Here is a 55578-nt window from a genome sequence, read left to right as displayed (position 1 = left end):
GTCAAGCTCGTCACCACCGAACTGGCGGGGCGGCAGCTGTCGGACCCGTGCTCCTACCGCTTTCTGGAGAAGTGCCAGGAGTTCGGCATCCGCAACATCCACCTCCACACCGACCCCTCACTCCGCCCGCTCGACCGCGACGGCACCGAGGGCGCGGACGGCGCCGACGCGTCCGCGGCCTTCGACGCCGCCGGTCTCGACGAGGTCGCCGCGGCATTCCCGGACTTGCGGTTCATCGTCGAGCACGTGGGCTTGGCGCGGCTGCAGGACTTCTGCTGGATCGCCACGCAGGAGCCGAACGTGTACGCCGGCCTCGCCCTCGCGTTGCCGGCCATCCTCACCCGGCCCCGCCAGTTCGCCGAGATCATCGGCGAACTGCTCTACTGGATGGACGAGAACCGGATCACCTTCGCCAGCGACTACGGGCTCCAGCACCCGAAGTGGCTGATCGAGTCCTTTGTGGACTTCGAGATGCCGGAGGACTTCCAGGACGAATACGGCGAGCTCACCACGGACGTGAAGAAGAAGATCCTCGGCCTCAACGCGGCGCGCCTGTACGACCTCGAGGTGCCGGACGGGTGCGGAACCAGCGAAGCGGCGGCCGAAAGCGACGAGATCGGCGCGAACTCGAAAGTACCGGTGTGACGCCGGGACTCACCCGTTCGGTCCAGTGGGCCGAGATATCGGTATGCCGGAGTCACCACGGCCCGTCGGCGGGCGACCTGCACTGATCTCACCGGGTGAAGCCGGATGACGATCGGTGTGAGCGCCGAAGACGGCGTCGGAATCGTTGCCGACCGGGTGCTCCGCTTGGGCCGTTCGGAGCACGTATGGTGGGGGGCGCATGTGATCGCCCGTTCACTGCCGAACGGTTTCACGGAGGTGCCGCTGTGTCCGAACCCGCCCTGCCGCTTTCCGACGACGACACCACCGAGAAGGAACCCAGCGGGCTGATCGGTTCGGCGCAGCGGGCGCTGCGCGTGCTCGAGATCGTGGCCGGCGCCGGTGACGGCATCGCGGCCAAGGCCGTGGCCCGGCGCGCCGGTTACAAGCTCTCGACCACCTACCACCTGCTCAACACGCTGGTCCACGAAGGCTATTTGATCCGCCTCGGCCACGGCCGCGGCTTCGGCCTCGGTTACAAGGTCGGCGGTCTCTACCACAGCCTGCTCGGCGAGCTCGACGTCGACCACCAGCTGCGCGACGGCCTGCACCAGCTGCACTTGCGCGTGAGCGCGCCCGCGTACTACACGGTCTTCCGCGACACCGACGTCGTCGTCGCGGCCGTCGCCGACTCGCCGGAGTTCCCGCGCGCCCAGCCGCTCGACTTCGGCTTCCACGAAGCCGCGCACGCCACCGCGTTCGGCAAGGTGATGCTGGCGTCGCTGCCCGCGCGCGAGCGCCGCGACTACCTCGCCGGCGCCGGCATGCCCCGCCTCACCGACCGCACCCGCGTGACGGCCCGCGACCTCGAGACGGAGCTCGAAACCGTGGCGCGCTCGGGAATCGCGCTGGAGATCGAGGAGTTCCAGCCCCAGCTCGCGTGCTTGTCCGCGCCGGTGCTCGACACCGAGCAGCGCGTGACGGGCGCAGTCGCCTTCTCCGTGCCGGTACACCAGTTCGCCGACCGCCGCTCGGACCTCGAACGCGCCGCCCGCGCCGGGGCGGCGCACTTCTCGAAGTTGTTGTCCGCCAAGGACAACTGAAAATTCGACCGGTCGGTCTACCGCAGCGCCTCGCGGTTGGCACCCTCGCGTTCGAGGAACCGGCCCTTGGTGTGCTCGCCGAACCCGAACTGCCGGTACAACCCGTGTGCGTCGGCCGTGTGCAGCATCCAGCGCATGCCCGCGCCCGGGCCGTTGTCGATCATCTCGCGCACGATTTCCTTGCCCAGCCCCGAACCACGCGCGTCCTCGAGCACGAACACGTCGGCGAGGTAGGCCGACGTCACGCCGTCGGAGATCGCCCGCGCGAAGCCGACCTGGCGGCCGGTGGCGCGCTCGTACGCGCCGACCACGCGCCAGGACCCGGCGATGGCCGCCTCGACCTGATCACGGGTGCGCCAGCGGCCCCAGTAGGCCTCGGTGGAGAGGAACTTCCACAGCACGTCGAGGTCGAGCCGGCCGGGGTCGTCGTCGAGTTCGTAGTCGCCTGCGATCCGCATGCCCGCAAGCTAGCCGAGCGGCGCCCGGGTCCGCACCGGACTTTCAGCGGATCCGTTCAGGGGAGCACCTTCCGGTTGGCTCCGGGGCGTTCGATGTAGTGATTCTCGTCGGGTTGACTGAACCCGAACGACCGGAGGAACCCGTGTGCGACGGCCGGGAGCGCGATCCCGATCCAGCGGAGGTCGGCACCGCAACCGTTCTCGATCATCTCGTGCATGAGCCGCGTGCCCACCCCTCTCCCGCGAGCGCTTCCGACCACGAACAAGTCGGTGCTGTAGGCCGAGGTCACCCCGTCGGAGATGGCGCGGACGAAGCCGACTTGCTTTCCGGATCGCTCGCTCGTAGGCCCCCACGACCCGCCGCGACCCGGCGATCGCCGCCTCGACCTGCGCACGCGTGCGCCAGCGGCCCCAGTTGGCCTCGGTCGAGAGGAACTCCCACACCACGTCGTGGTCGAGCCGGCGGGGGTTGTCGTCGAACTCGTAGTCATCCGGGGCGCTGGTCGCAGTGTCCGGCAAGGCCGTGATCGACCCGCTCTCGGCCAGAAGTGTCGGCCGGTCCGGAATGGAAGAAAGCATGCCGAAAAACGCTAGCCGACAAGAAACACGAACCGTCACGGTGAGCGATCATCGGTGTCCGATCAACCCTTCGGCGCAGCCCGATCGGGAAACGACAATACCCAGCCTGAAGTCGGTTTTTACCACCCGCCCGCGAGTTGCGCTCCGTGATTTTCAGGTCCGGTTCAGCGCGGCTTGAGGAGGTAATCGACTACGGGCCGCAGTTCGTCGGCCGAGGGCGGCTCGTCGTCGATCAGGCCCTGGATCAGCAGGCCGTCGATGCCGGCGAGGAACACGCGGAACGCGACCTCGTCGTCGTGGCGGACCATGGACGTGAGCACGTCGAGCCAGCGCCGGGCGGCCGGGCGCAGCTCGGGTTTGCGCGCGGCGAGCAGGTACAGCTCGTACTCGGCCATCGTGCGCCCGCGGCGCGGCCCGAGCGCCTCCGCGAGCAGGCCGGCCACCTCTTCGGCGCCGCGGCTGCCGCGCGAACGGGCGCGGTCGATCATCCAGTAGACCTCGGTGGCCATGTCGCGCGCGCAGGAGATGAGCGTGGCCACGAGCAGGTCGTCGAGTGAGGCGAAGTGATACGTGGTCGAGGCGGTGGGCACGTCGGCCTCCACGGCCACCGTGCGGTGCGTGGCGCCGGCGACGCCGTCGCGTTCGATCACCCGCAGGGTGGCCGCGATGATCTCCGCGCGCCGCTTCTCGCCGCGCGCCTTGCGGCCGTCGACCTGGATCTTCACTGGTTGCTCCCGACCTCGATCAACACCACCCCGCCGATCACCAGCACGATCCCGCCGGCCATCACCAGGTTGATCGGCTCCTTGAGGAACAGCACCCCGATGATCGCCACGAGCGCCACGCCGACGGCGGCCCACACCGCGTACGCGATGCCGAGCGGCAACCCCGACTTCAGCACGCGGGAAAGTGCGAAGAACGCTACGCCGTACCCGATGGCAACCAGCGCGGACGGCCCGACTTTGGTGAAGCCCTCGGAGAGCTTCAGGGAAACAGTGGCCGTCACTTCTGCGGCGATCGCCAAAGCGAGGTACAAGTAAGCACCCATGAGTACGAAACTACCTGAACGATCGTCTCACTTAGCCAGCGAGGCGTGCACCACATCGGTGGGACTTGGGTGCTGCCAACCAGTTACCCATCAGTAAGAAGCGTTACCCTGCTCGGCACCGGGGCTGTGACCCGCGCACAGGCACCGGCACCACCACACCGGACGAAAGGCACCCGACGATGGGCGCTGTAGAGCTGACGCTCGGGGGGATCTCGGTCCTCCTGGGCATCGTCGCCTGGGGATTGTTCATCGCCACCATCGCCCGCTTCGTGCGGGTGATCCGGCTGGGCCAGCCCGACCCGACGCGCAACGGACCGTTCATGCCGCGGCTCGGCACGTTGATCAAGGAGTTCGCCGCGCACACGCGCATGGCGAAGTTCCGGCAGGTCGCGCCCTGGCACTGGATGGTGATGTGGGGCTTCCTCATCGGGTCGCTCGCGCTGTTCGAGGCCTACGGCGAGGTGTTCGTGCCGACGTGGGGCTGGCCGGTCCTCGAGGACTGGTCGCTGTGGAGCCTGCTCATGGAGCTGCTCGGCGTGGCCACGATCGTCGGCGGCATCGGCCTGGTGCTCATCCGCCAGGCCAACCACCCGCGCCGCGCCGACCGGCAGTCGCGCTTCGCGGGCTCGAACTTCAAGTGGGCCTACTTCGTCGAGGCCGTGGTGATCATCGAGGGCATCGGCATCATCGGCGTGCGCGCGGCGAAGGCCGCGATGGGCGTGCACGAGACGCCGACCTGGGCCGCCTTCGTGTCCAACCCGCTGTCGCACGCGCTGCCGTCGAGCGCCGCGCTCGTGTCGGTGTTCGCGTTCGTCAAGCTGATGAGCGCCACGGTGTGGCTGATCGTGGTGGCCCGCACGATGACCATGGGTATCGCGTGGCACCGCTTCAGCGCGTTCTTCAACATCTACTTCAAGCGCGAGGACGACGGCGGCGTCGCGCTCGGCGCGGTGAAGCCGATGATGAGCAAGGGCAAGGTGCTCGACCTCGAGGAAGCCGATCCGGACGAGGACACGTTCGGCGTCGGCAAGGTCGAGGACTTCAGCTGGAAGGGCTGGCTCGACTTCTCCACCTGCACCGAGTGCGGCCGCTGCCAGTCGCAGTGCCCCGCGTGGAACACGGGCAAGCCGCTGTCGCCGAAGCTGCTGATCACACAGCTGCGCGACCACGCGTACGCGAAGGCGCCCTACCTGCTGGCCGGCGGCAAGCGCGACATGGCCGGCGACGAGATCGGCTTGACCGGGGACAACCCCCACGCGGGCATCGACGTGCTGGCGCTGGCCGAGTCCGAGCGGCCGCTGATCGGCGGCGCCGACGACGGCGGCGTGATCGACCCGGACATGCTGTGGTCCTGCACCAGCTGCGGTGCCTGCGTCGAGCAGTGCCCGGTGGACATCGAGCACGTGGATCACATCGTGGACATGCGCCGCTACCAGGTGATGATCGAGTCGTCGTTCCCCACGGAGCTGAACGGCATGTTCAAGAACCTGGAGAACAAGGGCAACCCGTGGGGCCAGAACGCCAAGGACCGTCTGCAGTGGACGGAGGACCTCGACTTCGAGGTGCCCGTCTTCGACGGCGATCTGGGCGACGCGGAGTACCTGTTCTGGGTCGGCTGCGCCGGCGCGTTCGAGGACCGCGCGAAGAAGACCACGCGCGCCGTGGCCGAGCTGCTGCACATCGCGGGCGTGAAGTACACCGTGCTCGGCTCGGAGGAGTCGTGCACCGGTGACCCGGCGCGCCGCGCGGGCAACGAGTTCCTGTTCCAGATGCTGGCGCAGCAGAACGTCGAGGTCCTGAACTCGGTGTTCGAGGGCCGCGAGCGCAAGGCGCGCAAGGTCGTGGTGACCTGCGCCCACTGCTTCAACACGCTGGCCAACGAGTACCCGGAGCTGGGCGGCCAGTTCGACGTCGTGCACCACACGCAGCTGCTCAACCGCCTGGTGCGCGAGAAGTACCTGACGCCGGTCGCGCCCGTCGCGGAGGACGTCACCTACCACGACCCGTGCTACCTGGGCCGCCACAACAAGGTCTACGACGCTCCGCGTGAGCTCGTCGGCGCTTCGGGCGCGAAGCTGCGCGAGATGCCGCGTCACGGCGACCGGTCCATGTGCTGCGGTGCCGGCGGTGCGCGGATGTGGATGGAGGAGAAGATCGGCAAGCGGATCAACGTCGAGCGCGTGGACGAGGCGCTCGGCACCGCGCCGTCGAAGATCGCGACGGGCTGCCCGTTCTGCCGCGTGATGCTCACCGACGGCGTCACCGCGCGGCAGAGCGACGGCCTCGCGAGCGAGCGCGTCGAGGTCGTGGACGTCGCTCAGCTGCTGCTCACGGCCGTGAAGCGCAAGCCGGAGCCGGCGCTGGTGGCGGCGGGCGCGCCTTCGCTCGAGGGCGAGTCGGACGCCGACCTCACGAGCAAGCCCGACGTGCCGACCGACGAGACGGCGACCGGCACCCCGTTGCCGGACGAGGACAAATAGCCCGTATCAAACTGCGCTGAACGCCCCTTTCACGATCAACAACGGTCGCGAAAGGGGCGTTCAGTCGTTCCCGGCCCCGACATTTGTCATGGGGACAGTCGTGATTTACGGCCCGTGTGCGAATGCTCGCACAGCGACACGATCACTTCATGCCATTTCGCAAGTCCGCGGTCGCCGCACTCGCCTTGGTCTTCCCGTTCGTCGCCGAGTTCCTCCTCGGTGACCAGTACCTCGCGGGGCCGCCCGAGCCCGGGCAACAGCTCGGCATGTTCGCGATGTTCGTCGCGTTCTACGGCTCGGCCGCGGTGTTGGTCCGTGAGCTCGCGCGCCGCCACGGCCGTGGCTGGCCGACGATCCTCACGCTCGCGCTGGCCTTCGGCGTCGTCGAAGAAGGCCTGCTCACGCAAACGTTGTTCAACCCGCACTACCTCGGCCTCGACCTGCTGAGCCCCGCGCACGGGCCGGGCTCGGCATCGGTGGCCAGTGGACGGTTTTCGTGCTGACGCTGCACGTGGTCTGGAGCATCGCGGCGCCGATCGCGATCGCGGAGGCGTTCTTCGGGCGCGAGCCGTGGCTGCGCCGGCCGGGCACGGTGGCGTGGACCGGGGCGCTGCTCGTCGGTGCGACGGGCACGTTCCTGGTGTCTCGCATGATGGGAACGCCGGCATTCCTCGCCGCGCCCGGACAGCTGCTCGGCGCCGCCGTGGTGGCCGTCGTGCTGGTCGTGTTCGCCTTTCGGCTGCCCGTCCGTCCGCCGGTCGCCGGGGGCAACGCGTGGGCCGGGTTCGCCGTCGGGCTGGGGGCGAGCACGCTGTTCCACCTGGTGGACAAGACCGCGCTGCTCCATTCGTGGGGCACAGTTGTGTTGATGCTGGCGCTCGAAGCGGCCGTGGTCGCCTACGCCGTGCACTACCGTCCGCCCACGTTTTCCCTGGCAGCAGGCGCGATTGTCACGTACTGCTGGGTCGGTCTAGTGACGGCGGGCAACCCGGTGGCGCTCATCGAACAGGTGGTCCTCGTGGCCGCGACGCTTTCGGTACTCACGATCACGGCCCGTCGGCGAATTCCGGTAACCGTTTGACACAAGAGGTACGAGCGTACCGGAATGGTCGCGAAAACGTTTACCGTGCACATTTTCTGCACCTCTGGTCCGGCTTCGTCACATTGCCGATGACAGACAGGACAACGGGCGTAATCTACGGTTCCTCGCGACCGACGCCGCTTGCGGGAGGCGAATTCGGCTACCGATATAAGGGGGCGCGACGTGGTGAACGGGTACAGCGGACCTGGTTACACCGGCCACTCGGGCACACCCTTTCCGCCTTCCGGGCGAGTAAGCGTTGCACGGGGCCGGACCCCCGAACCCGTTTGGCCGAACGAGGTGCCCGAGGAGTTCGCGGGCGAGCCCGTGGTGGGCGACGGCTGGGTCTCCGATCCGTCGCCGGTCCCCGGCCCGCGAACGCTCGTCCGGCCGTACGTCCTCACCCGCGGCCGCACGCACTCCCGCCGCAACCTCGCCGTCGAAGCGCTCGTGAAGGCCAACGCCGGCGACCCGCGGTGGAACTCGCCGCAGGTGAAGGGCGAGTTCCGGATCGTGCGGTCGCTGTGCCTGTACCCGCGGTCGGTGGCCGAGGTGGCCGCGACGCTGAGCGTTCCGCTCGGCGTCGCGCGGGTCCTGCTCGACGACCTGGCCGAGCTCGGCCTCGTGACGATCCACGCGCCGCAACGCAAAGAGGACGGCCGCCCGGCGATCGCGCTGATGGAGCGCGTTCTTTCGGGTCTCAACCGACTCTGACCCCGTCCGCGCGGCTAGTCTTCTGCGCGTGAGCGAGCAAGAAGAATCGGGCGGCGAGAGCACCCTCACGGTGCTGCTGGCCGGCGGCGTGAACCTGGCCATCGCCATCCTGAAGCTGATCGCCGGGATCATCACCGGCTCGGGCGCGATGCTGTCGGAGGCGGCGCACTCCTTCGCCGACACCATCACCGAGGTCCTGCTCCTCACGGCCTTGAAACGTTCGGAGCGCCCGGCCGACCGGCTCCACCCGTTCGGCTACGGCAAGGAGCGCTACTTCTGGTCGCTGCTGGCGGCCGTCTCGATCTTCGCCTCGGGCGCGATGTTCGCGCTGTACGAGGGCTTCACCACCGTGTTCGGCGAGAGCACGGACCAGACGAGCCCGATCGTCGGTTACGCCGTGCTGGGGATCGCCTTCCTCCTCGAAGGCACTTCGTGGCTGCAGGCGATCCGGCAGGTGCGCAAGGAGGCCCGGCAGGAGCGGCGTTCGTTCTTCACCTACCTGCGCATGATCGACGACCCCGCGCCGAAGACCGTGCTGTTCGAGGACTCGGCCGCGTTGATCGGTCTGCTGCTCGCGTTCGCCGGCATCGGGTTGCACCAGCTCACGGGCTCGTCGGTGTGGGACGGCATCGCGTCGATCCTCATCGGCCTGCTGCTCGCGTGCGTCGCGTACCTGCTGGGCCGTACCAACCGGGGCCTGCTCGTGGGCCGGCAGGCGGATCCGCGGATCGTGCGCGGGGTGCGTGACCACCTCGTGGCGGCCCCGGAAATCGAGGCGGTGGTGGACCTGCAGACGATGCTCATGGGCACCGACCAGGTGCTCGTGTGCGCCCGCGTGGACTTCGACGATTCGCTGGGGGCGGCCGACGTCGAGTTCGCCTGCGTGCGGATCGCGGGGGAGCTGACCGAGGGGTTCAACGACATCACCGAGGTCTTCATCGAGCCGGTGCCGCGGTCGGATCCGAACCTGCGGGCCGCGGTGCTGGCGCGCTACGGCGACTTGAGCACGCGGCCGATCGAGGATTCGCTGTAGGTTTTCGGCTCAGTACCCGAAGTCCTGCGTCCAGTACCAGCCGGCGGTGGTCACGCCGACGCCGAGCTTGGTCAGCGAGCAGTTGAGGATGTTCGCGCGGTGGCCGCTGGAGTTCATCCACAGCTGCATCACCTGCTTCGCGCTCGTCGCGCCCTTCGCGATGTTCTCGGCGCCCGGCTTGCTGTAGCCGGCGTCGCGGATGCGCTCGTCGAAGTGCTTGCCTTCGGGCGTGTCGTGCGAGAAGTAGTTGCGGGCCGACATGTCGTCGCTGTGGTCCTGCGCGGCCTGGTCGAGGTGCGGCTCCTCGGCGACGGGATCGCAGCCGGCCTTGGCGCGCTCGTCGTTCACGAGGTCCACGACCTGGCCGGCCATCGACGGGTTCGTGGTGCGGGCCGGGGTGGTCTTCGCCGGGGTGGTCTTCGGATCCGGCTTGGGCGGCGCGGGGGTGCCGGAGCTCGGGGTGCCAGACGCGGTGGTCGACGTCGCGTCGGGGCCGGCTGAAGTCGATGTCGTGGGGGCGGTCGAGTCGGGCGTCGGGGTGCCACTCGTGCCGCCCGTGTCCGGGGCCGGGATGCCGCCGGGAGTGGACGACGACGGCTGCTTCGCGTACGGATCGACCGGCGGCACGCCGGACAGCGGATCGGACTGACCTGCGGCGGTGCTACCGAGCGTCGCCACGCTGGGTCTGTCGTGGAGCCACACTGTCCCTCCAGCGGCGGAGAAACCGCCGAGAAGAACACTCAGTGACACCAAAACCACTCGACCACGCGCACCAATGGGGGACACGGGCGAGGAAACTATCACGAACCGATTACGACCGTTACCCCCGAAAGGCCCAGCGCTTTATTTGATCAAGCCTGGGAAAGATCTTTGGCCGACGGCGTTTTCCTGGTGCAGGCGCAAGCTGATCTCGGCGTGCGGTGATGCGTCCGCGCAGGCCGGGAGACTCAACTCACGCGGGTGATGCGCAGGAGGAGGGCACCTGAGCCGAGGAGGGCGAGGCCGAGCAGGACGTAGAAGGTGAAGTCGGGATCGGAGCCGGGGATCGGCTGCTTTTGTGCGGCCGTTCGCGCGTGGGAGTCGAGGATCCGGACGGTGGCGGCGGCGCGGACGGTGAGCGGCTGTGCGCCTTCGCGTTGGGCGGTGACTTCGACGGCGTCCGTGAGCGTGCCGCCGCGGGGTGCGATGGCGGTGCGGGTCCATTCGCGCCGGCGGCCGGGGTCGAGGTGGTGGCCGTCGACCGTGAGGGGTGTGTCGCCGGCGTTGGCGGCGGTGACCAGGAACGTGACGGTGTCGCCCGGGCTCGCGATCGGGTCGGCTCGTTCGGTGACGTGCAGGGCCGGGCGGGGGATGACCTTGACCGGCTGCGCGGGTGCGGCGTTCGAGCCGAGGACGTCGGTGGTCGTGGTGGTGGTCGCCGTGAGCTGGTGGCCGGCGGGGTCTTGGGCGGTGGCGGTGGTGTCGGTGACGGCCGTCGTTTCGGCCGTGCGGGTGCAGGCACGGCGGGTTTGGGTGCCGGGTTCGAGGTGGGGCACGGTGAACGCGCAGGCCGGGTCGGTGGCGCGAACGGTCACGTCGTGCAGCTCGGCGTCTCCGGTGTTGCGGACGGTGGTCAGGTAGGTGACGGGGTCACCGGGGCGGATGGGCTGGTTGAGGTGATCGGTTGTGACGGTGAGTCCGGGGTGGATCACGGGTACGGGGTTGCTTGCCGTCGTGGTGATGGGTGCGCCGCGGGTCGGGGTGGCGGTGGCCTGAGTGGTGTCGGTGGTCCAGCCGGTCGCGGTAGTGGTGCACGGGTAGCGCTGGATGCCGTTGACGGGCAGCGTCGAGAAGGTCCGCGCGCATTCGGGGGCCTGCGGGTCCGTGACGTGAACGTCGTGCAGTTCGGTGTCGCCGGTGTTGGTGAGGACGAGGTCGAAGCGCACGGAGTCGTCCGGGGCGAAGGGACCTTCGGCGCTGGTTTTCGTGACCGTGAGTTTCGGCTGCAGCACCTCGAACGACGCTTGCGATGACGCCGTCACCGTGCGTTGGGTCGGGTCGGTGCCGGCGGCCTTGGTGGTGCTGGTGAAGCCGGTTTTGCCCGCGACGGTGGTGCAGGTGTGGGTGTCTTCGGCGTCGGGCGCGAGGGTGGCGACGTCGTGGGCGCAGGCGGCGGTGTGATCGTCCACAACGGACACCTTGGTGAGCGGGACGTCGCCGACGTTCTTCACCAGCACGGAGAACGTGACGGTGTCGCCTTCGCGGACCTGATACGGCTCGGCGTCGGTCATGATCGCGATCTCGGGGTGGATCACGTCGACGTCCGTGGCGCCGGACGCGGTCACCGGACGGGTCGTCGGGTCGTTGGCGGTGGCGTTGACGGTGGTGGTGAAGTCGTCGGGCGCGGCTTTGACGGTGCAGGTGTAGGTGGCGGCGGCGCCGGTGGCCAGTTGGTTCTCGGTGTGGGGGCAGCCGGTGAGGGTGATGTTCGTCAGCGGGGTGTCGCCGGTGTTGGTGACGGTGACGGTGATCGTGACGTCGTCGCCGGGCCGGGCTTGGTGTTGTGCGGCAACGGGTTTCACGGTGATCGCCGGGTGGATCACGTCGATCTTCGCGTCGGCGGCCGCGGTCAGGGGCGGGCCGGTGGCGGGGATCCCGGTGGCGTGCGCGGTGAGCACGGAGTCGTCCGCGGGGGCGGGTGAGGTGCAGTCGTAGGACTGCTTCGCGCCGGGGGCGAGGGTGTCGAAGATCTTGGCGCACGCGGGCGTCTGGTCGTCGGTGACTTGCACGGCGGTGACGGGTGAGTCACCGGTGTTGGTCACGGTGAGTGTCGTGGTCACGGCGTCGCCGGCACGGAAGGGACCGCCGTGCACGGTGCGGGTGAGTGAGAGGCCGGGGTGGACGACGGTGAACGCGGCGTCGGCTGTCGCGGTGACGGTGCCGCCGAGTGGGTCGGCGGCGGTGACCTTCGCGGTGTTGGTGTAGCCGTCGGGGCCGGCTTGGGTGGTGCAGGTGTAGTGGTCGGTGGCGCCGGGGGCGAGGGTCGTGCCGCCGTCGGGTCGGGCGCAGACTGGGGCCTTTTCGTCCATAATGGACACTTTGGTGAGCGGGACGTCGCCGGTGTTGCGCACCGTGATCGTGAAGGTGACTTGGTCCCCTTCACGCACTTGCTGCGGCTTGGCCGACTGGGTAATCGTGATGGCGGGGTGGATCACGTCGAGGTGCGCGTCGGCGGTCGCGGTGACCGGCCGGTTCGACGGGTCAGTGCCGGTGGCTTTCGCGGTGCTGGTGAGGTCGTCGCCGGCGGAGTGAGTGCAGGTGTAGGTCTGTTTCGCTTGTGGGGCCAGGGTTCCGAGCCGGTTGGCGCATTCGGGTGCGGCTTGGTCTTCGATGGCGACGTCGTGCAGTTCGGCGTCGCCCGTGTTGGTGGCGGTGATGGTGAACGTCGCGGGTTCGCCGGGCCTGGTGACCGTCGGCGCCACCGTCTGCGTGACGGTGATGGCCGGGTGGATCACGTCGAGGGCGGTCTCGGCGCTTGCCGTCACGACCGGTCCCACCGGTGGGGTGGCGGTGACGGTGCGCGATTCCGTGACGTCGTCGGCCGGTGCCGTGGTGGTGCAGGTGAAGGTCCAGGTGGCGCCGGGCGCCAGGGTGTCGTGGTCCTGCGCGCAGGTCTCGGCGCGAGCTGCGGTGGTGACGTGCAGCTTCGTGAGTGGGGTGTCGCCGGTGTTGGTGACGATGACCTGGAGCGGCACGCTGTCGTGCTCGCGGAAGGGTCCACCTTGGACGGTCGTGGCGAGCGTTACGGCCGGGTGCTGCACGGTGAACTTCGCGTCGGCCGAGGCGGTGACCGTGCGGGCGGTCGGGTCGGTTCCGGTGGCTGTCACGGAGTTGGTGAAGCCATCTTTTCCGGCCACCGTGGTGCAGGTGAACGTCTGTTTCCCTTGCGACGCCAGGATTCCCAGCTGCTTGGCGCACCAGGGGACCTTGGTGCTGGTCACGGCGAGATCGTCCAGCGGGACGTCACCGGTGTTGCTCACCGTGACACTGAGGGTCACGTGGTCCCCCTCACGCACCTGCGCGGGCGCGGCGGATTCCGTGACCGCGACCGCGGGGTGGATGACATCGACCGGCGCGTCGGCCGTCACGCTGAGTTGTTTGCCCAGCTCGTCCTTGCCGGTCGCGACGACGGGGTCCGTGAAGTCGGCGCCCGGCGCGAGCAAGTCGCACTGGTAGGTCTGCGTGGCCTGCGGTGCCAGCCTCCCGAACTTCCGCACGCAGCCGGGTGTGCGGTCATCGGTCACCGCGACGTCGTCGAGCGGCGCGTCACCGGTGTTCTTCAGCGTGACGGTGAAGGTCACGCGGTCCCCTTCGCGCACCTGCGCCGGCGCCGCCGTCTTCGTGAGCGACAACGCCGGGTGGATCACCTTCGCGGTGGCCGCCGCGGTGTCGGTGACGAGCTGCCCCGACAGGTCGGTGCCGGTCGCCGTCACCGTGTTCGTCGTGGTCAGCGCCGGGTTCGCCCCGCATGGGAAGCTCTGCTGCGCGCCGGCGGCGAGCGCGCCGAACGTCCGCGAGCATTCCGGCGTGGTGGCGTCGGTGACGACCACGGGGTTCAGCGGGCTGTCGCCGGCGTTGCGCACGGTGATCGTCCAGGTCACCGGGTCACCGGCGTGGACGACGGCGGGGTCCACCGTCTTGGTGACGTCGAGCGCGGGCGCGATGCCGGGAACCTTGACGTCCGCGTTGGCTGTCACCGTCTTGCCCAGCGGGTCGGTGCCGGCGACGGAAGCGCTGGTGTCGGGCACCGGCGCCTTCGCCGTGCAGGTTCCGGTGGTGTGCTGGCCCGGCGCGAGCGTCCCGATCGTGCGCGCGCACGCGCCGACCTTCGCGTCGGTTATGGCCACGTCGTGCAGCGGCACGTCACCGGTGTTGGTGGCGGTGACCGTGAACGTAACCACGTCGCCGGCGCGATAAGCCGCCTTGTCGACTTGCTGCGCGAGCGTGATCGCCGGGTGCACGACGTCGACGCGAGTGGTCGCGCTGCCGTCGAGTGCGTCACCGAGCGTGCTGGTGCCGGTGACCTTCGCGGCGCTCGTGACGTCGTCGTCCGGCGCGGTCACCGTGCACTGGTAACCCGTGGTCGCGCCCGCGGCGAGCTCACCGATCTTCTTGGCGCAGGCGGGAAAGCGGTCGTCGGTCACCTCGACGCCGGTGGCGGCGGTGTCGTTCGGGTTGGTGACGCCGACGGTCACGGTGACCTGGTCGCCGGCGTGCGCGCGCGGCGGATCGGTGTGCGTCACGAGCTGCAGATCCGGCACGGGCACGGAGAACACCAGGCTCTGCGCGACGAAATCGTCGCCGGTGCTGCTGAACGCGAGCTTCGCGCTGGTCGCGCCGCTGGGCACGGCGTCGCTGCTGAGCGCCTTCGCGTCGATGCCGAAGGTGTTCTCGACGTCGGGTTTCGCGGCATTGTCGGTGCTGGCGACGAAGAAGTTGTCCGACGCGCCGGTGCCGGGTTCGGCGACGGGTTTGTCGTTGATGAGGAAGCGGTCACCCGTCGTGCCCCAGTCGCCGCCTTCGGCCGTCACACCGACGTGGGCGTCGGCCGAGGCCGCACGGAAACCGGTGACGGTGGTGGTCGTGGCGGAACCGTTCGCGGCCTGCGGCACGTGGCCGTCGTAGACGTAAATCGCGCGCTTGACCGGCGCGTACTGGGGATCGCGCGTGGGGTAGGAGAAGACGATCGCGACCGACCAGCCCCCACCGCACCCGCGCCCGGCGGTGGTCCAGACGTCGGCCGCGGTGAGGGTGAGCGGCGCGCCGGTCGGGGCTGTCGCGAACTGACCGGTCACGTCGGCGTAGGCGGAGTAGAACTTGGCGTCCTCGGCGTAGGACCCAGGCGCGACGTCGGATTGGGCTGCGCCGACGGAAAACCGCACGGCCTGCGTCCTCGGCGAGCCGGCGGGACTCGCGCATGCCGTTCTCGTGCCGCCCCAGCTCAGCCGCGCGAACGCGACCTTCGCTCCGGGCGGAATCGTGACCGACGCGGCGGAGGAGTCGAATGTGCTCGCATCGGAGTCCACATCGGACCATCGCAGCGCGAAATCCCCGGCGGACTTCTTCGTCTCACGACCGGCGGCTTTCGCGCAGTCGGCGTCACTCGGCGTGCACTCGACCACACTGTTGCCGGCGTAGAGGAAATCGCCGTACACCACTTGGTGGTAGTTCTGCGGCAATCCCTTGACGGCGTCCGCGTGCGCGGGCACGACGAACGTGGCCAGGAGGCCGAGTACCGCGAGCAGACGTTTCCCGGCCGAGCCCATGTCCGCGAGCTTTCCACGAACCGGTGAACGAATCGCGTTTTCCAACCCGGCCGTGGCCGCAACTCACTCCAGCGAGCGACTGGTGATGCGCACGGTCGACTCGTGGGTGACCGCCGCGGCTCTTTCGAGGAACCCGATCACCGTTCGGAGTTCACCTTCGGAGTAGTCGTTCGCGAGCTCGCGCGTCGAGTGGTGTCGGACTGGCGCCCGGTGTCCACGCGATGGCCGTTCCTGTAGGCCCGACCCGGCCTGGAGCCGGGCGGGCACCCACCTCGGCCGAACGCCGGGCACTCACCTGAGGGACCTCCTGACACACCCGCCCAGCGTCGAAGCGGACGTTCACACGCCCCGGCCAGGCGGCGCCCCTGCGGACCCGATGCCACGTGCCCTCGAAGTTGTCGCACCCCGGCCCGGCACCGTGCCGGGCTAGCGCCAGGTGTTCACACGGTGGAAGTTCTTGTACGCCCGGCTCGGAGTCGGGCCGCGCTGGCCCTGGTAGCGGGAGCCGGCCTCCTTCGAGCCGTACGGGAACTCCGCCGAGCTGGACAGGCGGAAGATGCACAGCTGGCCGATCTTCATGCCGGGCCACAGTGTGATCGGCAGGTTCGCGACGTTCGACAGCTCGAGCGTGATGTGCCCCGAGAAGCCCGGGTCGATGAAACCCGCGGTGGAGTGCGTCAGCAACCCCAGCCGCCCCAGCGAGGACTTGCCTTCGAGCCGCCCGGCGAGGTCGTCGGCCAACGTGACCATCTCGTAGGTCGACCCGAGCACGAACTCGCCCGGGTGCAGCACGAAGGGCTCTTCGCCCTCCTTCTCCACCAGCGAGGTCAGCTCGTCCTGCTGCAGCTGCGGGTCGATGTGCGTGTACTTGCTGTTGTCGAACACCCGGAAGAACCGGTCCAACCGCACATCGATGCTCGACGGCTGGACCATCGCGGGATCGAACGGATCAATCCCGAGCCGGTCGGCATCGAGCTCTTTGCGGAGGTCACGGTCACTGAGCAGCACGGACGCAGCCTAACGTCACCAGGGGCCCGCCCCACCATCCGCCCATTCCCGACGATCTCCGCGCCGCCTGCCCAGCGCCCACAGGCGCCGCCCGCTCCGGACGATTTCTGCCACGCCACACACTCTCCACCGCCCAGGCGACCCGAACACGCCCCGGGGCGTGCCGCCCGGTCCGACCTGGGCCGACGCTGCGCTTCGGCCAACCCGGCATCCTGAAGCGGCACCTGCCAACCCGGGCGCGCAGACCACACCTCTCTCACTGCGAGCACCCGTCCAGGCGCGGTGCCCACGCCTCTGCCGCTCAGGCGGCGCGCGTGTCCTGCCCGTACGACGTATCCGGCTTGAACACCTCGTGCAGCCGCTTCAGGTACCTCCGGCGCCCCATCCCACCGAGCAACTCCTGCAGCGCCGTCGCCCCCGGAATGAGCCGCCGGGCCGTCTCCGCCGCGAAGTTCACCCCGGCGACCGCCACAACCGCGGCCCGCGCGACCGGGTCGTCCGGCAGCTCGAGGAAATCGGCGTTCTCCTTGCCCAGCACCAGGCGGCTGATCGCGGAGTGAACCTGGACGTTCACGTGCGCCAGCACCTTGCCCGCGGTGCCGCGGCCCTCACCGATGGCGGCGTGGCTCTCGACGAGGGCCTTGGCCAGGCGTTTCGAGTCGTCGTCGGGGATGAATTCCGTGGCGGCCAGGAGCCAGAGCAGCCGCCAGGCGTCGTCCTCGTCGGCGGGCAGCAGTTCCTCGTCGACGCCCATCAGCCAGCCGATGTAGCGCCACAGGTGCAGGATGTCGGCGCGCTCGCGTTCGGTGTAGCGCACGCCGAGCAGCTGCGTGCCGAAGACGTAGACCAGCGAAAACAGCAGCAGCGTGCCTGCGGTCTGGACCTGGTTGACCGGCCGGTCCCAATGCTCGTAGTCCCAGTCCTCGCGGCTGTTCATCGCGCGCCGCACGTGGGCGTGCACCACCCGGATCCGCACCACGGCCCGAAACCCCGCCTCGGCGCGACCCATCGCGCCGGGCGTCGTCACATCGATCCACCACGCGGCCGTCTCCACCAGCCGCTTCGTGGCCCGGTGCTCGATCTCCCCGGTCCCCACCAACGACTTCGTCGCCCGCGACGCCAGATATCCGCCCATCAAGGACATGTCGCCCAGCGGAAACAACCCCAGCAACCCCGCGCGCGTGATCGCCCGCGCCCCACGCTCCAGACGCGCACGATCCACCCAATACGGCGTCGCCTCAACGCCCGCCATGAACTCCCGCAGCTCAGCGCCACTTTCCGGGCCGACCCCACGCACCAACGCCCGCTCGAACCGCGCCCGATTCCCGGCATCCCGCCCGAACCACTCCACCAACGCATCCGCCGGCGCGTCCTGCCGCTGCGCGAACTCCCTCAGCCGCCACACCTGCTCATCCCCGGCGCGCAGCCCCTCGACCCCGCGCAACCGCGCGACCAGCCGAAACCCGCCCTGCCGGAACAACACCGGGTCGTCCACCACATCCACCTCCGGCGCCGCAACCCCGTCGACAACAAGTGTTGTCACTTGCCCCCGGCGCCGTCAACCCACGCCCCACTGGACACACCGACCACGCGTCCGTGTAAGCTGACCAGGCACTGCGGATGTAGTTCAATGGTAGAACATCAGCTTCCCAAGCTGAATACGCGGGTTCGATTCCCGTCATCCGCTCCAAGAACTGTTCTTGCAGATCAGAAAGGGTTCTTCCCGACTTGGGGAAGAACCCTTTCTGATTTTCTACGTACTGTTCGAACAACATCCCCAGCAATATCACTCGGCGGCTCCATTTTCGCGTTTTCCCTTCGGACGCTTTGTCCGCCGGAAGTCGTGGAAGTGGGACCCATCTTCTCCGCGCGTCTTGTCCAACGTGCCGTGGGACAACTGGCTGGACGATCCGAACTGCACACCATGCCGCCGGAGACGTGAGAACCTGGCACACGATCTGTGAACTGGGGGTGCAACCTGTCTCACTCGTCGGGGACCGCGAGGCGGCTCCTTCACTACGTCGGAGCCGCGGCGTCTGCTCGCGTCCCGGACGCCGGGGCCACTGTCGGCTTGATTCTGCTTGTCGCCGAGCCGGGCGGTGGTGGTATGGACGCCGGCCTTTTCGCTGTGTGCCTCAACCTGCCGCATCTTCTCGGCCCGCTCCTCGCACGCCGGCTGGATCGCGTCGGCGACGGACGGCCGTTCATCGCGACCTGTTGTGTCCTGTACGGCGTCGCTCTGGCCGCCGCGGCGCTGTCCATCGGCCGTGCCCCACTCGTCGTCTCCCTGGCCTTTGTCGTGGTGGCGGGCGTCTGCGGCCCCGTCCTCACGGCAGGCTTGAGCAGCCAACTCAGCCTGATGGTGCCCCCGAGCAAGGCCATTCAGCGTCGAGCCCAAGGCCTGGACGCTCTCACCTACGGGGTGGCCGGGAGTGCCGGGCCGGCCATCGTCGCGAGCATCGCGACCGCCAGCACACCGCTCACCGCCGTGCTGGCACTCTCAGGCACCGCTGCCGTCGCCGGGGCGCTCATGATGACGCTACCCGCGGTGCCGACACAGGACGGCCCGGAAGCCGAGACGGCGCTCGGGATGCGACGAGTCATCAGCCACATCGTGCATGCGAGCGGTCTGCGCCGGGCCACCGTGGCCATGATGGTGACGTCTTTCGTCGCGGGTTCGATGGCGATCCTCGCCGTCGGTCGCGGAATCCAGCTGCGGGGAGACCCGGACAGCGGCGCGCTGCTCGCAGCTCTCTACGGAGCAGGGAGTCTGCTGGGGTCGATCTTCACCAGCGTCGTGCCGCTCAAGGGAGAAGCGGATAGAACGACCATTTGCTACTCGATATCCATCGGTACCACGTTTGTACTGGGCGGCTTGGCGCCGAACTTCGCAACAGCACTCGTCGCGTTCGTGATAGCCGGATTCTTGAGCGGGCCCTTCTTCGTGGCCACCCTGGCCGCCCGGACCGCGTACTCTCCGGACAGAGGCAGAGCACAGGTCTTCGTTGCCATGGGCGCCCTGAAAATCACATTGTCGGCCGCAGGTGCCGCAGTCGCCGGCCTCATCGGCTTCGACACCGCCGGCATCTTCTTGGCGCTCGGTGGCGCCTTCATCGTCGCGGTGGGTGCCGCGCTCATCCTCGACAGGCATCGTCGACCGCCGACGAGCGGTGAGGGTGTTTCCCTCGGCCATTACCGGCGATAATCCCACCCATGACGCGTGGCGAGCAGCTCTGCGAAGTCATCACCGGCCTGCTGAACATCCTCCGCACCGGCGAGCACGACGTCACCTGGAGCAGCTACCGCTCCACGGACGACGCCGCCGCCGAGCTGGAAGAGCTCAAGCGACGCATCAAGAGGGGCGACGCCCAGGCAGAGCAACGGTTCGCCGAACTCTGCCTCCCCACCGGAGCGCTCGAGGAAATCGCCGTGTCCAGTGGGTGGGGTCTGGCGTGGGTCGAGCTCACCAGGAGAATCGATCCACAATAGACACTCAGGCCCAGAAGGCGTCGTCAGAGGCCTCGTCCTGGGAGACGTCCAAGAGATCCACCGCTTTGCCGTCGCGCATGCGGAAGACCAGGGCGTGGCGGGTGTCGAGGTGTTTGTCGCCGTGGGTGCCGGTGGAGTGGTAGACCGTGACGACCTCGTCGTCGTTCGCGTAGACCTCCTCGAGGGTCACGCGGAGGGTGCCATCGCTGCGGGCGGCGAGTTGTCCGTACATCGAGAGGATCGCGTCGCGGCCATGGTGGTCGCCGGAGAAGACGTTGTGGCCCGGCATGTGCTGGACGGCGTCGGCCGCGAGCAGTTCCGTCAAGGCCTCGACGTCGCCGGCGGAGAAGGCCGCGTAGCCGCGGCGGATGATTGTCGCGTTGGGGTGTTCGGCCATCGTGGGCCCCCTCTGCGGGCGGGAAGTTTGGGCGCCCTGGGCGCGGGCGCGCTCACCGGCCGCAGGGCGTGTCACCATCGAACGCGCTGGGCCGCGAACGTGTCAAGACCGCCCTATTCACCTACTCGCCGCCGCAGTAGGGCGGCGTGGCCGCCACCAAGGCCCGTCGCCTCGGCGAGCTCGAGAGCAGCGCGAGCCTCACAGGGATTACCCAAGCGGTGCAACAGTTCCGCGCGCGTCGCGTGCCACCAGGGGTAGTCCGCCAGCGCCTCCAACGCGTCCACGAGCGGCAAGGCCACCGCGGCGCCGTCACGTTCGGCGATCGCGGCGGCGCGGTTGAGTGACACCACCGGGCTCGGGCGGACGGTGAAAAGCACGTCGTACCAAGAGATCACGGCGTCCCAGTTGGTCGACGCGTACGTCGGCGCCAAGGCGTGACAGGCCGCGATCGCCGCTTCGACCACATAAGGGTTGGGCGCGGAAGGCGTGCGCCGCAAAGCGCGCCCCACCAGCAAAACGCCCTCCTGGATCAGCACCGCGTCCCACAGTGAACGGTCCTGATCGGCCAGCAACGCGGGCAATCCGTCGTCGGCGACGCGTGTGCAGCGGCGCGCGTCGTGCAGCAGCAGCAACGCCAGCAGCCCCAGCACCGTCGGCTCGTCCGGCATCAGCGACGCGAGCAGCCGAGCCAGCCGCACGGCTTCGTCGACCAGCGGAGCGCGCGCGCCCGCGTAGCCCTCGTTGAAGATCAGGTACACCGTCGCCGCCACGCCGGAAAGCCGCTCGGGCAGCTCGTCGGCCGCCGGCACGCGGTACGGGATCCCCGCCGTCGCGATCTTCTGCTTCGCCCGCGTCAGCCGCTTCGCCGCCGTTGCCTCGGGCAGGCGCAGGCCGCGCGCGACCTCGGCGGTGGACAAACCGCCGAGTGTCCGCAACGACAAGGCGACCTGCGCGTCCACCGACAGACACGGGTGGCAGCAGGTGAACACGAGGCGCAACAGGTCATCGCGAATCACCGAGGGAGGCGGGTCGTCGTCGGCGAGCGGCATCGCGTCCGCCTCCTTCCCGACGCGCTTGGCCTCACGGCGCAGCACGTCGACGGCGCGCCGCCGCGCCGTCACGAGCAGCCAGGCCCGCGGATTGTCCGGGACGCCGTCGCGCGGCCACGTTTCGAGCGCCCGCACGACGGCGTCCTGCACCGCGTCCTCGGCCAGGTCCACGCTGCCGATGACCCGCACGAGCGTGGCGAGCACCCGGGTCCCCTCGTCCCGGATGAGCCGCGCCAGCGTGTCACCGGCGACCGTCACGAGAACTCGACGACCGGGCGCACCTCGACGGCGCCGTCCCACGCGCCCGGGATCTGCGCGGCGACCTTCACGGCTTCGTCGAGGTCGGCGCATTCGATGAGGTAGAAGCCGGTGAGGGCTTCCTTCGTCTCGGCGTACGGGCCGTCGCTGGTCACGATGTCGCCGCCCTTGCCGCCGGTCACGCGGACGGTGGTGGCGGTCGCCGTCGGGTACAGCGCCCTGCCACCACGGATGACGGCGGCCGCGGCCGCGCCGAACTCGTTGTAGTCCTTCATCATCGCGGCGGCTTCGGGCTGCGTCGGGTCCACGTCGGCGGAGTAGATGATCGCGGCATAGGTAGGCATGGCTGCTCCTGCAAGTGTGTCCGGACCGGCGCCGTTCGCCGGCTAACACTCTAAGGACGAACAGGCCCTACCGCGCCAGGACAATCGCCGCGGAAAAACTTTCAGCCCTCGACGAGCTCCCACTCGGCACCCGGCTCCGCGCGGTCGAAGACCTGGCCGGGCGCGGCCTGCAGCACCGTCACGACGTCCGGGTACAGGCTCACCACGTGCTCCAGCTCCAGGCCCTCGACCTCGAAGTCCTCGGCTTCGGGCACCTCGAAGCCCACGAAGAGCCACGTGCCGTCACCCTCGCGCACGACCTGGCGCACCGCGCGAACGGGCGCGTCGCCGCCGGCCACGATCTCGGTGAGCCCGGTCGAAAGTTGCACCTCGTCTACCGGCGAGCCCGAGTGCTGCCACGCGGCGATGCGAGCGTCGCGGATCTCGCGGTCCTCGGCCTCGTCGTCCGAGTCGGCGACGGAGCTCAGCAGCCACGCCTCGCGGTCCGGGTCCCAGTCGGCCGCCATGCCGGTGGGCAGCGACGCCAGCGCCGTGAGCTGCGGGATGAGCTCGACGGCTTCGCGCAGCGAGACCGCGCCGAACTGCTCGCGGTTGACGTCCATGTCCTCGTCGAACTCGGCGCCGTCGCTGATGAACCAGTCGTCGTCATCGTCGAGGACCACGAACGCGAGCTGCGAGGGGTCCTCGAGCAACGCCCGCGCGAAGATCACGGGCGACTCCGGGTCCTGTCGCAGCGGCCAGTCGTTCGACATGTTCTTCTCCCCGCGTCGTGCCGGCGTTCGCGAACATCCCACCAGACGTGCGAACCGGCCTCGCACCGGGCCGAAAACGCGCTAATTCCACGGACGTTGGATTACCCTGGCCGGATGGTGCTGCCAGAACGCCTCGCCCACTTCAACCGCGTGGTGACCAACCGCGTCACGGGACCGTTCGCCGGGTGGCTGCCCGGCTTCGGCGTCGTCGTGCACAAGGGCCGCCGGTCCGGCAAAGAGTTCCGCACTCCGCTGAACGTCTTCCGCACCGACGAAGGCTTCGTTGTCGCCCTCACCTACGGCCCGGACACCGACTGGGTCAAGAACGTGCTGGCCGCGGGCCATGCGGACCTCGTCACGCGCGGGCGAAAATGGCGCGTCAGTGATCCACGGCTCATGCATGATGGGTCCCGCCGTCCGATGCCGCCCGGGGTGCGCCAGTTCCTCGGGCTCGTCGGGGTCGAGGACTTCCTGCTGCTGCGGCGGGAGTGAGGGGGAGCGATGCTCACGGGCAAGCTGGTGCGGCTGCGGGCACTGGAGACGTCGGACGCGGAGTCGCTGTACCGGTGGATCCACGACCCGGAGGTCGGGCAGTGGATGAACAACTCGCACCCGCGTTCGCTGGACCAGGTGCGCAAGCGCTGCGAGGAACGCACGGTCAACACGTACTCGCACGTGGTCCTGGGCATCGAGTCGGTGACGTCGGGCGAGCTGATCGGCGTCATCGACCTGCGCGACGCCGAACCCGAGACGGGCCGCGCCGAGCTGGACATCTACATCGGCGAGAAGGACCACTGGAACGGCGGTTACGGCACCGAGGCCATGCGGCTGATGTGCCGCTACGGCTTCAACGTGATGCGCCTGCACCTCATCGCCCTGTGGGTCGTCGCCGACAACGAACGCGCGCGCCACGTCTATCGCAAGGTCGGCTTCGTCGAGGACGGCCGGCACCGCGAATGCTTCCGCGGCAGTGACGGGAAGTATTACGACATGTACCTGATGAGCCTGCTGGAACCCGAACTCGTCGACTGAGTCACAGCAGTTTGCGCGGGGCCTTGCGCCGCCACGATTCCAGCAGAAGTTCCTTCAGCTGCACCGGATCCGCCCGCTCCAGGTCGACCAGGATCGAGCCGTGGCCGTCGTAGTGCGGCGTGGTGAAGTACGCCGGGTCGCCGGACGCGAGGAGGGCTTCTTTCTCGTCCAGGCCGCAGAACAGGACCACGCCGCCCTCGGCTTCGCTGCGCAGGCGGGCGAAGCCCTTGCCCGCGACCTTCAGCGCGGGTGTGCGGTACCAGGTGGACTCCTCGGTCTCCGGCAGCTCCGCCGCGAGTGCCACCACGTCTTCCCAGGTCGTCATGGGTCCCATGGTGCACCGGCGGCCCGTCGAAAGCTTGGAAAAACGAGAGCCCCGCCCCTCGGCGAATGAGCGAGGGGCGGGGCTCCGTCGAGGCCGTGCTACGGAACCATCGTGATCCGGTCCGCCGGCGGCGGGGTGACGCCCGGGTGCGCGCCGAGGTAGGCGATCAGCGCGTCGAGGTCCACGGGACCGCCCGCGAGGTCGGTGCCCTTCGTGAATTCGGTGAAGCCGTCGCCGCCCGCGGCGAGGAAGTTGTTCACCGACACGCGGAACGTCGCGGCCGGGTCGACCGGCGTGCCGTTCACGGTGATGTTCGAGATGCGCGAGCCGATCGGCGCCGAGGCCGAGTAGGTGTAGTGCAGGCTGCTCGAGATCTGCAGGATCTTGGTGCCGCCCGGCTGGCCCCATTGCTGCTCCAGCACGTTCTTCAGGTTCGCGCCGGTGAGCGTGATCGTCTGCATGATGTTCGCGAACGGCTGCACGGTGAACGCTTCGCCGTAGGTGACCACGCCGTCGCCCTCGCCGTTGGGCGAAGACGCGTAGTTCAGGTCCGCGCGGATGCCGCCGGGGTTGGTGATGGCGACGACCGCGTTGTTGGACTTGGTGCCTTCGAGCTGCGCGTCGGCGATCACGTCGCCCATCGTCGACTCACCCGAGGGCGCGCCGGCCGCGGTGAGGTCCGCGGTGATGGTGCCGACCTGCTTGTTGGCGATCGGGCCCGACTTGGTCTTGGCCTCGTCCACCAGCTTGGTGACGGCCGGGTCCGGCGTCACGTCGCGGGTCACGATCTCGTTGTGCGCCTTGGTCTGCGCCCGGATGACGTCGCGCGTGCGCAGGTCGACCTTCAGGTCCACTACCGACAGCAGCCGGCCGAACGACGCGCCCTGGATCACCGGCCGCGGCTGGCCCGCGGGGTCGTTGATCACGCAGTTGTACTGCTGGTGGCTGTGGCCGGTGAAGATCGCGTCGACCTTCGGGCTCACGTTCTTTGCGATGACGTCGGCCTCGCCGCCCGGCGCCACCTTGCAGTCGTTCGGACCGGAGCCGGGCAGCGTCTCGTCGCCCTGGTGCAGCAGCACGACCTGGGCCTTGATGCCCAGCAGGTCGAGCAGGTTCGCGGTGCGGTTGATGGCCTGCGCCTCGTCGCCGAACTTGAGGCCCTTGATGGCGTCGGGCGTGACGACCGAGGGCAGGTCCTTCAGCGTGGCGCCGATGATGCCGATCGGCACGCCGCCGGAGAACTGCACCGAGAACGGCAGCAGCGCGGGCAGACCGTTCGTGAAGTACACATTGGACCCGAGGATCGGGAAGTTCGCGCCCTGGTACGTCGGGCGGAACTGGCAGCCGTCGGTCTTGTTGCAGCCGCCGAACTGCATGCGCAGCAGTTCCTGGTAACCCTCGTCGAGCTCGTGGTTGCCGACCACGGAGGCCTTCACACCCAGCTCGTTGAGGAAATCGATGGTCGGCTCGTCGTGGAACAGCGCCGAGATCACCGGCGACGCGCCCACGTTGTCGCCCGCCGAGAGCACCATCGAGTTGCGCACCTGCGACTCGAGCTGCTTCACGTGCGTCGCCACGTACGCCGCGCCGCCCGCGTCCACACTGGTCCCGTCGGACATGAACACCTTGCCGGCCGAACCCGCCGGCGGCTCGAGGTTGCCGTGCAGGTCGTTCAGCGTGATGATCCGAACGTCCGTGGTCTGCGCGGCCGACGCCGGCACGCTCGTAACGGCCACAGTGGCCAGTGCGGCCGCGGCGGTGACCGCGAGCCGGGTGAAGAGCCTCATGTTTCCTCCGATTTCGCGCCCGCCGTCCCCTGGAACGGGCACACGGCGGTGCAGTCTGCCCAACGCCGACGGACCTCACCAGAGGAAAAAGGATGGTGATGGGCAAATGTCATCCGGCGTTTTCGCTGCGGCCCAGCAGCACCCGCGCGCCCAGCGCGCCGTTCGGCGTAACGCGCAGCCTTCAGGCAGCGACCAACCGGCCGGACCCCGGGGAGCCACTGTGGAACTGCAGATCGTCCTGACCGTGATCGTGGTCGTCGCCCTGCTCGTCGGCGGCACGGTCTTCGCGGCGTGGCGGTCGGAGCGCGCCGAGGATGAGAAGCGCGACGAGAAGCCTGACCGATCGGCTTAAGCGGCCCTCGGCCAGATGGCCGACCCGGCCGGATTCCGTCCGGCTCTTCGACCGAAGTGGCGTGACCCCCAAGATCCATAACGTTCTCGGCATGACGAACGCACAGGTCACGGCCCTGCAGTACGGGCTCATCGGATTCCTCGCGGTGTGGGGCACGCTGCTCGTCCCGCAGCTGGTGCTGCAGCTGGCGCGCTACGGCCGCCCGCGGCTGCGCGGCCTGGTGACCTCGGCGGCGGTCGTCTTCTACGCGTGCATGGCGCTCGCGGTCGTCTTCCTGCCGCTGCCGAGCGCGAACGGCCGGCGCCTCGAGCAGACGGTGCAGCTGCGGCCGTTCCAGTGGATCGCCGACATCCACACCGAGCTGGTGAAGCACGGACTTTCGGCGGCGCACTGGTTCAGCACGCAGACGTTCCAGCAGGCCGCGCTCAACGTGCTGCTCTTCGTGCCGCTCGGGATCTTCGCCCGCATCCTGTGGCGCCGCGGCCTCGTCGGCGCGCTGGCCGTGGGCGCGACGGTGTCACTGGCCATCGAGATCACGCAGCTCACCGCAAACTTCGGGACGGCGCCGTTCGTCTACCGCATCTTCGACGTCGACGACCTCATGACCAACACCTTCGGCGCCGGCCTCGGCTGGCTCTTCGGCGCCCTGCTGCTCGCCCTGCGCGGAATCCCTTCAGCGATCCACGCTCAGCCGGCCGGGCGCGAGCGGATCGACTTCGCCCAGACGCGCTAGCCGCGCCTTGCGCCTCAGCGCCGCCCGCTTGGCGGCGCGCCGGTCTTCCAGAACCACGATCAGCGAGGCGGCTGCCAGAATGAGGGCCACCAGTGCGAGGACAACCCAAAGCTGCACGCGGGCTCCTCCCTACGACGTTGTGCGAGAGATCACACAGGCTACCTAGATCGGTACCTGATCCGCTACCCCGCGTGCCGAGAACCAATCCCGGTCAACGGTCAGCCACTCGCCGAAGGTCAGATCGGCCGAGGTCAGCGCCTCGGACAGCTCCGGAAAACCCAGCCGGCGACAGGTGAATTCTTGGTGCCACACCCGTTCGGCGGCTCGGTAGCGCACCGTCGCGGACAGCAGATCGCCCTCGCGGACGACGTCGTGCAGCGAAACGGCGATGTCACCGAGGAGCCCGCCCGGCCCGTCGGTCACGTGGTCGAACCACTCCGGCGGGTGCCATTCGACGAGCAGCCGGCCCCCGGGCGCGAGGTGGCGCCGAGCCGCCGCGAGCAGCGCGTGGCACTCCGCCGGATCGGCCGTGTTGACCAGGTGGCTGCCGAGCAGGACGACGTCGAACTCGCGGTCCAGCCGCAGGTCGCCGATGCGCGCGGACACCGTTTCGGCACCGCGGACGTGGGCGAGCATCTCCGGCGATTCGTCGACGGCGACTACGGCGTGGCCGAGCTCCAGCAACGGGTGCGTCACGCGCCCGCAGCCGCTGCCCAGCTCCAGGATCGATGCGGCGGCGGGCCCGGCGCCGTGGACGATCTCCGGTTCGCCGGCCGCGGGCAGCCGCAGGTAGAGGTCCACGGAGCAACCGTCGGGCGTCGTGGTCATGCCTGACAGCGTGCCCGAAACTGGACCCATGCCCATCCGACCCACCAAAGACCAGCTCGCCGCCGCGCAGGACAAGGTCATTCCCGACGTCATCGCGCCCGGGTTGGACGTGCTGTTCTGCGGGATCAACCCCGGGCTCTACTCGGGCGCGCTGGGGCTGCACTTCGCGAGGCCCGGCAACCGCTTCTGGCCGGCGCTGCATGCCGGGGGCTTCACGCCGCGGCTGTTGGACCCGAGTGAGCAGCACGAGCTCCTCGATCTGCGCCTCGGGATCACCAACGTCGTCGCGCGGACCACCGCCCGGGCGGACGAGCTGACGGACGACGAGCTGCGCGAAGGCGGCAAGACGCTCGTCGAGAAGGTCCTTCACGCCCAACCTCGCTGGCTCGCTGTGCTGGGCATCACCGCGTACCGGACCGCGTTCGGCGAAAAGAAGGCGAAAGTCGGCCCCCAGGACCGCGTGATCGGCGGGACCGGCGTCTGGGTGCTGCCCAACCCGAGCGGCCTCAACGCCCACTGGACGCCCGCCGGTCTGGCAAGTGAGTTCGCCGCGCTGCGTGCACGGGTTGTCACGTAGCGGCCATCTTTCGGCTACACCCTCAGTAGCAAACGGACGAGCCCCCGCTGTCGTACAGGGCCAAAAAGCTGCAGATCAACGATGATTTTCTACGGAGAGTTTGCTGCAACCGGCCGATACGGCCATGAGGGGGAAACCGCGTCACAAGCGCCTTCCGGAGGAGTCGAATCAAGGACAAGGTGTCATTCCTGTCCGGTCCCAGCAGGGGGGATCGGGTGGTGCCAGGACGGCACGCCGGGGGGCGTGCGCGGACGTCCGGCGACCCGGGAACGACCTGGAAGACGGAGGCCCGAGATGCGCGGCATCGAGCCCCACCGAACGCCGGCTGTGCCCGGACAACCGACCGCGAACCGCAGCCTGGGGGTGGCCGTCGTCGATCCCATCCCGATCTTCCGCGAGGGCCTCGCGTCGATGGTCCACCGGACGCCGGGACTGCACTGGGCGGGCCAGGCGGCGAGCCACCACGCCGCGATGCAGCTGTGCGAGCAGGTGCGTCCCGACGTCGTGATCCTCGATTCGGCGCTGGACCCCCATTGCCACCTCACGAAGCTGCTCAACTCCGGCGACCCCGCCGTGGTGCTGGTGACGCTGGTGCGCGACGTCAACCGCACGCAGCAGTACCTGGCCACGGCCATCGCTGCGGGCGCGCACGCGATCGTGCCGCGGGCGGTGGACCCGCGGCGGCTGGCGGAAGCCGTGCGGCGCGCGCACACCGACCGGCGCTACATCGACCCGGCGCTGGCCGCGCTCACCGCGCGACCCAAACGGCAGCCGTCCCCCAGAGCGGCGCCGGCCGAGGAGCACCTGACCCAGCCGAAGGGCGCCATGCCGCTGTCGCGCCGCGAGTACCAGGTGCTGCAGCTCGTGGCCGAAGGCCTGGAGAACTCGGCGATCGCGAAGCTGTTGTTCCTCTCCGTCGAAACCGTCCGGACGCACGTGAAGAGCATCCTGCGCAAGCTGTCCGCGCGCGATCGCACGCACGCTGTGACCATCGCGTTCCGCAGCGGCATCCTCGTGCCCCACGCCGACGACGCCCACAACCCGGTGCCCGCGGATCGCGCCGTGGTGCGCGGCACTACCTGACGTCGCCTTCCTGGTCGATGTCGGTTTTTCGGCTGAATCCACACCCCTGGAAGAGCGGAATCGCTTGCTCCAGTTACTCGTAGGTAATATCCTGAAGTTACCGGCGAGTAAGGGAACATGTGCCCGGCCGGAAAGCCGAACACGACACGGAGTGACGACATGGGCCACTACAAGAGCAACGTCCGAGACCTGGAGTTCAACCTCTTCGAGGTACTCGGCGTGCAGGACCGCCTTGGCAAGGGCGTGCTGGCCGAGTCGGACGAGGAGACCGCGCGCGGCGTGCTCTCGGAGCTGAACAAGCTCGCCACCGGCCCGCTCGCCGAGTCCTACGCCGACGCGGACCGCAACCCGCCGGTGTACGACCCCAAGACCTTCAGCGTGAAGATCCCCGAGTCGTTCAAGAAGAGCTACAAGCAGCTCCTGGACGGCGAGTGGTGGCGCCTCGGCCTCACCAACGACCTCGGCGGCTTCGGCCTGCCCCCCACGGTGCAGTGGGCCGCGTCCGAGCTGATCCTGGGCGCCAACGCGCCGCTGTTCATGTACATGGCGGGCCCGAACTTCGCCATGATCGTGAACAACAACGGCACCGAAGAGCAGCAGCGCTGGGCGCAGCTCATGATCGACCGCCAGTGGGGCGCCACGATGGTGCTGACCGAGCCCGACGCGGGCTCCGACGTCGGCGCCGGCCGCACCAAGGCCGTCAAGCAGGAGGACGGCTCCTGGCACATCGACGGTGTGAAGCGGTTCATCACCTCCGCCGAGCACGACATGAGCGAAAACATCATGCACCTCGTGCTGGCGCGCCCCGAGGGTCCCGGCATCGAGACCAAGCCGGGCACCAAGGGCCTGTCGCTGTTCCTCGTGCCGAAGTTCCACTTCGACTCCGAGACCGGTGAGCTGGGCGAGCGCAACGGCGCCTTCGTGACGAACGTCGAGCACAAGATGGGCATCAAGGCGTCCACCACGTGCGAGCTGACCTTCGGCCAGCACGGCACCCCGGCCAAGGGCTGGCTGCTCGGCGAGGTGCACAACGGCATCGCGCAGATGTTCCAGGTCATCGAATACGCCCGGATGATGGTGGGGACCAAGGCCATCGCCACGCTGTCGACCGGTTACCTCAACGCGCGCGACTACGCCAAGGAGCGCGTGCAGGGTGCCGACCTGCCGAACATGCTCAACAAGACCGCGCCGCGCGTCACCATCACGCACCACCCCGACGTGCGCCGTTCGCTGATGCTGCAGAAGGCGTACGCGGAGGGTCTGCGCGCCGTCTACCTGTACACGGCGTCGTTCCAGGACCAGCTGTGGACGCAGGACGGCGACGAGGCGGCGCTGAAGCTCGCGCACGGCATCAATGACCTGCTGCTGCCGGTCGTCAAGGGTGTCGGCTCCGAGCGTGCCACCGAGCAGCTCGTGCAGTCGCTGCAGACGCTCGGCGGGTCCGGCTTCCTGCAGGACTACCCCATCGAGCAGTACATCCGCGACGCGAAGATCGACTCGCTCTACGAGGGCACCACGGCCATCCAGTCGCTCGACTTCTTCTTCCGGAAGATCGTGCGCGACAAGGGCCAGGCGCTCGCGTTCCTCGCCGGTGAGATCACGAACTTCATCGCGTCCGAGGCGGGCAACGGCCGGCTCAAGAACGAGCGCGCCCTGCTCAAGCAGGCCCTCGAGGACGCGCAGGGCATGCTCGGCGCGATGATCGGCTTCCTCACCGCTTCGCAGGAAGACCCGCAGAGCATCAACAAGGTCGGCCAGCACACCGTGCGGCTGCTGATGTCGATGGGCGACCTGCTGGTGGGCTGGCAGCTGCTCAAGCAGGCCGAGGTCGCCATCGCCAAGCTCGACGCGGGCGCGGCGGCCAAGGACGTGGCCTTCTACGAGGGCAAGGTGGCCGTGGCGTCGTTCTTCGCCAAGTCCGTGCTGCCGGAGCTGTCCTCGCGCCGCACGATCGTCGAAGGCGCCGACAACGCGCTGATGGAGCTGGACGAAGCGGCTTTCTGAGCCCTTCCCGTTCCCCTGCGGATGCCCTCGGCCCATCTCGGGCCGGGGGCATCTGTGTTTCTTTCGGGTGACTTCACCTGCTGCGAGTGGTCGCAACCGGGCGCGCGGGGGGTGTAATCAGGACGGCCGCGGGTTTCGGCGTGCCACAGCACGGGCACTCCGAGACCGAGTCCGCGGTAGGGCCGCGGATCCATCAGGCATGAGGAGTGACGATGACTGTTGCAGGGATCATCAGCGCCATCGTGATCGGCTTGGTCCTCGGCCTGCTGGGCCGACTGGTCGTGCCCGGCAAGCAAGCGATCCCGCTCTGGCTGACCATCATCGTGGGTATCATCGCGGCCTTCATCGGCACCGCGATCGCCCGCGGAATCGGGTACGCCGACACGGACGGCATCGACTGGCTCGAGATCATCACCCAGGTGGTGCTCGCCGCGATCGGCGTGACGTTGGCCGCGAACCTTTACGGCAGGCGCAGCGTCAACAGGTAGCCTTGATCCACTTTGGACGGCCCGGCCCCGCGCCGGGCCGTTGTTTGTGTACTGCCCACGTAATCGGTCAGCAGATCACGATCGGCTGCGGCGAGTAGGTGGTGTTGCGCGTTTCCTCGCGGACCTCGTTGCCCGTGGCCAGATCGTGGAACACGCGCGTGTCGGACACGCTGAAGCCCGGCGCGCCGATCGACGGCTGGCACGCGCCGTCGGACCCGGGTCCGAACTGGACGGTCGGTGAGACCTCGTCCGACGTGCCCCCGGTGCGGCCCTCGATGACGTAGTGCTTCGTGCCCCAGATCCGCACGGTCACGGAATCCCCGCTGACGCTGGCCTGGATCGCGAAGCCCGTGTCGTCGTTGTCGGCGATCTTCAGCTCGACCGGGTTTCCCGCTTCGTCAATGGCTTTCGCGTCGCGGCCGGCGGGGTAGCGGTCGAGGTAGTGGTCGTGGGCGAGGTGGCCGCCGTCGCCGAGGCCGGCCAGGTAGGCCGCGTTGTACAAAGTGGACGCGAGCTGCGAAACCCCGCCGCCCACAACGGAAGGACCGGTGCCGTCTTCGTTCACCGGCGCACTGACGTAGCCGTCGGCGGCGGTCCGCGCGCCCGAGCGGGCGCCGAGGCTGAACGTGTCGCCGGGTTTCACGATCGCGCCGGAGACGCGGGCGGCGAGCATCTGGATGTTCGTGGCCGAGGGGCCGGAGAAGCCGCTCGTGGTGAACTCGCCGATCACCTCCTTGATGCCCAGCGCGTTGGCGGCATCGGTGGACAGGCTCGGCTTCGTGGCGTCGTAGGCCACCGGCAGGTCACGCCCGGTCGGCTTGGCGAGCACGGCCGTGAGCGACTTGAAGGTATTGGCCCAGTTGATCTTCCGCGCGTCTTCGGACGGGTTGACGGTCGGCGCGCCCGAGGTGAACACGATCTCCGCGTTGCGCCCGTCGGTCTCGGTCGACGCGAGGTCCTTTTCGACGGCCTGCTGCAGCTTGCCCTGGTCGATACGCAGCTCGAGCGAGCCGCCCTCGCGCGGCGCGAACTGGAACGACGCCGCGATGGCCGCCGGCTTCAGCGCGACGTCCTTGCCCTGCCCGTGCAGCACCACCGGCGCGGCGACGGCGGAGGCGACGACCTGGTCGAGCAACGCGTGGACACCGTTCGACGTGGCCTTCGCCGGCGTCACGGCCATCTGCAGCGTCACGCCGCCGGGCGCGAGCCAGTCGTTCGCCACGGTCTGCGCGGCCGCGCGCACGTCGGCGAGCTCCTGGCCCTGGCGTGGCTCCACGGGATACGCCGTGACGGCGCCGTCGTCCCCCGGCTGGAAGCCGATGCTGCCCTCGACCACCGGGTGGTTGAGCTTGTCGGTCGCGAGGGTGCCCAGCGCCTGCGCCACCTGCTCCTGGTCCGAGCGCGCGACCACGCCGACGTCGCGCGTGGTGAAGAACGACAGGAACCGCGTGATCGGGCTCAACGGCTGGTGCCCGGCCTGCGCGAGCGTGCCGGGCCAGTCGAGGCCGAGGCCGGATTCCGAGGGAACCATCGACGTCGTGACGTCGCCCGCGTGCAGGGTCACCGGCTGCGTGAGCCGCGGCTGCAGCTCCTCGCGCAGCTTGGCCTCGGCATCGGCGTGGGAGAGGCCCCCGACGTCGACGCCCGCCACGAGCACTCCGCGCGGCACGTCGCCGGCGCTGGTGACGAGATCGATCGCGTACAGCAGCACGAAGAGGCCGAGCGCGCAGCCGACGATCATGAACGTGCGCGCGACACCCTTGCGCAGCTTCTTGTGCGGCGCTTCCCGCGGCGGAGGTCCGTCGACGACGGCGAAGATCTCCGTCGCGAGGTCGTCTTCATCGCGTTCGGGCAGCAGGTCGTCGATGAAGAGGTCCTGCGGAGAGTCGTCTTCGCGCACGCCTGCCCTCCCGTGGCCGGGGAGCTACAGGTAGAGCCCCGTGCCGTGTTCGGTCCGCTCGGTGGCGACGGCGTGGACATCCCGCTCGCGCAGCACGAAGTGGCCCTCACCCTGGATCTCGACCTCGAGCTGGTCCTCCGGGTTGAAGAGCACGCGATCGCCCTGCTTGACGTTGCGCACGCTGTTGCCGACGCCCAGTACATCACCCCAGGCGAGCCTGCGCGCCACCTGCGCGGTCGCCGGGATCACGATTCCGCCGCTGCTGCGGCGCTCGCCCTCCTCCGGCGACAGGCGCACGAGCACGCGGTCCTGCAGCATCTGGATCTGGAGCTTGGGCTTGTCAGGCACACCCCAATGCTACTGACCGGGTGACGCCGGCTTCGGCTCACCCGCCATGACCAGGCTGAGCGTGCGCTCACCACCGCTTTCGAAGCGCACCGGCACACCCCAGTCCTGCCGCGTGATGCGGCACGCGGGGTGCTCGCCGCCCTCGTCGCAGCTGGCCGCCTGGGCGACGACCTGCAGCACGCCTTCCGTTACGCCGTCGGCGAACCGGATGCGGCGGGTGAGATCGGTGCCGATGCCGGCGCCGTCGGCTAGCAGCTCGGGCGGTGACGCGCTGACCTCCAGCCGCGTGGACGGCCCGTAGCGGTCGTCGAGCTTCTCACCCGGCGGCGGTGTGAAGACCACGGCGAACTCGACGTCGCCGGTGGCGAGCACCGTCGGCGGGCGGCGGACGGCGTTCTTCTCGCCGGCCACGGTCGTGGCCTGGGCTCCGACCGGCGCGAGGCGGTTGCCGGCCGACTCGACGACCAGCAGCTCGCCGTCGTGCAGCAGCAGGCCCTGCGGTTCGGCGAGGCCGGTGGCGAGCGTGGTGACCTCGCGCGTGAACGGGTCGTAGCGGCGGACGGCGCCGTTGTAGGTGTCGGCGATCGCGATGCGGTCGCCGGGCAGCACGGCCAGGCCCAGCGGGTGCTGCAGCAGCGCTTCGTCGGCCGGGCCGTCGGCGTGGCCGAAGGAGAACAGGTCGGTGCCGACGGCGGTGTGCACGGTGAACGTCTCGCCGTCGGGCTCGATCCAGCGCAGCGCCGAGGTTTCCGCGTCGGCGAGCCACAGCTTGTCGCCGTCGGGCGCGAGGCCGGAGGTCTGGGCGAAGAACGCTTCGCCGACTTCGCCGTCTTTCAGACCTTCAACGGTTGTCCCGGCGAAGCGGCGGATGTCGCCGGAAATCGGGTCGAAGACGCTCAGCGTGTGGTTCCCGGCCATGGCCACCACGACGCCGCCGGCGGGCGCCCACCACGCGACGTCCCACGGGCTCGTGAGGTCGGTGTCGAGGGCCTTGCCGGTGTCGGCGCCGTTGCGCCACTGGTTACCGGTGCCGGCGACGGTGGTGACCTCGCCGGTGTTCAGGTCGAGGCCGCGCAGCCGGTGACCCGCGGTGTCGGCGACGACGGCGTGGTAGCCGGCGCGCTGGGCGACGTCGTTGGGCAGCAGCGCGATGCCCGAGGGCTCGGTGAAGCTGGCCAGGTCGAAGGGCCCGTCCTGCGCGCCGCGCTCGCCGCTGCCGAAGCGGCGGATCACGGTCTCGCCGTCGGACGCGAACTCGACCACGGAGTGGTGCCCGGTGTCCGCGACAAGGATGCGGCCCTCGGCCGTGGCGACGGCCTTGCTCGGGAAGCGCAGCTCTGTCTGCTGCTCTTCGACCGGCACGTACGGGTTGCCGCCGCGGCGCAGCGTGCCCTTCGCGGCGTGCTTCGCCACGAGGTCCGCCACCACGCGCCGCAACGCTTCGCCGTGTCCCTCACCCGCGGCGACGTGCACGACGTAGCCCTCGGGGTCGACGACCACCAGCGTCGGCCACGCGCGCACGGCGTACTGCGACCACAGCTCCATCTTCGGGTCGTTCACCACGGGGTGGTGCACCTCGTAGCGGCGCACAGCCGCCTCGATCGACGCGCGCTCACCCTCGTGCAGGAACTTCGGCGAGTGCACCCCGACGGTGACCAGGACGTCGCCGAACTCCTCTTCGAGCGGGCGCAGCTCGTCGAGCACGTGCAGGCAGTTCACGCAGCCACTGGTCCAGAAGTCGAGCAGCACGATCCGCCCGCGCAGCTCCGCGAGGGAGAGTCGCCGGCCGCCGGTGTTGAGCCAGACGTCGCCGGTCAGTTTGGGTGCGCGTACTCGCGCCTGTGCGGAACTCACGCGACGAGTGAACTACACGTGGCCATGCCGTGTTCCGTTAACCACGGTCTGAGAGAAGAACCTCACCCCGCCGAGGGAGGGTTGTTGTCCGCCCGTCAAGGCGGCGGAAAAGGACGCGCGAGGCCGTGTGGGCGGTACGTACGCTTCTTCGTATGTCACACGTCCAGCAAGTCCTCACGGTGGAGGAGGCCCGCAAGCTGCAGGAAAGCCTCGGGGAGCCCCTGCGCCCGGGCTTGTCGGAAGCCGAGCTCACCGACGTCGAAGCCCAATTCGGCTTCCGGTTCTCCCTGGACCACCGGGCGTTTCTCACCGCGGGCGTCCCGGTGGGCGACCGGTGGCCCGATTGGCTGCACGGCAACCCCGACCACCTGCGCAAACGCCTCGACTGGCCCGTCGACGGGCTGCTCTACGCGATCGAGCACAACGGCTTCTGGCACCCGTCTTGGGGTGCGCGGCCGCGTGTTTTGTCGAACGCGCTGGCCGGCGCCCAGCGATGTCTCGCCGCCGTGCCCCAGCTGGTGCCGGTGTGCGGGCACGCTTATCTGCCGGGTATCGCCACCGCGTCGGGCTATCCGGTGCTGTCCGTTTACCACGCCGACGTGGCGGTTCGCGGCTGGGACCTGCGCGGATACCTGCGGCACGAGTTCGGTGACGCACCGTTGGCCGAGGAGCCGGCCGACGCGCGTGAGGTCGCCTTCTGGTCGGGGTTGAGCGAATGAGGCTCTTCGGTGGCCTCAGCTGTCCCGGCGCACCATGCGGCCGAAGCCGGCCGCGACGGTCGTCGCGAGGAGCCAGCCGGAGACGGTGAAGCCGGCGGCCACCCAGTTGTCCGCGCCGTGCATGTACCAGCGCGACTTGTTGCCGAAGTCGACGATGGGCACCAGCAGGTCGGCCGTGTAGATCACCGGGTTCCACTGCAGCCCGGTGTCCTGCTGGTTGACCAGGCAGCGCGGCCCGCTGACGGCGAAGCGGCCGGGGTTCTGCACGCAGTCGTCCGAGCCGAGGCCGAACCACAGGCTCCCCAGCACCAGCAACGTGAGCAGCCACCCCAGCGCGCGCACGGGCCGGTAGCCGTAGCCGACCATCGAGCGTTGCAGGAAGCTCCACAGCCGCACGCCCGGGCCGAAGATCTTGAACCCCTTCGCCAGCGCTTCGTAGCGGAACTGCTGCTTGCGCAACCCGACCGTCGACGCGTGTTCCTCGTTGCCGGCCGCGCGCAGCGTCGCGGCGAGCTGGTCGTACGGGCCGGGCCGGTAGCCGCGCATCGCCTTGCTCAGCAGCGCGATGCGCCTGTCGAGGCCGCGGTCGTCGTCGAGGGGGATGCCGCGTTTCAGGGCGTCGTAACGGAAGTCGTCGAGCTCGATGCCGTCTTCGGCGGCCCAGAACTCCTCCGTGTCGCCAAGGGTCCCGCAGTGCGCGCGGCGCAGCCTGACGCGTCCGGCAGGCGGTGTGTGGAAGCCGAAGAAGAAGTCGTCGGCCGACACGTCGCTGGCGTCGAGCGCGATCCCGTGCGGCGGCAGGGAGCCGAGCTGCGCGCCGACGATTTCGAGGTGCCGGGCGATCTGCGCGCCGTCCAGGTTCACCCCGCCCTCCGCGACGAACGCGCGGTCCTTGTTCTCCGTCAGCACCAGGTCACGGCCGATGCGGGCGGTGCGGACGTCCAGCGAAAAGCTCGACGACGTGCGCTGCCCCGGCTCGGTGAGCTTGCTGCCGAAGAGGGTCACGCTGCCACCCACCTCGACGCCCTGCAGCCGCACCGTGCCCTTCAGCGTCGCGTCGGTGAGCTGGAAGTTGCCGGCGATCTTGGCGCGGCGCGCGGAGAGGACGTCGCGGCCGGGGTGCAGCAACATCGAGTTCCACGCGAGGAAGTTGCCGCCGATCTGCACGTCGGCCATCCGCACCTGCCCCACGGGCACACGCAGGCTGGTGGCCTCGACGTCGCCGCCGATCACCGACCCGTCGAGGTGCAAAGCCCTGTCGTAGTACGGCGTCACGCGGCCACGCACCATCTTGATCTCCGCCCCGGCCAGCCTGAGCGAGCCGCCGATGCGCGCGTTGACCATCCGCAGCGTGCCGAACGCCTGCAGCCCGTCCGAGAGCTCCAGGTTGCCGTCGACCTTCAGCCGGTCGGCGACGAGCGCGGGCCGCGGGTCGAGGTACGGGTCGTTCGACTTCCACGCGTCCACGGCCACCGGCCCGCGCTGGTCCACGGAGAGTCTCGCTTCGCGCAGCACGATGTCACTGTCCACAGTGGCGCTCGGGAGATACATGATTCCCGTGGCGGAGAACCGTTTCCGCTCGGTCGCCGGCCCGTAGTTGTCCACCTCGCACAGCAGGCTGCCGCCGATGTGGATGCCGTTGCCATTGAACGCGAAGCCGTCGGGGTTGTCGAACGTCGCGCCGGAGAAGTTCACGTTGCCGCCCGTGCGCATGCCCGGCACGCGCACCTCGCCGCGCGCCACCATGCGGTACGCGAGCAGCGCACCCGTGATCACGAGGCGGTCGGCCTGGATCGCCTTGCCGTGGGGGTGCTTGATCGTCGTGCGCGTGAGCACGACCGAGCCCTCGATCACGGCGTCGGTGAGGTTCACGGCGGCGTTGGGCATGCCGCGCTCGCGATCGTCGCCCCGCATGATCGTGGTCTCGGGGATCTCATTGTCCTCCGGCCCGACCTCCACCACACTCCGGATCAACCGGACATCGTTGCGGCTCCTGAGGTTGCGCGCCTTCAGCCCCGGCAACCAGCACTTCCGGAAGACGAGCCCGAGCACGTTCGCCTCCCGCACGTCCGGCGGGTACTCGAACCGGCACCGCTCGAAGCGGAACAGGTAGCCCGACTCGGCGGCCCGGAGGTCGAACGTCCCGGTGATGTACGCGTCCTCGACCTGCACGATCGGCGCGTTGGTCGCCTGCCTTCGCCACCTGAGGATCCCTGTTGACCCAGGCCTCAGCAGGTCCGCGGCCTTCACCTCGTACCTCTTGTCGGGCACCCCGGCAAACGGATCCAGCGGCGGCAGCGTCGTGTCGGTCGGCACGTGCCCCCTCGCTCTGCCTTCTGCCGCTGGTGGTGCCCTAAGCGAATCGGAAGGGAGGAGGAATGGCAAGCGTCCTAATGGAGTAGCGCGGGATTGTTGGCAGACTGCCAGCTACTTCGTGGTTTTCAACGTTTGACGAGCTATTTGAGCACGCCGGGTGATCTTGCGGGAACCGATCCTGCGGGCAAGTCGTCCCTGTTAAGGTCACTTGCTGGAGCTGAAGCTGAACACAGGGTAGGCCGCACCCCGGACCGGAGCGGCCCGTGCGGGGAGGCACGACGATGCCAGACGGAAACCAGGGCGGACTTTCAGGAGTCCAGAACGAGTTGGTCACGCCGGGGCAGCAGGCACCTGCGGATTCGGGGCTGCTACCGGGCTCGAACACCGCACCGCCACCTGCCCAGCCTCCGGACTACCGTGCGCTGGGGTCGAACCAGGCGAAGTCCGATTTCGCAACCGCATCGGCGACCGGCGGCTGGGACTTCGACCCGGAAGCAATCGACAAGGTAATCACCCAGCTCGAGGACAGCCTTGATGGTGACTACGCCGAGGCACGCCGGCACGCGGCAAAGCTGATGCAGATCCCATCACCCGGATCCGAAGTCGGAAGTCAGGGATACGTCCAAACCGCCAGCACTTCCGGCGCTTCCTATAACCAGTTCCTAAAGGGCGCAACGGATTTCGTCAGCGCATACGTCCAAACACTGAAAGATATTCGCACCGCCTATCAGAATAACGACGAGCAAACTAAAGAACAGCTACGCAATTTCGGAAAGGCCCTGTAGATGCGAGCCCGCAGTTCGGCAGTCGTGTTGATCGCCGCAGCACTGACCTCAGCCGCATGCAGCGGCGGATCAACCTCCGGTACGCCCTCTCCTTCGCCGTCGGCCAACTCGACAGCACCGCAGAGCCTGGCGCCCAAAATCACTGAGCCGATCACTGACACGTCCTCCATCGAGGCCGACCCGTGTTCGGCAGTGCCGGTCACCGTTGTCGAAAGCGCCGGCGGCAGGGTGAAGAAGACCGCGGTCGACGACTCGGACTTGGGCAAAGACTGCGCCTGGACCTTCGATGGCACCGGCAACGTCAGCGGCGGACTGGTCACTGCGAACAAGGACGGATTGAACGGTCTATACATACAGCACGCCCGTGGCGCGCTGACGACCTTCAAGCCGCAGCCGTCCATCCAGGGCTACCCGGCGGTGGTGTACGACAACGGTGGCGAAGGCCTGGGCGCGTGCAACCTCGCAGTCGGGATTCGCGACGACGTCACGTACACGGTGATCACCCAGCTTCGAGACGGCAATCCAGCCCTCCAGGACCCGTGCTCCATGGCTACAGCGCTGGCGTCCGCCGCGATCACGCACCTCAAAGGCTGATTGATCATGACCTACAGCGGCTGGGAGATTTACACCTACATCCACAATCCTGGGCAAACAGAGCCCCTGGACAACGCCCGAGACGCGTCTGGCTCACTCAAGACAATCCACGAGAACATAGTGCGCACGTTGACCTCAGGGCAGAGTGCGCTCAACGAGTTCTGGCACGGTAAGGCGGCCGATACAGGCACCGCGGGCCTCACGCCCTTGATCCAAGGTTCTCAAATCGCCAGCGAGAATCTGGACCGGGCAAGCCGTTCCATGCAAGAACAATCTGAGGCCTTTCGCTACGTTCGCGACAACGCGAAGAACGTGTCCAAGGACAGGGCCAACGACAACACTCCCGAGGACTGGTTGTCGTTCGGAGCAAGCGACGACGAGAAGGCAGCCGCCCAGTTCGACACCGACACCAAGTTCAACGTCGAGCTGTACGAGCCGTACTACCAGAGCACTCAGCCGCGCAGGACGACTCTCGCGCCGGACTACCCGGCGGCGCACGATCCCAACGTCTCCGCCGGCGGAATCACCCCTGATCAGGTCACTCCAGTAACGTCCAGCGGCCCCCACCGCTCGGGCAGCGGTAGCCACTCGTCCGGGCACTCCGGTGGGTACACCCCCGGCCCGTCGACCTACTCAGCACCTCCCGGAGCGGCCGGCTACCACGCGCCGCCTCCGCCGGGGCACTCGACGACCGGCGTGAACACGTCCGCGGCGAATGACAGCACAAGTGCCGCATTTGCAGGGCCGACCCAGACGCCGGGTGGGCCCGGATCGTCGTCGTGGCAGGCGCCTGGTGGGGCTGGGGTCAATGGGCCCGGCGCCGGAGGTAGTTCGTTCACGCCTGGCTTCGGGCCCGTCGGCGGTTTCGGCGGCGGTGGTGGCTTCGGACCGGGCGGCAGCCGAGGCGGCTTCGGGCCCGGTGGCAGCGGCAGCAGCTTCGGCCCCGGTGGCGGTGGTGCCTCGAGCGGTGGTGCGGCCGGGATGGGACGCGGCGTCGGAGCCGGCGCAGGCACTGGAGCCGGTGCCCTGGGCGAGAGTGCGGGTGCCGCGCGGCCCGGTGGGATGGGTGCGGCCGGCGCGAAGGGCCAGCCCGGCATGGGCGGCATGGGTGCCGGCGGTGCCAAGGGGGGCAAGGGGCCCGAGGACGAGGAGCATCAGCGCAAGATCCTCCTGTCCGAAGAGGACCCGGACTCCATCTTCGGCGGCTACGACGGCGACAAGCCCACGCCACCGGTGATCGGCGCGTAGGAAAGCCGAGGGCGGTCGGCAGGTGGCCGGCCGCCCTACCGAGGCGGGTGATCTTGGGGCGGAAGCGCCGTCGTGGACGTTTGGACCCTGTTAAAGTCACCTAGCGAAGCGGAACTTGAACAGAGGGTAGGCCGCACCCGAACTGGAGCGGCCCGTGCGGGGAGGCACGGCAGCGATGCCAGACGGACGAAGTGGCGAACGCCCGCTTTCCGATGGCAAGCAACAGGAACGACGTGCTGATCCCGTCGACGCCGGCTGCCGAAGCCTGACACAGGGGGAGTGAGAAAGTGCTGCGCAAGCCGGTGGAGTTGAGCCTGCAGACGTACGAGGTGCTGCTCGAGCGGCTCAACCTCGGTGACATCCACCCGACGCTCGTGCGCGGGGCGTTGTGGTACTCGCCGGACGAGCGGAAGCAGTTGGCGGCCGACACGGACGCGGAGCTGAACCGGCGGTGGCTCGTCCGCGGAGGTCGGCTCGATGACGACTTCGTCGAGGTGCTGCGCCTGCTGCAGCGCCCAGGGGTCGAGTACTACTCGTGGGTGAAGTCGGACAAGGGTGAGCGGACCGTGCGCGCCGCGGGGAGTGGGCGGGATGCGGTGACCGTGGTGGCGGTCGATCAGGTGCTGTACATCGCGCCGTGTTCGGCGGAGGCGTTGGCGCGGGAGTTCGCGTTGCTGCTGCCGGAGGCGCCGCCGGCGCGGATCGCGTCGTTGAATTGTTCGGATGCGGACTTCAACGCGATCAAGAGCGGCGTGATTCCGAGCAAAACGAGCCCGAGTATTCGCGACGCCAAACAGGTGGTGCAGTGGCTGCGGGCGCCGAAGACGTATTTCGGGCGGCTGTACGTCGCGGTCAGGGACAGCCGGGGAAAGCGTTTGCGGAATGAGAATCCGCCGGGCTGGATCGACACGGAGCAGGGGCGGATCCTGTTCGGGGTGGACAAGTCCGGGTGGATCAGCCTGGCCGGGGCGGGGCCGCAGGACCTCGTGAAGAAGGTGCAGCAGCTGGAGAACGAGCTGCGCAGCGGGCGATGACGGTGGCCGCGCGTCCCTGAGCTGAACAGCAGTGTGGCCGCCTCCCCGTGGGGAAGCGGCCACACCGGCGAATCAAGCGTTCGGGCTCAGGACCCGGGCCAGGAACTCCTTCGTGCGCTGGTGTTTCGGGTCGCCGATTACCTGGTCCGGGGGGCCGGCCTCGACGACCACGCCGCCGTCCATGAAGAGGACCTTGTCGGCCACCTCGCGGGCGAACTGCATTTCGTGGGTGACCACGACCATGGTCATGCCGTCTTTGGCTAGTTGGCGCATGACGCCCAGGACGTCGCCGACGAGTTCCGGGTCCAGGGCGGACGTGGGCTCGTCGAAGAGCATCAGTTTGGGCTGCATGGCCAGGGCGCGGGCGATGGCGACGCGTTGTTGCTGGCCGCCGGAGAGCTGGGCCGGGTACGAAGCCGCTTTGTCCGCCAGGCCGACGCGGTCGAGGAGTTCCAGGGCGCGCTGGCGAACCTCGGAGCGGGGTTCACGGCGGACCTGGACTGGGGCCTCCATGACATTCTCGAGCGCGGTCATGTGGGGAAAGAGGTTGAAGCGCTGGAACACCATGCCGATGTCCTTGCGCTGTAAGGCGACCTCTTTTTCCCGCAGTTCGTGGAGCTTGTCGCCTCGTTGCCGGTAGCCGACGAGGACGCCGTCGACGTACAAACGTCCTGCGTCGATTTTCTCGAGGTGGTTGATGCAGCGCAGAAGCGTCGATTTGCCGGAGCCCGACGGGCCGATGAGGCACAACACTTCACGTTCGTGCACCTCGAGGTCGATGCCTTTCAGCACGTCCAACGAACCGAAGCTCTTGCAGATTTTCTGCGCGGAAACGACCGCGGTCATGCGACACCACCGCCGCCGCCCTGGCCGCCGCCGCCCTGGCCGAACCGGAAGCCGAGCATTCGTGAACCCCACCTGTTCTTTTCGGCGACCGCGCGCGATGTCCCTCGTGCGAATCGCTTTTCGATCTGCAGCTGGATGATCGTGAGGATCGACGTCATGATCAGGTACCAGATCACCGCCACCAGCAGCAGTGGAATGGTCTTGAAGTTCTGCGCGTAGATGGTCTGCACCGCGACCATCAGCTCGAAGTACCCGATCACGACCACCAGCGACGTGGTCTTGAGCATCGAGATCGTCTCGTTGCCCGTCGGCGGGATGATCACGCGCATCGCCTGCGGAAGAATGATGCGCCGCAAGGTGGTCGTGCGCTTCATTCCCAGGGCGGACGACGCTTCGAGCTGGCCGGAGTCGATCGACTGGATGCCACCACGCACGATCTCCGCCATGTATGCGGCTTCGTTCAGCCCGAGGCCCAGCAGCGAAGCCGTGAACTGGTTGATCAGCGTGTTGGTGTCCCAGGAGACGAACTCCGGGCCGAACGGAATGCCCAGACCCAGCCGCGGGTACGCGAACGCCAGGAAGTTCCAGAACACCAGCTGAGTGATCAGCGGGGTACCGCGGAACAACCAGACGTAGATGCCCGCGGCACCCTTCATCAGCGGGTTCGGCGAAAGGCGCATAACCGCGAGCAGCACGCCACCGACGATGCCGATGAGCATCGAAATCACCGTCAGGATCAACGTGTTCTGCAGACCGCGCAGCACACGGTCGTTGAACATGTAATCCCAGACAGTCGGCCAGTCCAAGTTGACGTTGGTGACGACGCTGCGGACGACGATGAAGGCCAGGAAAAGAATGATCACCCCGGCCACCCAGCGCCCGTAGTGGCGCACTGGGACGGCCTTGATCGGCGTGGTGTCTACGGGCGTCTCCTCAGTGGGAGGCGCGTCGAAGAAACTGGACACGAGAACTACGTCCTATCTACGGCCTCAGGAAGCCGGGTTGATCTCCGACGTGGTCACCGCGCCCGTACCGGACAGACCCCACTTGTCGAGGATCTTCTTGTACGTGCCGTCGTCGATCAGCGCCTGCACGGCCTGCTGAACGGCCTTCGTGTAGTCGCCGCTGTCCTTCTTGAGCACGATGCCGTAGGGCGCGGTGTCGTACGGCGCGCCGACGACGTCCAGCAGCCCGCCGGTCTGCTTCACGGCGTAGTCGATCACCGGGGAGTCGGCCAGCTCGCCCTGCACGCGCTTGGCGGTGAGTGCCAGGTTCACATCGGTCTGGGCCTGCAGCTGCGTGACCTCGATGGCCGGCTTGCCCGCCTTGGTGCAGGCATCCGAGCGCGTCTGCAGGTCGTCGACCTGCGTGGTGCCCTTCTGCACGCCCATCTTCTTGCCGCAGAGGTCGTCGAGGTTCAGGCCGTCCGGGTTGCCCTTCAGGACGGCGAGCGACGTGCCTGCCTTGTAGTAGCTGACCATGTCGACCGTCTGCAGCCGCTCGGGGTTGATGCTGAACGACGACATCGCGAGCTCGTACTTGCCGGCCTGGATGCCGGGGATGATGCCGTCGAAGGCGGAGTTCTGGAACTCCATCTTCAGCCCCAGCTTCTGGCCGATGGCGGTGCCCAGGTCGACGTCGAAGCCGCTGACTTTGCCGCCCTCGTCCTGGAACTCGTTGGGCGGGTAGCTCTGGTCCTGGCCGACCAGGATCTTGCCGTCGCTGGTGACCGAAGCCGGCACCATCGCGGCGAGCTTGTCGTCCTTGGTCACGGCCGGGATGTCCGACGAGCCTCCAGGAGCCGCAGCCGATGAGCTGCCGCTCCCCGCATCGCCCGCGCCACTGCCGCCCGCGCCGCAGGCCATGGTCAGGCCGACCAGCGCGAAAGCCGGGAGAAGGGCGAGCGCCTTCATCTGGTGTCCTCGGGCCACTTCGTCACTCCTCGTAGTTATCAACTGTCGAGAGCACGCATATTGCCACTCGTAAGCGGGTAAGCACAGCACCTGTACGTTACGGCGCAGTTTCACCCTATGCAGTCGTGACTCCCGGTGTCAGCTGAGACGCGAACAGTATGTGGTCCAAACCACAGGGCGTCTACAGTGGAGTGCCCGCGGTTGGGAAAGTCCCGGCACCAGCCAACCGGCGCCGGGACTTTTCACCACGGCCTCAGCTGCGCGCGTGCGCGTCCAGGATGTGCGCAACGGCTTCCGTGACCTGCTGGGCGTAGTCCAGGTTCAGCCACTCGTCCGGCACGTGGATGTTCGAGTCGGCGCCGCACGCGCCCGTGACGAGGAACTGCGCCTGCGGGTACTTCTCGCCCAGCAAGCCCATGAACGGGATCGAGCCGCCCATGCCGGCGGCGCGGTGGGGGCGGCCGAAGACCTCGTCGCTGACGCGGCGCAGCGCGGCCGAGAGCCACGGCGCCTCTTCGGGCGCGTTCCAGCCGTTCTCGGCCTGCGCGTCTTCGTGGATGGTCACCGAAGCGCCATACGGCACGTCGGTGGTCAGCACGCGCTTCACCGCGGCCAATGCCGGACCTGCCTCGGCCGTCGGCGGCAGGCGGAAGCTCAGCGTGAGCGTGGTGCTCTCGCGCAGCACGTTGCCGGCGTTGGCGGGCAGCGGGAAGCCGTCGGCGCCGATGATCGACAGCGTGGGCCGCCAGTAGTTGTTCAGCAGCAGCTCCAGCGCGTCTTCCGACATCGTCCGGCCGCCACTGACCAGCGGGAACGCGGTCTGCAGCTTCTCGGGCGCCACCTCGGCCACGGCCTCGATCTCGGCCAGGCGGCTCGCCGGCACCTCGACGTTGAGCTCCGCGAGCTTGATCTCACCCGTCTCGCCGCTCTCGATGCGCTCCAGCAGCTGCCGCAGCACGCGGAACGACGAAGCGACCACGCCGCTGGCCAGGCCGGAGTGCTGGGCCGTCGCCAGCAGCTGCACGGTGACGGTGAGGTGCAGCATGCCGCGCAGGCTCGTGGTCAGCCACAGCCGCTCGTAGTCCATGCCGCCCGCGTCGAGGCAGACGACGAGGCCGACCTCGCCGAGCCGCGCGCTCAAGTGCTCCACGTACGCGGGCAGGTCGGGGCTGCCCGACTCCTCACCCGTCTCCAGCAGCACCACGGTGTGCGCGTGCTCGCCGCCGGCCGCGCGCACGGCCTCCAGCGCGGACACGGCCGCGTAGCCGGAGTAGCCGTCGTCGACGGAGCCGCGGCCGTAGAGGCGGCCGTCGCGGATCACCGGCGTCCACGGGTCCAGGCCCTCGGACCAGCCGCCGACCGGGGGCTGCTTGTCGAGGTGGCCGTACATCAGCACGGTCGGCTTGCCCGTGGCGCCCGCGGTGGCGGGCACGTCCACGAACAGCACCGGGGAACGTCCCTCGAGCTGCACGACCTCGATCGACACGCCCGGCAGGTCGCGCCCGGCGATGAACGTCTTCACGTGTTCGACGGCCGCGGCGAGGTGACCGCTCGCGGCCCAGTCCGCGTCGAACGCCGGGGACAACGCCGGGATCGCGACGAGCCCGGACAGGCTCGGCACGACCTCGTTGATCCACGTCGAGACGACGGTTTCACGTACGGATTTCTGTTCCACGACGGCCATCCTGCCACGGTGACCGACGTCACGACCGCTGCCGAGTTCGTGAAACCCGACACCCGGACGCGGCCGGTGCCCACCCGGTGACGCCTGGTGGGCAGTGGTGCGGATTCCCGATCATCGTTCGTCCCATACTCGGAGTTCCCAGCGTTTTGCCTGTTCAGGCGCCCGGATCTCAGCAACAAATCAGCATCCGCGGCTCACCATCGCACCGGGCTTCGTGCCAGGATGGCGGCGAGAACCGTCAACGCCGACGGTGGCCAGGCGCCCCGAATCCGGGGCGCAGGTCCCCGCCGGTGCAGTCGCTGTGGCCGCCACAAGCGGCCACCACGGCGCCGACACCGAGGAGATACAGCGCATGCCGTCCGAACAGTGGACGCACCCGGAACCTGGAGACGGGCCCGCCGCCGTAGCGGCCAAGCCCTCACCCGAACAGGTGATCGCGGGTCTGCGAGCAACGAGCGAAGGTGGCGCTGAGCTGACTCAGCTGCTCACCCCCGAAGGTCAGCGAATCCCGTCGCCGCAGTTCGACAAGTACGTCGCGGACGTCGACGACGAGGTGCTGAAGAACCTGTATCGCGACATGGTGCTGGTGCGCCGCGCCGACCGCGAGGCCAACGCGATGCAGCGCCAGGGGCAGCTGGGGATCTGGGTCCCGCTGCTGGGCCAGGAGGCCGCGCAGATCGGCTCCGGCCGCGCTCTGAAGCCCACCGACATGGCGTTCCCGAGCTACCGCGAGCACGGCGTCGCGTACACGCGCGGCGTGGACCTGCGTGAGCTGCTCGGCATCTTCCGGTGCACGGACCAGGGCGGCTGGGACTTCGCCGCCCACCGCTTCCACCCGTACACGATCGTCATCGGCAACCAGGTGCTCAACGCCGCCGGTTACGCGATGGGGCAGAAGTTCGAGGGCAGGGTTGGAAACACAGACGGCGACGGCAATCCTTCTGACACTGACGAAGCCACCATCTGCTACTTCGGCGACGGCGCCACTTCGCAGGGCGACGTGCACGAAGGCTTCGTCTGGGCCGCCGTCTACGACGCGCCGCTGGTCTTCTTCTGCCAGAACAACCAGTGGGCTATCTCGGAGCCGACCGAGCGCCAGTCGCGCCTGCCGCTGTACCAGCGCGCCCGCGGCTACGGCTTCCCCGGCATCCGCGTGGACGGCAACGACGTGCTCGCCTGCCTCGCCGTCACCCGGTGGGCGCTGGAGGAGTGCCGGCACGGCAACGGCCCGGTGCTGATCGAGGCCTTCACCTACCGGATGGACGCCCACACCACCACCGACGACCCGACCCGCTACCGGCTCTCCGACGAGCTGGAGGAGTGGAAGCTCAAGGACCCGATCGAGCGCGTGCGCGCCTACCTCGCGCGCGGCGGCGGTGCGGACCACGACTTCTTCGACCAGGTTCAGGCCGAAGCCGACGAGTTCGCGACGCAGCTTCGCGACTACACGTTCAACATGCCGGAGCCGCCGCCCGAGCGGATCTTCGCCAACGTCTACGCCGAGCCGTCGCCGGTTCTCGACGCGGAGCGGGAAGAGTTCCTGTCCTACTTGGACGGTTTTGCCACGGCGGGTGAGCACTGATGGCAGACCTGCAGAAGCTCACGATCGGCAAGGCCATCAACCTCGGCCTGCGCCGCGCGATGGAAGAGGACCCGAAGGTCCTGATCATGGGTGAGGACGTCGGCAAGCTCGGCGGCGTCTTCCGCATCACCGACGGCCTGCAGAAGGACTTCGGTGAGCAGCGCGTGCTCGACACGCCGCTGGCCGAGTCGGGCATCATCGGCACTGCCGTTGGCCTGGCCGTGCGCGGGTTCCGGCCCGTGTGCGAGATCCAGTTCGAGGGCTTCATCTTCCCCGGGTTCGACCAGATCTCGTCGCAGCTGGCGAAGCTGCATTACCGCACGCAGGGCAAGATCAAGATGCCCGTGGTGATCCGCGTGCCGTTCGGCGGCGGGATCGGCGCGGTGGAGCACCACTCGGAGTCGCCTGAGTCGCTGTTCTCGCACATCGCCGGCCTGAAGGTCGTCTCGGTCTCCAACGCGGTCGACGCCTACTGGGGCATCCAGGAGGCCATCCGCTCCGACGACCCGATCCTCTTCTTCGAGCCCAAGAAGCTCTACCACTCGGGCGCGCTGAAGATGGAGGTCGACACCGACACCTCACCGGGCCGCGTGTTCCGCTCGCGCGTGGTGCGCGAGGGGACCACCGCGACCGTCGTCGCCTACGGTCCGTCGGTGAAGGTGGCGCTCGACGCCGCCGCGGCCGCCGAGGACGAGGGCAAGTCGCTGGAGGTCATCGACCTGCGCACGCTCTCGCCGCTCGACCTGGATCCGGTGTTCGCGTCGGTGCGCAAGACCGGCCGGCTGATCGCCGTGAGCGAGGCGCCGTCCGAGTCGTCGCTGACCTCGGAGATCGCGGCCCGTGTGCAGCAGGAATGCTTCTACTCGCTGGAGTCCCCCGTCCTGCGCGTCGCCGGTTTCGACACGCCGTACCCGCCGGCCAAGCTCGAGGAGCACTACCTCCCCGACCTGGACCGGGTGCTGCACGCCGTCGACCGCTCGCTGAACTGGTAAGGGGGAACCCGCTGAAATGCCTGAGTACAAACAGTTCCCCTTGTCGGACACGGCAGAGGGGCTGACCGAGGCCGACATCCTCGCCTGGCACGTGAAGCCGGGCGACGCGGTCACGGTCAACCAGATCGTGGTCGAGGTCGAGACGGCCAAGGCTGCTGTCGAACTCCCGATCCCGTGGGCCGGGGTGATCACCGAGCTGCTCGTCGAGGTGGGGCAGACGGTCGAGGTCGGGGCTCCGTTGCTGACCTTGGACGTGGATCCTGATGGCAAGTCCGCACCGGCTCCCGCTGCCGCTCCAGTTGAGGCTGCGGCCGAGGAGGAGATGAAGCCGCTGGTCGGCTACGGCTCCAAGGCTGTGGCGACGAAGCGGCGGGCGCGTAAGGGTTCGGCGCCGGCTGCCCCTGCGGTCGCTGTCGCTGCTCCACCGGCTCCTGCGCCCGTGGCTCCGGTCGCAGCGGCTCCGGCTCCGGTGGCTCCCGCGGGTGGTTATGTGCCGCTGGCCAAACCGCCGGTGCGCAAGCTCGCCAAGGACCTCGGCATCGACCTGTACGCGCTCACCGGCACGGCCGACGGTGGTGTCATCACGCGCGAGGACGTCGAACGCGCGGCCAACGGCTCGGCGCCCGCGGCCACAGAGTCCACAGTGTCCACAGCGGACAGTATGGAGACTGTGGACGCCGGTTACGACGCCGCCACCCGCGAACGGCGTGTGCCGATCAAGGGCGTCCGCAAGGCCACCGCCGCCGCGATGGTCCAGAGCGCCTACACCGCACCGCACGTCACGGAGTTCCTGACCGTCGACGTCACGCCGATGATGGAGCTGCGCGAGAAGCTCAAGTCCTCGCGTGAGTTCAGCGGCGTGAAGCTGACGCCGCTCGCGTTCGCCGCCAAGGCCGTGTGCCTCGCGGCGAAGCGCACGCCCGACGTCAACGCGGTGTGGGACGAGGCGGCGCAGGAGATCGTCTACAAGGACTACGTGCACCTGGGCATCGCCGCGGCGACCCCGCGCGGGCTCGTGGTGCCGAAGATCTTCGACGCCGACGCGATGTCGCTCAAGCAGCTGGCCGTCGCGCTGACCGAGCTCACCGACGTCGCACGCGAGGGCAAGACCACGCCCGCGGCGATGGCGAACGGCACGTTCACGATCACCAACGTCGGCGTCTTCGGCGTCGACACGGGCACGCCCATCATCAACCCGGGTGAGTCGGCGATCCTGGCGGTCGGCGCGATCCGCGACACCCCCTGGGTCGTGGACGGCGAGATCAAGGTCCGCAAGGTGATGCAGCTGTCGCTGAGCTTCGACCACCGCGTGGTCGACGGCCAGCAGGGTTCGGAGTTCCTCGCCGACGTCGGCGCCCTGCTCGCCGACCCGGCCGTGGCGATCACCTACTGATTCGTTCCGGCACGGTTGCGGCCCGGTGGTTTCCGGGCCGCAACCGCTTCACCGGATCCTGCGCCACAGCCCGCGCAGGACCCCACCCTCGCTTCGATCGCCGTCGGCCGACGCCGGCGCGCGGCCATTTCGTCCAGCAGGCGGCCGAGTTCCCGCTGCTAGTCGACGAGCAGCGCCTTCACCAGCTCGTGGCGCAGCGCCGGATCGAGGTCGGCGTAGTGCGCGAACGCGGCTTCCCGGTATTTTCGAGCCGACACCAGGAACAGGTCACGGTCGGACGCGGTGATGAGCCCTTCGGCCAGCAGTTGCTGCAGCCGCGCCGCAGCCGGCTCCTCCACGACGGTGCGCACGAGCCCCTCCAGCTCTTCCGTGCCGGTCATCGCCGCCGCCGGTCGGCCCTGATCTCGGCTTCCGCGGTCACCTCGGCGATGTTGAGCGCCACCCGGATCTCCTGGCGCTTGACCACGACCTTGCGGTGCGCCGTGGCGGCGAGCTCCACCGCCTTCTCCAGCGGCCGGCGCTCGACCTCGGCGCCGGTCCTCCTGATCAGTTCGGTCATCACAGTTCCTCTCTAGCTTCGGAGCAGCCGGGCGAGTTCCTGCGTCAGCTCCGCCGCCAGTGCCTCGGCGTGACCGAGCGCACGAGCGCGGCCGTCGGGAACCCGAGAGCCTGGGCGATCGCGCCGACCACGACCTCCGCGAGATCGGCACTCCCGCTCGCCGGCAGATTCCCATTCGCGTACTGAACCTCGAACGGCACATTCCGGCCGCTCGGCACCAACTCGTCTCCCGCCAAGATTCACCGCTCCGTTCAGAAAACCAGGTCCACGGTGAAGAGATCGAGCCGGCTGTCCCGGTGACCACCACGCGCTTTGCGTTGCCTGCTCAGCAAACCGGTGATCGGCACGGCGAGCAGCCGGCGCGCCGTCCGGCCCGCGCCCGAGGCACCCTTGAGCGACTCGAACACGGTGACGAGCAGCCATTTGACGAGGGGAACAATGATGAACTTGGCAATTCCGATCGCGACGAAAAACCACCAGAGAGCGAGGAGAAATTCGAGCAGCACACTCCACACGGAGCCGTTTTCACGCGCACCGGCACCACCTACCTCGGTTACGCCCGTCAGCGAGGCGGCTCATCCTCGGGATGAATGGGGGGTGGGGTTATTTTTCATCCTCGCGCGGAGAGAATCGTTGTGGTATTGCGGATAGCATTTGGAGACCTGGCGACGCGCTCCACGACCAGCGCCGACACCGTCCGCCCGAGCGCACGCTCGGCAGCCGGGCGGTGCCCGTCGTCGAGCTGGGCCAGGAGCTCGCGGTCCTCGTCCTCGGCCGACAGGATCCGGGCGACCACCTCGGCGAGCCACTCCGGCGCGGCGAGCTCGGCGTCGCCGTAGCTGTCGGGGGTGTAGGTCTTGGCCGAGACGACGCCGATCACCTCGCCGGTGTGCGTGCGGCGCATCGGGACGACGAGCGCGTCGGCCGAGCGGCGTTCCTTGTCGCCCCAAGGGATGCCGCGGTTGAGGACGGCGCCGTCGTCCGTGCGGTAGGCGTAGGAACGGTTGTGGGCACGCACCCAGCCCGTGGGGCCTTCGGGGTTGACCGGCCGGACGCCCGGGAGCGCGTATTCGGCGCCGTCGTACTGGTAGGCGTAGAGCACGTGGCCGGCGTCGCGGAAGAGGGCGACGAAGAACGCGTCCAGCCTCAGCACACCACCGACGACCTCGCGCAGCTTCGCGTACAGCGCGTGGTGGCTCTTCTCGGCCTCGGCGGACAGGACCTCGCGCGCCTGGCGCAGGCGTCCCGCGGTGGGCTCGTCGAACGGCTTGCCGCGCACCGGCACTCCTCGGGTCGGTGGATGTGCCTCCCTAAGTCGACGGCACGTCGCATCGTGTTACCGAGTTGACGGAGTGAGCACTCACTCCGTACCTTGGTCGGCATGGAGACGAGGAAACGTGCGCCGGGGATGGCGCCCGACGACCGCCGCCGGATGATCGTGCGCGCGGTGCTCCCGCTGGTCGTGGAACACGGCCGCGGGGTCACCACCGCGCAGATCGCCCGCGCGGCCGGCATCGGCGAGGGCACCATCTTCCGCGTGTTCACCGACAAGGACGAGCTGTTCGACGCGTGTGTGGAAGCCGCGCTCGACCCGGGGGAGGCGTTGGAGATGATCGGGGAGATCCCGAGCGAGCTGCCGTTGGAGAAACGGCTGGTGGAAGCCGTCGAAGCGCTGACCGCGCACCTGCAGCGGCTGGGTGCCGTGATGGGCGCCGCCCGGGCCGGCCGGACGCGCCCGGAGGAGGTACGCAACCGCAAGTCGGTGACCGGCGACAGCCGGCGCGAGTCGTTCGAGGCGATGCACCGCGCTGTTCGTGAGCTGTTCGTCCCGGACGCCGACCGGCTGCGGCTGCCCGTGGACAAGGCCGCCACTCTGTTCGTGAGCATGCTGTTCACGCACGGCCGGGCGCTGCCCGATGCGCCGAAGACCACCGAGCTGATCGACGTCTTCCTCCACGGCGCGGTGTCCGCGTGATCCCAGGCGGATTCATGCCGGGCGGGCGGCCCGGCGGCCGGCGGCGCATGGCGTCGACGGTGCCGGACAGCGGCTTGACTGGACCGGTCGACATCCCGGAACCCCCGCAGCCGGACCAGCCGAAGGACCTGAAGTCGCGGTTCAACCGGATGAGGACGTCGGTGTCCGGCACCGTCCGCGGCCTGCCGAAGGTCGCGCGGCTGACGTGGCAGGCCAGCCCGACGCTCACGATCCTGCTGGCGTTGGTCACGCTGGTGTCCGGCCTCCTGCCGACGGCCACGGCGTACATCGCGAAGCTGCTCCTGGACGCCGTGGTCGCCGCCATCCAGCACAAGGGCTCGCTCGGCGACATCGTGCGGATCACGCTGTTCCAGTTCGCCGTGCTGGCCGCCACCGCGATCAGCAGCGCGATCACGTCGATCGCGCAGACGCTCCTGCAGGAGCGGATGACGCTGACGATTCGCCACCAGGTCATGGACCACGCGAGCAAGCTGCAGCTGGCGTACTTCGAGGGCTCCACGTCGTACGACATGCTGCGCCAGGCCGCACAGGAAGCGCCAGCGCGGCCGTTGTCGATGATGACGTCAGCGCTGGGCCTGGTGCGCACGGCGATCACGTTCTCGAGCATGATCGCGCTGCTGGTGTCGATCAGCCCGCTGCTGGCGCTGGTGGCGCTGCTCGCGCCGATCCCGGCGTTCATCTCGCAGTCGAAGTACGGGTCGCGCGCGTTCTGGCTGACGTTCATGATGTCGCCGATCAAGCGGCGCATGGATTACCTGTCTTCGCTGGTCACGACGGATACGTACGCGAAGGAGACCAAGCTGTTCGGCCTCGGGCCGTACTTCGTGGAGCGGTTCCGGCAGCTCGGCGTGGTGTCGTATGAACGCCAGCGGCGGCTGACGGTTCGCCGCAACGTGAGCTCGACGTCGTGGGGACTGCTGTCGACGCTGGCCGGCTCGGCGATCGCGTTGTACATCGCGTTGGAGGCCGTCGGCGGACGTCTGACGCTGGGTGACCTGGCGCTGTACACGGCGGCGGCGACGTCGGTGCAGGCTTCGGTTTCGGGGCTGTTCACGGCGTTTTCGGGGATGTACGAGAACAATCTGTACCTGGACACGTTGTACCGGTTCCTGGACACTTCGCCCGAGATCGTCGCGCCGGCCACGCCGCTCCCGATTCCGTCCACTGTGGAGGGACACATCCGGTTCGAGTCGGTGAGCTTCACCTACCCGGGCGCCGAGGAACCTGCGCTGGACGGGGTATCGTTCGAGATCCGCCCGGGCGAGACGGTGGCGGTGGTCGGCCGCAACGGCGCGGGCAAGTCGACGCTGTTCAAGCTGTTGTGCCGGTTGTACGACCCCACCGGCGGCCGCATCCTGCTCGACGGCGTGGACATCCGCTCGTACGATCCGGACGAGCTGCGCACCCAGATCAGCGCGATGTTCCAGGACTACGTGACGTATCAGGGAACGGCCGCGGAGAACATCGGCCTGGGCGACCTCCACCGGCTGGTGGACCGTCCCCACATCGAGGACTCCGCCCGCCGCGCCGGCGCCGACGAACGCATCGAACGCCTGCCGTCAGGTTACGACTCGCCGTTGGGCCGCTGGTTCGACCAGGGCGTCTCGCTGTCCGGCGGCGAGTGGCAGAAGATCGCCCTCGCTCGCGCGTTCCAGCGTGAGGCCCCGATACTGATCCTCGACGAACCGACGTCGGCCCTCGACGCCCAGGCCGAACACGACCTGTTCACTCGCCTGCGCTCCCTGGCCGCCGGCCGGACCACGCTGTACATCTCGCACCGGTTCTCGACGGTTCGGCAGGCCGAGCGGATTTTGTTGCTGGACCACGGCAAGGTCGCGGAATACGGCACGCACGAGGAGCTGATGGCGGCCGAGGCCGGATACGCGGAACTGTTCACCTTGCAGG

At 68.7% G+C, this 55578-nt stretch carries 55 protein-coding genes and 1 tRNA gene (2 of these 56 only partly in view); 28 read left to right on the top strand and 28 right to left on the bottom strand.

The window, feature by feature from the left end:
* Positions 1-645, top strand: the 3' portion of a protein-coding gene (locus QRX50_RS09090; protein WP_285971511.1) for an amidohydrolase family protein. It extends 261 nt beyond the left edge of the window; the window shows 645 of its 906 coding nt (coding positions 262-906); its start codon lies off the left edge, out of view; its stop codon occupies positions 643-645.
* A 245-nt stretch (positions 646-890) separates the two neighbouring features.
* Positions 891-1706, top strand: a complete 816-nt coding sequence (locus QRX50_RS09085) for an IclR family transcriptional regulator (RefSeq protein WP_285971510.1) — start codon at positions 891-893, stop codon at positions 1704-1706.
* 17 nt (positions 1707-1723) lie between these two features.
* Here QRX50_RS09085 and QRX50_RS09080 read toward each other — a convergent pair whose 3' ends face one another.
* The 4 genes from QRX50_RS09080 to QRX50_RS09065 form a co-directional block, all read right to left on the bottom strand.
* Positions 1724-2164 carry a GNAT family N-acetyltransferase gene (locus tag QRX50_RS09080; RefSeq protein ID WP_285971509.1) on the bottom strand — a complete coding sequence of 147 codons (441 nt, stop codon included), beginning with the start codon at positions 2162-2164 and terminating at the stop codon, positions 1724-1726.
* Positions 2165-2220: 56 nt separating this feature from the next.
* Positions 2221-2655: a GNAT family N-acetyltransferase gene (locus QRX50_RS09075; protein ID WP_353074112.1), complete on the bottom strand. Its 435-nt coding sequence runs from the start codon at positions 2653-2655 to the stop codon at positions 2221-2223.
* Between the two features lie 252 nt (positions 2656-2907).
* Positions 2908-3468, bottom strand: a complete 561-nt coding sequence (locus QRX50_RS09070) for a TetR/AcrR family transcriptional regulator (RefSeq protein WP_285971508.1) — start codon at positions 3466-3468, stop codon at positions 2908-2910.
* Entirely contained in the window at positions 3465-3791 is a 327-nt protein-coding gene (locus QRX50_RS09065) for a DMT family transporter (protein ID WP_285971507.1), read from the bottom strand. The genes QRX50_RS09070 and QRX50_RS09065 overlap by 4 nt, the downstream gene beginning before the upstream one ends.
* A 179-nt stretch (positions 3792-3970) precedes the next feature.
* Between QRX50_RS09065 and QRX50_RS09060 the strand changes: the two genes are divergently transcribed.
* The 5 genes from QRX50_RS09060 to QRX50_RS09040 all read left to right on the top strand — a co-directional run bounded on the left by QRX50_RS09060 (position 3971) and on the right by QRX50_RS09040 (position 9099).
* Entirely contained in the window at positions 3971-6271 is a 2301-nt protein-coding gene (locus QRX50_RS09060) for a (Fe-S)-binding protein (RefSeq protein WP_285971506.1), read from the top strand.
* A gap of 149 nt (positions 6272-6420) precedes the next feature.
* Complete coding sequence (locus QRX50_RS09055) at positions 6421-6774, top strand: hypothetical protein (RefSeq protein WP_285971505.1); 354 nt, start codon at positions 6421-6423, stop codon at positions 6772-6774.
* A complete protein-coding gene (locus tag QRX50_RS09050) occupies positions 6768-7352 on the top strand; it encodes a hypothetical protein (protein ID WP_285971504.1) in 585 nt (194 codons plus the stop codon). Before QRX50_RS09055 ends, QRX50_RS09050 begins: the two co-directional genes overlap by 7 nt.
* A gap of 300 nt (positions 7353-7652) precedes the next feature.
* Entirely contained in the window at positions 7653-8066 is a 414-nt protein-coding gene (locus QRX50_RS09045) for a DUF742 domain-containing protein (protein WP_285971503.1), read from the top strand.
* A 28-nt stretch (positions 8067-8094) separates the two neighbouring features.
* Positions 8095-9099: a cation diffusion facilitator family transporter gene (locus tag QRX50_RS09040; protein WP_285971502.1), complete on the top strand. Its 1005-nt coding sequence runs from the start codon at positions 8095-8097 to the stop codon at positions 9097-9099.
* A 9-nt stretch (positions 9100-9108) separates the two neighbouring features.
* Here the strand turns inward: QRX50_RS09040 and QRX50_RS09035 are convergent, their stop codons facing one another.
* The 4 genes from QRX50_RS09035 to QRX50_RS09020 form a co-directional block, all read right to left on the bottom strand.
* Entirely contained in the window at positions 9109-9858 is a 750-nt protein-coding gene (locus QRX50_RS09035; protein ID WP_285971501.1) for a CAP domain-containing protein, read from the bottom strand.
* A 188-nt stretch (positions 9859-10046) separates the two neighbouring features.
* Complete coding sequence (locus tag QRX50_RS09030) at positions 10047-15404, bottom strand: DUF7507 domain-containing protein (RefSeq protein ID WP_285971500.1); 5358 nt, start codon at positions 15402-15404, stop codon at positions 10047-10049.
* 426 nt (positions 15405-15830) lie between these two features.
* Positions 15831-16412, bottom strand: coding sequence for a dCTP deaminase (gene dcd, locus QRX50_RS09025; protein ID WP_285971499.1), 582 nt, complete (start codon positions 16410-16412; stop codon positions 15831-15833).
* A gap of 301 nt (positions 16413-16713) precedes the next feature.
* Positions 16714-17910 carry an oxygenase MpaB family protein gene (locus QRX50_RS09020; protein WP_285974402.1) on the bottom strand — a complete coding sequence of 399 codons (1197 nt, stop codon included), beginning with the start codon at positions 17908-17910 and terminating at the stop codon, positions 16714-16716.
* 118 nt (positions 17911-18028) lie between these two features.
* On the opposite strand from QRX50_RS09020, the gene QRX50_RS09015 reads away from it, so the two are divergent.
* The 3 genes from QRX50_RS09015 (at position 18029) to QRX50_RS09005 (ending at position 19901) form a co-directional block, all read left to right on the top strand.
* Positions 18029-18102, top strand: a tRNA-Gly gene (locus QRX50_RS09015).
* Positions 18103-18483: 381 nt separating this feature from the next.
* Complete coding sequence (locus QRX50_RS09010; RefSeq protein ID WP_285971498.1) at positions 18484-19617, top strand: MFS transporter; 1134 nt, start codon at positions 18484-18486, stop codon at positions 19615-19617.
* An 8-nt stretch (positions 19618-19625) separates the two neighbouring features.
* On the top strand, positions 19626-19901 hold the full coding sequence (locus QRX50_RS09005; protein ID WP_285971497.1) for a hypothetical protein: 276 nt from the start codon (positions 19626-19628) through the stop codon (positions 19899-19901).
* A 4-nt stretch (positions 19902-19905) separates the two neighbouring features.
* Here the strand turns inward: QRX50_RS09005 and QRX50_RS09000 are convergent, their stop codons facing one another.
* From QRX50_RS09000 to QRX50_RS08985, 4 genes are all read right to left on the bottom strand, one after another.
* Complete coding sequence (locus tag QRX50_RS09000; RefSeq protein ID WP_285971496.1) at positions 19906-20298, bottom strand: nuclear transport factor 2 family protein; 393 nt, start codon at positions 20296-20298, stop codon at positions 19906-19908.
* Between the two features lie 113 nt (positions 20299-20411).
* Positions 20412-21605, bottom strand: coding sequence for an RNA polymerase sigma factor (locus QRX50_RS08995; protein ID WP_285971495.1), 1194 nt, complete (start codon positions 21603-21605; stop codon positions 20412-20414).
* Complete coding sequence (locus QRX50_RS08990) at positions 21602-21949, bottom strand: YciI family protein (RefSeq protein WP_285971494.1); 348 nt, start codon at positions 21947-21949, stop codon at positions 21602-21604. The genes QRX50_RS08995 and QRX50_RS08990 overlap by 4 nt, the downstream gene beginning before the upstream one ends.
* Before the next feature lie 101 nt (positions 21950-22050).
* On the bottom strand, positions 22051-22701 hold the full coding sequence (locus QRX50_RS08985) for a hypothetical protein (protein WP_285971493.1): 651 nt from the start codon (positions 22699-22701) through the stop codon (positions 22051-22053).
* Between the two features lie 114 nt (positions 22702-22815).
* Here QRX50_RS08985 and QRX50_RS08980 point away from each other — a divergent pair, with 114 nt between their 5' ends.
* Both QRX50_RS08980 and QRX50_RS08975 read left to right on the top strand, forming a co-directional pair.
* Complete coding sequence (locus tag QRX50_RS08980; RefSeq protein WP_285971492.1) at positions 22816-23193, top strand: nitroreductase family deazaflavin-dependent oxidoreductase; 378 nt, start codon at positions 22816-22818, stop codon at positions 23191-23193.
* Positions 23194-23202: 9 nt separating this feature from the next.
* Complete coding sequence (locus QRX50_RS08975) at positions 23203-23733, top strand: GNAT family N-acetyltransferase (RefSeq protein WP_285971491.1); 531 nt, start codon at positions 23203-23205, stop codon at positions 23731-23733.
* 1 nt (position 23734) lies between these two features.
* On the opposite strand, the gene QRX50_RS08970 is transcribed toward QRX50_RS08975, so the two are convergent.
* Positions 23735-24058, bottom strand: coding sequence for an MmcQ/YjbR family DNA-binding protein (locus tag QRX50_RS08970; RefSeq protein ID WP_285971490.1), 324 nt, complete (start codon positions 24056-24058; stop codon positions 23735-23737).
* 98 nt (positions 24059-24156) lie between these two features.
* The gene (locus tag QRX50_RS08965; protein ID WP_285971489.1) at positions 24157-25845 is read right to left on the bottom strand and encodes a bifunctional metallophosphatase/5'-nucleotidase; all 1689 of its coding nucleotides are present in this window, start codon (positions 25843-25845) and stop codon (positions 24157-24159) included.
* Between the two features lie 220 nt (positions 25846-26065).
* Here QRX50_RS08965 and QRX50_RS08960 point away from each other — a divergent pair, with 220 nt between their 5' ends.
* Both QRX50_RS08960 and QRX50_RS08955 read left to right on the top strand, forming a co-directional pair.
* A complete protein-coding gene (locus QRX50_RS08960) occupies positions 26066-26197 on the top strand; it encodes a hypothetical protein (protein ID WP_285971488.1) in 132 nt (43 codons plus the stop codon).
* A 91-nt stretch (positions 26198-26288) separates the two neighbouring features.
* Complete coding sequence (locus QRX50_RS08955; RefSeq protein ID WP_285971487.1) at positions 26289-26930, top strand: VanZ family protein; 642 nt, start codon at positions 26289-26291, stop codon at positions 26928-26930.
* Between the two features lie 162 nt (positions 26931-27092).
* On the opposite strand, the gene QRX50_RS08950 is transcribed toward QRX50_RS08955, so the two are convergent.
* Entirely contained in the window at positions 27093-27758 is a 666-nt protein-coding gene (locus tag QRX50_RS08950; protein ID WP_285971486.1) for a class I SAM-dependent methyltransferase, read from the bottom strand.
* Between the two features lie 28 nt (positions 27759-27786).
* On the opposite strand from QRX50_RS08950, the gene mug reads away from it, so the two are divergent.
* The 4 genes from mug to QRX50_RS08930 all read left to right on the top strand — a co-directional run bounded on the left by mug (position 27787) and on the right by QRX50_RS08930 (position 31910).
* Positions 27787-28335, top strand: coding sequence for a G/U mismatch-specific DNA glycosylase (gene mug, locus QRX50_RS08945; protein ID WP_285971485.1), 549 nt, complete (start codon positions 27787-27789; stop codon positions 28333-28335).
* Between the two features lie 294 nt (positions 28336-28629).
* A complete protein-coding gene (locus tag QRX50_RS08940; RefSeq protein ID WP_285971484.1) occupies positions 28630-29418 on the top strand; it encodes a response regulator transcription factor in 789 nt (262 codons plus the stop codon).
* Positions 29419-29577: 159 nt separating this feature from the next.
* Positions 29578-31422: an acyl-CoA dehydrogenase gene (locus QRX50_RS08935; protein ID WP_285971483.1), complete on the top strand. Its 1845-nt coding sequence runs from the start codon at positions 29578-29580 to the stop codon at positions 31420-31422.
* Positions 31423-31634: 212 nt separating this feature from the next.
* Positions 31635-31910: a GlsB/YeaQ/YmgE family stress response membrane protein gene (locus tag QRX50_RS08930; protein WP_285971482.1), complete on the top strand. Its 276-nt coding sequence runs from the start codon at positions 31635-31637 to the stop codon at positions 31908-31910.
* A 67-nt stretch (positions 31911-31977) separates the two neighbouring features.
* Here QRX50_RS08930 and QRX50_RS08925 read toward each other — a convergent pair whose 3' ends face one another.
* From QRX50_RS08925 to QRX50_RS08915, 3 genes are read right to left on the bottom strand one after another with little or no spacing between them, the layout of a single operon-like run.
* Complete coding sequence (locus tag QRX50_RS08925) at positions 31978-33810, bottom strand: VanW family protein (protein ID WP_285971481.1); 1833 nt, start codon at positions 33808-33810, stop codon at positions 31978-31980.
* Positions 33811-33834: 24 nt separating this feature from the next.
* Positions 33835-34128, bottom strand: a complete 294-nt coding sequence (locus tag QRX50_RS08920; protein ID WP_220247246.1) for a GroES family chaperonin — start codon at positions 34126-34128, stop codon at positions 33835-33837.
* 39 nt (positions 34129-34167) lie between these two features.
* Complete coding sequence (locus QRX50_RS08915; RefSeq protein ID WP_285971480.1) at positions 34168-36012, bottom strand: NHL domain-containing thioredoxin family protein; 1845 nt, start codon at positions 36010-36012, stop codon at positions 34168-34170.
* 152 nt (positions 36013-36164) lie between these two features.
* On the opposite strand from QRX50_RS08915, the gene QRX50_RS08910 reads away from it, so the two are divergent.
* The gene (locus QRX50_RS08910) at positions 36165-36731 is read left to right on the top strand and encodes an SMI1/KNR4 family protein (protein WP_285971479.1); all 567 of its coding nucleotides are present in this window, start codon (positions 36165-36167) and stop codon (positions 36729-36731) included.
* 15 nt (positions 36732-36746) lie between these two features.
* Here the strand turns inward: QRX50_RS08910 and QRX50_RS08905 are convergent, their stop codons facing one another.
* Positions 36747-39047 carry an oxidoreductase gene (locus QRX50_RS08905; RefSeq protein ID WP_285971478.1) on the bottom strand — a complete coding sequence of 767 codons (2301 nt, stop codon included), beginning with the start codon at positions 39045-39047 and terminating at the stop codon, positions 36747-36749.
* Between the two features lie 281 nt (positions 39048-39328).
* Here QRX50_RS08905 and QRX50_RS08900 point away from each other — a divergent pair, with 281 nt between their 5' ends.
* From QRX50_RS08900 to QRX50_RS08885, 4 genes are all read left to right on the top strand, one after another.
* Positions 39329-39832, top strand: a complete 504-nt coding sequence (locus tag QRX50_RS08900) for a hypothetical protein (RefSeq protein WP_285971477.1) — start codon at positions 39329-39331, stop codon at positions 39830-39832.
* A 24-nt stretch (positions 39833-39856) separates the two neighbouring features.
* A complete protein-coding gene (locus tag QRX50_RS08895) occupies positions 39857-40426 on the top strand; it encodes a DUF3558 domain-containing protein (protein ID WP_285971476.1) in 570 nt (189 codons plus the stop codon).
* Between the two features lie 6 nt (positions 40427-40432).
* A complete protein-coding gene (locus QRX50_RS08890) occupies positions 40433-41674 on the top strand; it encodes a hypothetical protein (protein WP_285971475.1) in 1242 nt (413 codons plus the stop codon).
* Between the two features lie 287 nt (positions 41675-41961).
* Complete coding sequence (locus QRX50_RS08885) at positions 41962-42708, top strand: ESX secretion-associated protein EspG (protein WP_285971474.1); 747 nt, start codon at positions 41962-41964, stop codon at positions 42706-42708.
* 72 nt (positions 42709-42780) lie between these two features.
* On the opposite strand, the gene QRX50_RS08880 is transcribed toward QRX50_RS08885, so the two are convergent.
* The 4 genes from QRX50_RS08880 to QRX50_RS08865 all read right to left on the bottom strand — a co-directional run bounded on the left by QRX50_RS08880 (position 42781) and on the right by QRX50_RS08865 (position 47151).
* Positions 42781-43554 carry an amino acid ABC transporter ATP-binding protein gene (locus QRX50_RS08880; protein ID WP_285971473.1) on the bottom strand — a complete coding sequence of 258 codons (774 nt, stop codon included), beginning with the start codon at positions 43552-43554 and terminating at the stop codon, positions 42781-42783.
* Positions 43551-44519 (bottom strand): amino acid ABC transporter permease, encoded by a 969-nt coding sequence (locus QRX50_RS08875; RefSeq protein WP_285971472.1) that lies wholly within the window; start codon positions 44517-44519, stop codon positions 43551-43553. The genes QRX50_RS08880 and QRX50_RS08875 overlap by 4 nt, the downstream gene beginning before the upstream one ends.
* A gap of 24 nt (positions 44520-44543) precedes the next feature.
* Complete coding sequence (locus QRX50_RS08870) at positions 44544-45485, bottom strand: ABC transporter substrate-binding protein (protein WP_285971471.1); 942 nt, start codon at positions 45483-45485, stop codon at positions 44544-44546.
* Positions 45486-45720: 235 nt separating this feature from the next.
* A complete protein-coding gene (locus tag QRX50_RS08865; protein WP_285971470.1) occupies positions 45721-47151 on the bottom strand; it encodes a M20/M25/M40 family metallo-hydrolase in 1431 nt (476 codons plus the stop codon).
* A 352-nt stretch (positions 47152-47503) separates the two neighbouring features.
* On the opposite strand from QRX50_RS08865, the gene pdhA reads away from it, so the two are divergent.
* Genes pdhA through QRX50_RS08850 form a run of 3 tightly spaced genes read left to right on the top strand, consistent with a single transcriptional unit; the run spans position 47504 to position 51118 of the window.
* On the top strand, positions 47504-48733 hold the full coding sequence (gene pdhA / locus QRX50_RS08860) for a pyruvate dehydrogenase (acetyl-transferring) E1 component subunit alpha (RefSeq protein WP_285971469.1): 1230 nt from the start codon (positions 47504-47506) through the stop codon (positions 48731-48733).
* Positions 48733-49725 (top strand): alpha-ketoacid dehydrogenase subunit beta, encoded by a 993-nt coding sequence (locus tag QRX50_RS08855; RefSeq protein WP_285971468.1) that lies wholly within the window; start codon positions 48733-48735, stop codon positions 49723-49725. The genes pdhA and QRX50_RS08855 overlap by 1 nt, the downstream gene beginning before the upstream one ends.
* 16 nt (positions 49726-49741) lie before the next feature.
* On the top strand, positions 49742-51118 hold the full coding sequence (locus QRX50_RS08850; RefSeq protein WP_285971467.1) for a dihydrolipoamide acetyltransferase family protein: 1377 nt from the start codon (positions 49742-49744) through the stop codon (positions 51116-51118).
* A gap of 158 nt (positions 51119-51276) precedes the next feature.
* On the opposite strand, the gene QRX50_RS08845 is transcribed toward QRX50_RS08850, so the two are convergent.
* The 5 genes from QRX50_RS08845 to QRX50_RS08825 all read right to left on the bottom strand — a co-directional run bounded on the left by QRX50_RS08845 (position 51277) and on the right by QRX50_RS08825 (position 52956).
* Complete coding sequence (locus tag QRX50_RS08845) at positions 51277-51498, bottom strand: hypothetical protein (RefSeq protein WP_285971466.1); 222 nt, start codon at positions 51496-51498, stop codon at positions 51277-51279.
* Positions 51495-51677, bottom strand: a complete 183-nt coding sequence (locus QRX50_RS08840; protein ID WP_285971465.1) for a hypothetical protein — start codon at positions 51675-51677, stop codon at positions 51495-51497. Before QRX50_RS08840 ends, QRX50_RS08845 begins: the two co-directional genes overlap by 4 nt.
* A gap of 44 nt (positions 51678-51721) precedes the next feature.
* Positions 51722-51913 (bottom strand): hypothetical protein, encoded by a 192-nt coding sequence (locus tag QRX50_RS08835; protein ID WP_285971464.1) that lies wholly within the window; start codon positions 51911-51913, stop codon positions 51722-51724.
* A 15-nt stretch (positions 51914-51928) separates the two neighbouring features.
* The gene (locus QRX50_RS08830) at positions 51929-52192 is read right to left on the bottom strand and encodes a hypothetical protein (protein ID WP_285971463.1); all 264 of its coding nucleotides are present in this window, start codon (positions 52190-52192) and stop codon (positions 51929-51931) included.
* A gap of 95 nt (positions 52193-52287) precedes the next feature.
* Positions 52288-52956, bottom strand: a complete 669-nt coding sequence (locus tag QRX50_RS08825; RefSeq protein ID WP_285971462.1) for a GAF domain-containing protein — start codon at positions 52954-52956, stop codon at positions 52288-52290.
* A gap of 129 nt (positions 52957-53085) precedes the next feature.
* On the opposite strand from QRX50_RS08825, the gene QRX50_RS08820 reads away from it, so the two are divergent.
* Entirely contained in the window at positions 53086-53652 is a 567-nt protein-coding gene (locus QRX50_RS08820; RefSeq protein WP_285974401.1) for a TetR/AcrR family transcriptional regulator, read from the top strand.
* A gap of 14 nt (positions 53653-53666) precedes the next feature.
* A protein-coding gene (locus QRX50_RS08815; RefSeq protein WP_285974400.1) for an ABC transporter ATP-binding protein crosses the window boundary here: on the top strand, positions 53667-55578 show its 5' portion. The gene runs 20 nt beyond the window's last position; only the first 1912 of its 1932 coding nucleotides appear in the window; it begins with the start codon at positions 53667-53669; its stop codon lies beyond the right edge, outside the window.

The organism is Amycolatopsis sp. 2-15 (assembly GCF_030285625.1).
In the GTDB taxonomy this organism is placed as follows: Bacteria; Actinomycetota; Actinomycetes; order Mycobacteriales; family Pseudonocardiaceae; genus Amycolatopsis; species Amycolatopsis carbonis.
The sequence above is the reverse complement of the archived record's forward strand: the minus strand, read 5'-3'. Positions and strand labels throughout refer to the sequence as shown.

Excerpts from the sequence above, each read along its gene's own strand:
- QRX50_RS09080 (WP_285971509.1), bottom strand. The coding sequence starts at position 2,164 with ATGCGGATCGCAGGCGACTACGAACTCGACGACGACCCCGGCCGGCTC.
- QRX50_RS09075 (WP_353074112.1), bottom strand. The coding sequence starts at position 2,655 with ATGACTACGAGTTCGACGACAACCCCCGCCGGCTCGACCACGACGTGG.
- QRX50_RS09065 (WP_285971507.1), bottom strand. The coding sequence starts at position 3,791 with ATGGGTGCTTACTTGTACCTCGCTTTGGCGATCGCCGCAGAAGTGACG.
- QRX50_RS09060 (WP_285971506.1), top strand. The coding sequence starts at position 3,971 with ATGGGCGCTGTAGAGCTGACGCTCGGGGGGATCTCGGTCCTCCTGGGC.
- QRX50_RS09055 (WP_285971505.1), top strand. The coding sequence starts at position 6,421 with ATGCCATTTCGCAAGTCCGCGGTCGCCGCACTCGCCTTGGTCTTCCCG.
- QRX50_RS09030 (WP_285971500.1), bottom strand. The coding sequence starts at position 15,404 with ATGGGCTCGGCCGGGAAACGTCTGCTCGCGGTACTCGGCCTCCTGGCC.
- QRX50_RS09005 (WP_285971497.1), top strand. The coding sequence starts at position 19,626 with ATGACGCGTGGCGAGCAGCTCTGCGAAGTCATCACCGGCCTGCTGAAC.
- QRX50_RS09000 (WP_285971496.1), bottom strand. The coding sequence starts at position 20,298 with ATGGCCGAACACCCCAACGCGACAATCATCCGCCGCGGCTACGCGGCC.
- QRX50_RS08990 (WP_285971494.1), bottom strand. The coding sequence starts at position 21,949 with ATGCCTACCTATGCCGCGATCATCTACTCCGCCGACGTGGACCCGACG.
- QRX50_RS08985 (WP_285971493.1), bottom strand. The coding sequence starts at position 22,701 with ATGTCGAACGACTGGCCGCTGCGACAGGACCCGGAGTCGCCCGTGATC.
- QRX50_RS08980 (WP_285971492.1), top strand. The coding sequence starts at position 22,816 with ATGGTGCTGCCAGAACGCCTCGCCCACTTCAACCGCGTGGTGACCAAC.
- QRX50_RS08975 (WP_285971491.1), top strand. The coding sequence starts at position 23,203 with ATGCTCACGGGCAAGCTGGTGCGGCTGCGGGCACTGGAGACGTCGGAC.
- QRX50_RS08970 (WP_285971490.1), bottom strand. The coding sequence starts at position 24,058 with ATGACGACCTGGGAAGACGTGGTGGCACTCGCGGCGGAGCTGCCGGAG.
- QRX50_RS08965 (WP_285971489.1), bottom strand. The coding sequence starts at position 25,845 with ATGAGGCTCTTCACCCGGCTCGCGGTCACCGCCGCGGCCGCACTGGCC.
- QRX50_RS08955 (WP_285971487.1), top strand. The coding sequence starts at position 26,289 with ATGACGAACGCACAGGTCACGGCCCTGCAGTACGGGCTCATCGGATTC.
- QRX50_RS08950 (WP_285971486.1), bottom strand. The coding sequence starts at position 27,758 with ATGACCACGACGCCCGACGGTTGCTCCGTGGACCTCTACCTGCGGCTG.
- mug (WP_285971485.1), top strand. The coding sequence starts at position 27,787 with ATGCCCATCCGACCCACCAAAGACCAGCTCGCCGCCGCGCAGGACAAG.
- QRX50_RS08940 (WP_285971484.1), top strand. The coding sequence starts at position 28,630 with ATGCGCGGCATCGAGCCCCACCGAACGCCGGCTGTGCCCGGACAACCG.
- QRX50_RS08935 (WP_285971483.1), top strand. The coding sequence starts at position 29,578 with ATGGGCCACTACAAGAGCAACGTCCGAGACCTGGAGTTCAACCTCTTC.
- QRX50_RS08930 (WP_285971482.1), top strand. The coding sequence starts at position 31,635 with ATGACTGTTGCAGGGATCATCAGCGCCATCGTGATCGGCTTGGTCCTC.
- QRX50_RS08920 (WP_220247246.1), bottom strand. The coding sequence starts at position 34,128 with ATGCTGCAGGACCGCGTGCTCGTGCGCCTGTCGCCGGAGGAGGGCGAG.
- QRX50_RS08910 (WP_285971479.1), top strand. The coding sequence starts at position 36,165 with ATGTCACACGTCCAGCAAGTCCTCACGGTGGAGGAGGCCCGCAAGCTG.
- QRX50_RS08900 (WP_285971477.1), top strand. The coding sequence starts at position 39,329 with ATGCCAGACGGAAACCAGGGCGGACTTTCAGGAGTCCAGAACGAGTTG.
- QRX50_RS08890 (WP_285971475.1), top strand. The coding sequence starts at position 40,433 with ATGACCTACAGCGGCTGGGAGATTTACACCTACATCCACAATCCTGGG.
- QRX50_RS08880 (WP_285971473.1), bottom strand. The coding sequence starts at position 43,554 with ATGACCGCGGTCGTTTCCGCGCAGAAAATCTGCAAGAGCTTCGGTTCG.
- QRX50_RS08865 (WP_285971470.1), bottom strand. The coding sequence starts at position 47,151 with ATGGCCGTCGTGGAACAGAAATCCGTACGTGAAACCGTCGTCTCGACG.
- pdhA (WP_285971469.1), top strand. The coding sequence starts at position 47,504 with ATGCCGTCCGAACAGTGGACGCACCCGGAACCTGGAGACGGGCCCGCC.
- QRX50_RS08855 (WP_285971468.1), top strand. The coding sequence starts at position 48,733 with ATGGCAGACCTGCAGAAGCTCACGATCGGCAAGGCCATCAACCTCGGC.
- QRX50_RS08850 (WP_285971467.1), top strand. The coding sequence starts at position 49,742 with ATGCCTGAGTACAAACAGTTCCCCTTGTCGGACACGGCAGAGGGGCTG.
- QRX50_RS08845 (WP_285971466.1), bottom strand. The coding sequence starts at position 51,498 with ATGACCGGCACGGAAGAGCTGGAGGGGCTCGTGCGCACCGTCGTGGAG.
- QRX50_RS08840 (WP_285971465.1), bottom strand. The coding sequence starts at position 51,677 with ATGACCGAACTGATCAGGAGGACCGGCGCCGAGGTCGAGCGCCGGCCG.
- QRX50_RS08820 (WP_285974401.1), top strand. The coding sequence starts at position 53,086 with ATGGCGCCCGACGACCGCCGCCGGATGATCGTGCGCGCGGTGCTCCCG.